The organism is Lysinibacillus sp. NPDC097214 (assembly GCF_050277945.1).
In the GTDB taxonomy this organism is placed as follows: Bacteria; Bacillota; Bacilli; order Bacillales_A; family Planococcaceae; genus Lysinibacillus; species Lysinibacillus xylanilyticus_B.
Window position 1 is genome coordinate 57,672 of record NZ_JBNNSS010000010.1, and the last position, 57,671, is coordinate 115,342.

Annotated in this window: 56 protein-coding genes and 1 riboswitch (1 of these 57 only partly in view); of the genes, 39 read left to right on the plus strand and 17 right to left on the minus strand. The window is 36.3% G+C overall.

Annotated features, from left to right (window positions below; all coding sequences use genetic code 11):
• From ACQKMI_RS19800 to ACQKMI_RS19820, 5 genes are all read right to left on the minus strand, one after another.
• Nucleotides 1-11, minus strand: partial view of a hypothetical protein gene (locus ACQKMI_RS19800; protein WP_427491691.1) — the beginning only. It extends 928 nt beyond the left edge of the window; the window shows 11 of its 939 coding nt (coding positions 1-11); its start codon is at nt 9-11; its stop codon lies beyond the left edge, outside the window.
• Nucleotides 12-401: 390 nt separating this feature from the next.
• Nucleotides 402-770, minus strand: coding sequence for a hypothetical protein (locus tag ACQKMI_RS19805; RefSeq protein WP_427491693.1), 369 nt, complete (start codon nt 768-770; stop codon nt 402-404).
• A gap of 525 nt (nt 771-1,295) precedes the next feature.
• A complete protein-coding gene (locus ACQKMI_RS19810; protein ID WP_427491695.1) occupies nt 1,296-1,736 on the minus strand; it encodes a cell wall hydrolase in 441 nt (146 codons plus the stop codon).
• A gap of 196 nt (nt 1,737-1,932) precedes the next feature.
• A complete protein-coding gene (locus tag ACQKMI_RS19815) occupies nt 1,933-2,253 on the minus strand; it encodes a hypothetical protein (RefSeq protein WP_427491697.1) in 321 nt (106 codons plus the stop codon).
• 172 nt (nt 2,254-2,425) lie between these two features.
• Nucleotides 2,426-2,977: an ECF transporter S component gene (locus ACQKMI_RS19820; RefSeq protein ID WP_427491699.1), complete on the minus strand. Its 552-nt coding sequence runs from the start codon at nt 2,975-2,977 to the stop codon at nt 2,426-2,428.
• A 187-nt stretch (nt 2,978-3,164) separates the two neighbouring features.
• Here ACQKMI_RS19820 and ACQKMI_RS19825 point away from each other — a divergent pair, with 187 nt between their 5' ends.
• The 3 genes from ACQKMI_RS19825 (at nt 3,165) to ACQKMI_RS19835 (ending at nt 5,188) form a co-directional block, all read left to right on the plus strand.
• Nucleotides 3,165-4,013 (plus strand): pyridoxamine kinase, encoded by an 849-nt coding sequence (locus tag ACQKMI_RS19825; protein ID WP_427491701.1) that lies wholly within the window; start codon nt 3,165-3,167, stop codon nt 4,011-4,013.
• Nucleotides 4,014-4,136: 123 nt separating this feature from the next.
• Nucleotides 4,137-4,430 carry a hypothetical protein gene (locus tag ACQKMI_RS19830; RefSeq protein ID WP_427491703.1) on the plus strand — a complete coding sequence of 98 codons (294 nt, stop codon included), beginning with the start codon at nt 4,137-4,139 and terminating at the stop codon, nt 4,428-4,430.
• A 155-nt stretch (nt 4,431-4,585) separates the two neighbouring features.
• Nucleotides 4,586-5,188, plus strand: a complete 603-nt coding sequence (locus ACQKMI_RS19835; protein ID WP_427491705.1) for a cupin domain-containing protein — start codon at nt 4,586-4,588, stop codon at nt 5,186-5,188.
• Nucleotides 5,189-5,328: 140 nt separating this feature from the next.
• On the opposite strand, the gene ACQKMI_RS19840 is transcribed toward ACQKMI_RS19835, so the two are convergent.
• The 4 genes from ACQKMI_RS19840 to ACQKMI_RS19855 all read right to left on the minus strand — a co-directional run bounded on the left by ACQKMI_RS19840 (nt 5,329) and on the right by ACQKMI_RS19855 (nt 6,996).
• The gene (locus ACQKMI_RS19840) at nt 5,329-5,664 is read right to left on the minus strand and encodes a CHY zinc finger protein (RefSeq protein ID WP_427491707.1); all 336 of its coding nucleotides are present in this window, start codon (nt 5,662-5,664) and stop codon (nt 5,329-5,331) included.
• Between the two features lie 52 nt (nt 5,665-5,716).
• Nucleotides 5,717-6,142 carry a PhoU family transcriptional regulator gene (locus ACQKMI_RS19845; RefSeq protein ID WP_427491709.1) on the minus strand — a complete coding sequence of 142 codons (426 nt, stop codon included), beginning with the start codon at nt 6,140-6,142 and terminating at the stop codon, nt 5,717-5,719.
• On the minus strand, nt 6,139-6,717 hold the full coding sequence (locus ACQKMI_RS19850; protein WP_427491711.1) for a DinB family protein: 579 nt from the start codon (nt 6,715-6,717) through the stop codon (nt 6,139-6,141). The genes ACQKMI_RS19845 and ACQKMI_RS19850 overlap by 4 nt, the downstream gene beginning before the upstream one ends.
• Nucleotides 6,718-6,813: 96 nt before the next feature.
• Nucleotides 6,814-6,996: a hypothetical protein gene (locus ACQKMI_RS19855; protein WP_427491713.1), complete on the minus strand. Its 183-nt coding sequence runs from the start codon at nt 6,994-6,996 to the stop codon at nt 6,814-6,816.
• A gap of 222 nt (nt 6,997-7,218) precedes the next feature.
• Here ACQKMI_RS19855 and ACQKMI_RS19860 point away from each other — a divergent pair, with 222 nt between their 5' ends.
• Entirely contained in the window at nt 7,219-7,716 is a 498-nt protein-coding gene (locus tag ACQKMI_RS19860; protein WP_427491715.1) for an N-acetyltransferase family protein, read from the plus strand.
• 132 nt (nt 7,717-7,848) lie between these two features.
• On the opposite strand, the gene ACQKMI_RS19865 is transcribed toward ACQKMI_RS19860, so the two are convergent.
• Both ACQKMI_RS19865 and ACQKMI_RS19870 read right to left on the minus strand, forming a co-directional pair.
• Nucleotides 7,849-8,055 (minus strand): hypothetical protein, encoded by a 207-nt coding sequence (locus ACQKMI_RS19865; protein WP_427491717.1) that lies wholly within the window; start codon nt 8,053-8,055, stop codon nt 7,849-7,851.
• 812 nt (nt 8,056-8,867) lie between these two features.
• Nucleotides 8,868-9,041 (minus strand): YvrJ family protein, encoded by a 174-nt coding sequence (locus ACQKMI_RS19870; RefSeq protein ID WP_427491719.1) that lies wholly within the window; start codon nt 9,039-9,041, stop codon nt 8,868-8,870.
• Between the two features lie 280 nt (nt 9,042-9,321).
• Between ACQKMI_RS19870 and ACQKMI_RS19875 the strand changes: the two genes are divergently transcribed.
• Nucleotides 9,322-9,906 (plus strand): sigma-70 family RNA polymerase sigma factor, encoded by a 585-nt coding sequence (locus ACQKMI_RS19875; protein ID WP_427491721.1) that lies wholly within the window; start codon nt 9,322-9,324, stop codon nt 9,904-9,906.
• A 3-nt stretch (nt 9,907-9,909) separates the two neighbouring features.
• The gene (locus ACQKMI_RS19880; RefSeq protein ID WP_323648244.1) at nt 9,910-10,110 is read left to right on the plus strand and encodes a hypothetical protein; all 201 of its coding nucleotides are present in this window, start codon (nt 9,910-9,912) and stop codon (nt 10,108-10,110) included.
• Nucleotides 10,111-10,338: 228 nt separating this feature from the next.
• Here ACQKMI_RS19880 and ACQKMI_RS19885 read toward each other — a convergent pair whose 3' ends face one another.
• Nucleotides 10,339-11,238, minus strand: a complete 900-nt coding sequence (locus tag ACQKMI_RS19885) for a 3-hydroxyacyl-CoA dehydrogenase (protein WP_427491723.1) — start codon at nt 11,236-11,238, stop codon at nt 10,339-10,341.
• A gap of 575 nt (nt 11,239-11,813) precedes the next feature.
• Here ACQKMI_RS19885 and ACQKMI_RS19890 point away from each other — a divergent pair.
• Entirely contained in the window at nt 11,814-12,836 is a 1,023-nt protein-coding gene (locus tag ACQKMI_RS19890) for an S-layer homology domain-containing protein (RefSeq protein WP_427491725.1), read from the plus strand.
• Nucleotides 12,837-12,876: 40 nt separating this feature from the next.
• On the opposite strand, the gene ACQKMI_RS19895 is transcribed toward ACQKMI_RS19890, so the two are convergent.
• On the minus strand, nt 12,877-13,563 hold the full coding sequence (locus ACQKMI_RS19895; RefSeq protein ID WP_427491874.1) for a ZIP family metal transporter: 687 nt from the start codon (nt 13,561-13,563) through the stop codon (nt 12,877-12,879).
• Between the two features lie 262 nt (nt 13,564-13,825).
• Here ACQKMI_RS19895 and ACQKMI_RS19900 point away from each other — a divergent pair, with 262 nt between their 5' ends.
• The gene (locus ACQKMI_RS19900) at nt 13,826-15,514 is read left to right on the plus strand and encodes an FAD-binding protein (RefSeq protein WP_427491727.1); all 1,689 of its coding nucleotides are present in this window, start codon (nt 13,826-13,828) and stop codon (nt 15,512-15,514) included.
• Nucleotides 15,515-15,634: 120 nt separating this feature from the next.
• On the opposite strand, the gene ACQKMI_RS19905 is transcribed toward ACQKMI_RS19900, so the two are convergent.
• Nucleotides 15,635-16,324 (minus strand): NUMOD4 domain-containing protein, encoded by a 690-nt coding sequence (locus tag ACQKMI_RS19905; protein WP_427491729.1) that lies wholly within the window; start codon nt 16,322-16,324, stop codon nt 15,635-15,637.
• Nucleotides 16,325-16,927: 603 nt separating this feature from the next.
• Between ACQKMI_RS19905 and ACQKMI_RS19910 the strand changes: the two genes are divergently transcribed.
• The 10 genes from ACQKMI_RS19910 (at nt 16,928) to spoIIP (ending at nt 26,785) form a co-directional block, all read left to right on the plus strand.
• The gene (locus tag ACQKMI_RS19910; RefSeq protein ID WP_427491731.1) at nt 16,928-17,371 is read left to right on the plus strand and encodes an SACOL1771 family peroxiredoxin; all 444 of its coding nucleotides are present in this window, start codon (nt 16,928-16,930) and stop codon (nt 17,369-17,371) included.
• A gap of 384 nt (nt 17,372-17,755) precedes the next feature.
• Nucleotides 17,756-18,391, plus strand: a complete 636-nt coding sequence (locus ACQKMI_RS19915) for a sugar transferase (protein ID WP_427491733.1) — start codon at nt 17,756-17,758, stop codon at nt 18,389-18,391.
• Between the two features lie 129 nt (nt 18,392-18,520).
• Nucleotides 18,521-18,784 carry a hypothetical protein gene (locus ACQKMI_RS19920; RefSeq protein WP_427491734.1) on the plus strand — a complete coding sequence of 88 codons (264 nt, stop codon included), beginning with the start codon at nt 18,521-18,523 and terminating at the stop codon, nt 18,782-18,784.
• 32 nt (nt 18,785-18,816) lie between these two features.
• Nucleotides 18,817-20,499: a GNAT family N-acetyltransferase gene (locus tag ACQKMI_RS19925; RefSeq protein ID WP_427491736.1), complete on the plus strand. Its 1,683-nt coding sequence runs from the start codon at nt 18,817-18,819 to the stop codon at nt 20,497-20,499.
• A 22-nt stretch (nt 20,500-20,521) separates the two neighbouring features.
• Entirely contained in the window at nt 20,522-21,226 is a 705-nt protein-coding gene (locus ACQKMI_RS19930) for a hypothetical protein (RefSeq protein ID WP_427491738.1), read from the plus strand.
• A complete protein-coding gene (locus ACQKMI_RS19935; protein WP_427491740.1) occupies nt 21,214-22,239 on the plus strand; it encodes a polysaccharide deacetylase family protein in 1,026 nt (341 codons plus the stop codon). Before ACQKMI_RS19930 ends, ACQKMI_RS19935 begins: the two co-directional genes overlap by 13 nt.
• A 435-nt stretch (nt 22,240-22,674) precedes the next feature.
• On the plus strand, nt 22,675-23,670 hold the full coding sequence (locus ACQKMI_RS19940) for an agmatinase family protein (RefSeq protein ID WP_427491742.1): 996 nt from the start codon (nt 22,675-22,677) through the stop codon (nt 23,668-23,670).
• 397 nt (nt 23,671-24,067) lie between these two features.
• Entirely contained in the window at nt 24,068-24,955 is an 888-nt protein-coding gene (locus tag ACQKMI_RS19945; protein ID WP_427491743.1) for a 5'-3' exonuclease, read from the plus strand.
• 395 nt (nt 24,956-25,350) lie between these two features.
• Nucleotides 25,351-25,890: an RNA polymerase sigma factor gene (locus ACQKMI_RS19950; protein WP_427491744.1), complete on the plus strand. Its 540-nt coding sequence runs from the start codon at nt 25,351-25,353 to the stop codon at nt 25,888-25,890.
• Nucleotides 25,880-26,785, plus strand: coding sequence for a stage II sporulation protein P (spoIIP, locus tag ACQKMI_RS19955; RefSeq protein WP_427491745.1), 906 nt, complete (start codon nt 25,880-25,882; stop codon nt 26,783-26,785). Before ACQKMI_RS19950 ends, spoIIP begins: the two co-directional genes overlap by 11 nt.
• A 50-nt stretch (nt 26,786-26,835) precedes the next feature.
• Here spoIIP and ACQKMI_RS19960 read toward each other — a convergent pair whose 3' ends face one another.
• Together ACQKMI_RS19960 and ACQKMI_RS19965 are read right to left on the minus strand one after the other, a co-directional pair.
• Entirely contained in the window at nt 26,836-27,339 is a 504-nt protein-coding gene (locus tag ACQKMI_RS19960) for a C39 family peptidase (RefSeq protein ID WP_427491747.1), read from the minus strand.
• Nucleotides 27,340-27,487: 148 nt separating this feature from the next.
• Nucleotides 27,488-27,832 (minus strand): thioredoxin family protein, encoded by a 345-nt coding sequence (locus ACQKMI_RS19965; RefSeq protein ID WP_427491876.1) that lies wholly within the window; start codon nt 27,830-27,832, stop codon nt 27,488-27,490.
• A gap of 387 nt (nt 27,833-28,219) precedes the next feature.
• On the opposite strand from ACQKMI_RS19965, the gene ACQKMI_RS19970 reads away from it, so the two are divergent.
• From ACQKMI_RS19970 to ACQKMI_RS20070, 21 genes are all read left to right on the plus strand, one after another.
• Nucleotides 28,220-30,604, plus strand: a complete 2,385-nt coding sequence (locus tag ACQKMI_RS19970) for a 3-hydroxyacyl-CoA dehydrogenase/enoyl-CoA hydratase family protein (RefSeq protein ID WP_427491748.1) — start codon at nt 28,220-28,222, stop codon at nt 30,602-30,604.
• Nucleotides 30,605-30,657: 53 nt separating this feature from the next.
• A complete protein-coding gene (locus ACQKMI_RS19975; RefSeq protein WP_427491750.1) occupies nt 30,658-31,830 on the plus strand; it encodes an acetyl-CoA C-acetyltransferase in 1,173 nt (390 codons plus the stop codon).
• Nucleotides 31,831-31,950: 120 nt separating this feature from the next.
• Nucleotides 31,951-33,735 carry an acyl-CoA dehydrogenase family protein gene (locus ACQKMI_RS19980; protein ID WP_427491752.1) on the plus strand — a complete coding sequence of 595 codons (1,785 nt, stop codon included), beginning with the start codon at nt 31,951-31,953 and terminating at the stop codon, nt 33,733-33,735.
• Between the two features lie 292 nt (nt 33,736-34,027).
• Nucleotides 34,028-34,384, plus strand: coding sequence for an arsenate reductase family protein (locus tag ACQKMI_RS19985; protein ID WP_427417247.1), 357 nt, complete (start codon nt 34,028-34,030; stop codon nt 34,382-34,384).
• Nucleotides 34,385-34,464: 80 nt separating this feature from the next.
• Complete coding sequence (gene gcvH, locus ACQKMI_RS19990) at nt 34,465-34,845, plus strand: glycine cleavage system protein GcvH (RefSeq protein WP_427491754.1); 381 nt, start codon at nt 34,465-34,467, stop codon at nt 34,843-34,845.
• A gap of 200 nt (nt 34,846-35,045) precedes the next feature.
• Nucleotides 35,046-35,387 carry a toprim domain-containing protein gene (locus ACQKMI_RS19995; RefSeq protein WP_079561464.1) on the plus strand — a complete coding sequence of 114 codons (342 nt, stop codon included), beginning with the start codon at nt 35,046-35,048 and terminating at the stop codon, nt 35,385-35,387.
• 16 nt (nt 35,388-35,403) lie between these two features.
• A complete protein-coding gene (locus tag ACQKMI_RS20000) occupies nt 35,404-35,715 on the plus strand; it encodes a thioredoxin family protein (RefSeq protein ID WP_427491756.1) in 312 nt (103 codons plus the stop codon).
• Nucleotides 35,716-35,768: 53 nt separating this feature from the next.
• A riboswitch (SAM riboswitch) is annotated at nt 35,769-35,873 on the plus strand.
• 85 nt (nt 35,874-35,958) lie between these two features.
• Nucleotides 35,959-36,987, plus strand: coding sequence for a methionine ABC transporter ATP-binding protein (locus ACQKMI_RS20005; RefSeq protein WP_427491758.1), 1,029 nt, complete (start codon nt 35,959-35,961; stop codon nt 36,985-36,987).
• Nucleotides 36,977-37,645: a methionine ABC transporter permease gene (locus tag ACQKMI_RS20010; RefSeq protein ID WP_427491760.1), complete on the plus strand. Its 669-nt coding sequence runs from the start codon at nt 36,977-36,979 to the stop codon at nt 37,643-37,645. Before ACQKMI_RS20005 ends, ACQKMI_RS20010 begins: the two co-directional genes overlap by 11 nt.
• An 83-nt stretch (nt 37,646-37,728) precedes the next feature.
• Nucleotides 37,729-38,586: a MetQ/NlpA family ABC transporter substrate-binding protein gene (locus tag ACQKMI_RS20015; protein WP_427491762.1), complete on the plus strand. Its 858-nt coding sequence runs from the start codon at nt 37,729-37,731 to the stop codon at nt 38,584-38,586.
• Nucleotides 38,587-38,880: 294 nt separating this feature from the next.
• Nucleotides 38,881-39,762, plus strand: a complete 882-nt coding sequence (locus ACQKMI_RS20020) for a response regulator (RefSeq protein ID WP_427491764.1) — start codon at nt 38,881-38,883, stop codon at nt 39,760-39,762.
• Nucleotides 39,759-40,805: a HEAT repeat domain-containing protein gene (locus ACQKMI_RS20025; RefSeq protein WP_427491766.1), complete on the plus strand. Its 1,047-nt coding sequence runs from the start codon at nt 39,759-39,761 to the stop codon at nt 40,803-40,805. Before ACQKMI_RS20020 ends, ACQKMI_RS20025 begins: the two co-directional genes overlap by 4 nt.
• Entirely contained in the window at nt 40,802-42,226 is a 1,425-nt protein-coding gene (locus ACQKMI_RS20030; RefSeq protein WP_427491768.1) for a glycosyltransferase family 2 protein, read from the plus strand. Before ACQKMI_RS20025 ends, ACQKMI_RS20030 begins: the two co-directional genes overlap by 4 nt.
• Nucleotides 42,223-45,402, plus strand: a complete 3,180-nt coding sequence (locus tag ACQKMI_RS20035) for a hypothetical protein (RefSeq protein ID WP_427491769.1) — start codon at nt 42,223-42,225, stop codon at nt 45,400-45,402. Before ACQKMI_RS20030 ends, ACQKMI_RS20035 begins: the two co-directional genes overlap by 4 nt.
• A gap of 184 nt (nt 45,403-45,586) precedes the next feature.
• A complete protein-coding gene (locus tag ACQKMI_RS20040; protein ID WP_427491771.1) occupies nt 45,587-46,753 on the plus strand; it encodes a dicarboxylate/amino acid:cation symporter in 1,167 nt (388 codons plus the stop codon).
• A 374-nt stretch (nt 46,754-47,127) separates the two neighbouring features.
• A complete protein-coding gene (locus ACQKMI_RS20045; RefSeq protein WP_427491773.1) occupies nt 47,128-47,961 on the plus strand; it encodes an amidase in 834 nt (277 codons plus the stop codon).
• Nucleotides 47,962-48,700: 739 nt separating this feature from the next.
• The gene (locus ACQKMI_RS20050; RefSeq protein ID WP_427491775.1) at nt 48,701-49,591 is read left to right on the plus strand and encodes a response regulator; all 891 of its coding nucleotides are present in this window, start codon (nt 48,701-48,703) and stop codon (nt 49,589-49,591) included.
• Nucleotides 49,592-49,593: 2 nt separating this feature from the next.
• On the plus strand, nt 49,594-50,637 hold the full coding sequence (locus tag ACQKMI_RS20055; protein ID WP_427491777.1) for a HEAT repeat domain-containing protein: 1,044 nt from the start codon (nt 49,594-49,596) through the stop codon (nt 50,635-50,637).
• Nucleotides 50,634-52,058: a glycosyltransferase family 2 protein gene (locus ACQKMI_RS20060; RefSeq protein ID WP_427491778.1), complete on the plus strand. Its 1,425-nt coding sequence runs from the start codon at nt 50,634-50,636 to the stop codon at nt 52,056-52,058. The genes ACQKMI_RS20055 and ACQKMI_RS20060 overlap by 4 nt, the downstream gene beginning before the upstream one ends.
• Nucleotides 52,055-55,246 (plus strand): hypothetical protein, encoded by a 3,192-nt coding sequence (locus tag ACQKMI_RS20065; RefSeq protein ID WP_427491780.1) that lies wholly within the window; start codon nt 52,055-52,057, stop codon nt 55,244-55,246. Before ACQKMI_RS20060 ends, ACQKMI_RS20065 begins: the two co-directional genes overlap by 4 nt.
• A gap of 22 nt (nt 55,247-55,268) precedes the next feature.
• Nucleotides 55,269-56,363 carry a polysaccharide deacetylase family protein gene (locus ACQKMI_RS20070; RefSeq protein WP_427491782.1) on the plus strand — a complete coding sequence of 365 codons (1,095 nt, stop codon included), beginning with the start codon at nt 55,269-55,271 and terminating at the stop codon, nt 56,361-56,363.
• A gap of 171 nt (nt 56,364-56,534) precedes the next feature.
• Here the strand turns inward: ACQKMI_RS20070 and ACQKMI_RS20075 are convergent, their stop codons facing one another.
• Nucleotides 56,535-57,437, minus strand: a complete 903-nt coding sequence (locus ACQKMI_RS20075) for a LysR family transcriptional regulator (RefSeq protein ID WP_427491784.1) — start codon at nt 57,435-57,437, stop codon at nt 56,535-56,537.
• Nucleotides 57,438-57,671 lie beyond the last annotated feature (234 nt).

Below are 57,671 nucleotides of genomic sequence, written 5' to 3' on the forward strand. Positions count from 1 at the left end.
TCAAACAGCATTTTTATCTCCTAACTACTTTTTTAATACTGTATAGTTACCATCCCCATGAACACCATAGTACTGGGGTGGTAATTATATATATTTTGCGAGGCCGAAAGCGAAAAAAGAAAGAACATTTGAGTAAGTTTCCCCGTTCTCTAGTTCTTTCTTTTTCTATCACCGAAAACGTGCTACAACTTAATGATTAGTGAACTTAGACTTCTTATTTTTAAAGAATTTCACAATCAAACTGATGAGAATTGTCCAGAAGGTAAAAAAACTTATTGTAAAAAAACATCAAGGTAATTCACACCCATCGCTATTACCTCCTTTAAATATGAACATTTCAAAAAAGTCAGATACTTTTACAATTTATTTCTAAAAAAGAGGTTGTTGCTCAATCAATTTCCTCAATCACTACGGTTTAGGTTTACTACTTGATTAGCAATATAAAATTTACTCTCTCGTTTATACACTACAGATTTTGGAAACTCATCTCCATTTTTTCTTTCATATATAGGAGTACCCTTATTTAAAGAATTAGACTCAAAATTATTATCCGGAATTTGATATCGATTTATTTTTTGCTTAATCTCCCCCAATTCCCTTACTACTTGGGATTTTTCAACTGGTTCCCAGGTTACGACATAGACTGTATCTTGAATTTTCAGCATCTCCACAAGATTGTGTTTGCTCTCGTAAACCTTATCAAAAGTTATAAGCAAGGCAATTATAAGTATTGTTGTACCAATAATCCAAAATATTTTTTTGTTTTTCATATTGCACACTACTCTCTATTTATTTCTACTCATAACATACTTACTTCATGCATTACATATTTTATCGTGGAACTAGTGTATATGCCTGCTCCATTATATTTCTTCGCATTGTATCCTGCTTTATTTTTCCCGGGTATATTATTAGCATATCAGTATCTATAACTATTACAAAATCAACTTTTGTTATAAATCGAACAAAGATTGATAAAAATCAAAAATGGCTGTTAGGATGGACTTTGTAGAAAGAAAACTCCCTAGTATTTGAGAAGTGAAAGAGTTTATGAAAACTATACAAATGGATTTATTTAAAAGAATAGCGTATATTACTCCACTCATTCTCGTGACTTTAGCAGTTACTATACATTCAATATAAAATCTTAAAGGTAATAAAAATTATCTAGTGATTTAAATCATTTCGTTAACCAAAAAAAAATCCCACGGAAAGTGTAGACTTTTCCATGGGATTTCTTTTTTTTAGATGAAAAAAGTGTTAAGGGTATTACCAAAAACACAAATGATTGCTACCTATCCTTGATACACACTTTCACATGTATCAGGTGCTGGTTCATAGAAGCAATGATTTTTAAATTGACCAGTAAAAGGTTGACCGTACCATGTTGGTGGACATGGTGCGTATGGATTGAAGTACCAAAGTGCGAATTTCGCTGGATGTTCTCTCCAATAATCCAGCGTCAGTTTGGCTAATCTTTTTTCAGAAGATCGCGCTCTTTGGTAAAACAAATTCCCTTTTTGAACCGCTTCAAAAGAATAATTTCCTCCTTGTACCTGATAAATGACATCATTAATTGTTCTTAAATCTTTAAAGTCTGGACATTCTGCTACAAGACGATTCACAATGACATTGCCAACATAAAGCATTCCTTGGTTGCCTTCACCTTCCGCTTCTGCTCTCATCATCCTTGCCACCAAGCCAATGTCAGAATCTATATATTTTACTCTTGGCATTTTTTCACCTCCACCATATAGTATGAAAAAAAGCTTACATAATTGAAAAATTATTTATTTGGAAAAAGTGATGATCTATAAGAAAAGGTTGAAACGTCATTTCGAATGACTTTTGTGAAAGCGGGGTACCAGTACACAATGATGTACAAGAGTTATGCGAAAGAAAAAAATCATGTGCTTTATACACATGATTTCTTTAAATCTTTCGTTTATTTTTAACGAACGTATAAATATTTAAAATAACGCCTATAACGAACATAATGATGGCATTGAATGCAAGGATCAACACCATAAATCCTCCTGCAAAAGCAACTCCTTCTCCTGTATCACCTGGTTCGAGTCCATAATTAATCCCTAAATACATAAAGCTACCGACTATTACCGGAATTAAAAGCGCCATGCCAATGGCAGAAGCCCATATAGGGATCTTCTTATGCTTATATAAATAGGATGCTAAATAATCACAAATTACAATAGACAGTAATAAAACGATCCAAACGATAGCATCTCCATCCATTTTCAACCACCCCTTTGATTATAGGTTATTATCAATTTAGGTTATTTGCGCCTTGGTGTTTTTCTTCTTATTATATAGTATGGAAAAAATCCTGCATTCTTGCCACTTGAAATGGTAAACGTAACTACAACCAAAAAACACGCCATCTATGCTGCCGGCGTGTTTAGGTGTATTAAAAATTCTTTTTAAAGTACGGTGTTTTTTTCATCATGATACATACTGGAATTGCGATGATTAACCCGACAACGTTTTGGATCAAGTCTCCTGGAATGGATGCCATCGGGGCAACCCAGCTTTTGAACATAATCGCTTGCCCGATATAGTAAACCCCCATCATTACGGGCATAGCAACAACTGCTGCTAAAATGTTTAATCGGATGTCGTCGCCTCTGTGTCCTTTAGACCAAGCGATTTTCCCGACGATGGCACCTTGTAATGCGCGAGAGATAATTGTAGTTGGCGCCCAAATTAACCAACCCCCTACAATATCGAATAAGCCCATTCCGATCGCTCCAGCAAGTGCTCCTTTTTTAGGCCCGAATAAAATCGACGTGATTAAAAGCATAGATGTCCCTAAGTGAATAAGTCCACCTTGCCCAAATGGTAGCCTAATATTAATAAACATTGTGGCGACGAAAACAAGTGCTGCTAAAATGGACGTAATCACTAAATCAAATGTTTTCGTGCGTGATTTTGTATAGGATTGACCTTGTATATTTTGCATCTGCATGTCCTCACTATGATGAATTTTTCGATAATTTTAACTTTAGCAAAGGACTGACTATCGTAAAAGTGCCAATTTGATAAAAATATTAAGGGTCAGTTTGTTTTTTTATAAATATGCACGTTTTCGCATCTTTCTAAATATGATACGATGAAGAGAATACAAGCAGTGTTAGGTGGAGAGTATGATGAAAAAAGTTGCTGTAATTCAAGATATGTCATCCTTTGGGAAGTGCTCGTTAACGGCTGCGATGCCTGTGCTGTCAGTGATGGGTGTTCAGGCGGTGCCACTACCAACTGCAATTTTAACGGCACAAACAGGGTATCCGAGTTTTTATTGTGAGGATTTAACGTCAAAGATGGATTACTTTGTGGATGAGTGGAGCAAGCTTGGTGCGACCTTTGATGGCATACACACAGGCTTTGTGACAGGGAAGGAGCAAATTGATAACATCTTTCGATTTTTAAACGTGTTTCACTCGAGTGAAACAAAGCTACTTGTCGATCCGGTAATGGGCGATTTGGGCGAGGTGTATAAAATGTATACAGGCGAGTTGCTTGATCGTATGAAAGCGCTAGTGAAGTGTGCAGATATTATTACACCTAATATTACAGAATGCTGCTTGCTTACGGGTTTGTCATACGAGAAGCTACAAAGCTATCAAGAGGATTCAGATTATCTTCAGGCGTTAGAGGAAGCGGGCCATCAGTTACAGCAGACAACAGGGGCGAACGTCATTATTACCGGTTTGAATCCGCCGCCAGCAGATGTGAACAAGCGCTATGTAGGTAATATGTATGTCGATGCAGAGCGTGCATTTTCTAGCATCCGAGAATATAACGGCGAGAGCTATTCAGGCACAGGTGATTTGTTCGCATCAGTCATTATGGGTGGCATGATGCGCGGGCAGGATTTAGTTGAATCGATGAAGCTTGCCGAGACGTTTTTAGCCGCTTCAATTGAAGCTACGTCAAAAGAGCAAATTCCGCGCGAAGCAGGCGTGAATTTTGAAAAGTTTTTACGAATGCTACTTTAGAAATCTTAGTGTTTTTAACATGTTAATGCATAGTAACGGCTATACAGCACGTCTTCTACTTAACGGGGGATGGAACTTTTGTAAAAAGGACATAATGAAAATCATGAATTGGGGAGGTGTATAATGGATTCAATTAGATATTACGTAGTGCAAGTAAATGATCGCTATTACCAAGGGGAAGTAGATCTTCAACCATTCACAGATGATCAAGAACAGGCCTTTGCGTTTACGAATATTGTGGCAGCAAACCAATTGGCTCATGAAATCAATGGAATCGTCCTGACTAGAGACGTCAGTTATCAGGAGCTAGAAGATCTTTCAGCACAATATCTGATTGAGTACGAGGCATTGCCAAAAGAAGAGCGTGACACTATAGAATCATTTTGTAGGGAGCTCAGTATAGGAATGTTTGAATAAAAGTCGAATCGAATCTTTTCGGTTCTTTTTTTTATGCATTTTCTTTAAACTGAACTTAAGTATTCTTTGCCTCTAATTCTAACTCATGTTCACAATTTGAATCTTTAAATTGCTAGTGTAAAGCATAAATATAATGTATAAATGGGGGATATATTATGAAAGTTTATAACCTTTACAGTGATAACAAGCATAAAGTAAATAAGTTAGTTGAAAGTATGAATAAAAATATAAGAATTATTGAATTTAATTTATTGAAGGAAAGTAATGAGATCCCACCACATTTTCATCCTTATGGTGAGGATTGTGCATATGTTTTAAATGGTGAACTAACATATTATATCGATACACATTCAACTGTTAATTTAGATAGAGGGAATTTGGCTGTTGGCTGGACTAATCTCATTCATGGATATAAAAATATAGCGGATTCTAGTGTATATTTTCTAGTTTTTGCAACACCTGAAGATAATTTAACCGTTTATCCTGAAGAAAACAGTCTTGATATAAAATATATTCCTTTAAACGAAAGAGTTTATAATTGTTTGGATGATGATATTAGTATAGCGTCCCCGTTCTCCAGTTTTAAGACTCTTGTAGTTGACGGTATATATCAAGAGTCTGAAGAAAAAGATGTTTTTAAGTCTTTTTTAGATTTAGAAGAGAGTATATTGTATACTTTTGAAACTGAAAAAGTTGAGTTGAAAACGGATAAGCCAAAAAAATTCCTGAAATTTTCTTGTAAGGATGCTTTACTTTAATTTTATTCTAGAGACATATACAAAATCCCACAGAAAAACTGACTTATCAGCTTTTCTATGGGATTTCTAAGCCTTGAAGAAACTAACTCTACAAAGGCTGTGTTAAACGCTTTATTTAGACATGTTGAATACATATATATTTAAAAAGTACATGTAGAATTATGATCCGTCTCAAAGTATATATGAAAATGCTTACTGCAATTTTGATTAAAAAGAGTATGACAATGCTTACAATTTGTGCTATTCATATATTCATGAATCGTTAAATCCTTCTTACAGACACCACAAAATATTGCCTTCTCATCAAAATCCGCTTGCTTCCATGGCTGAATTTTATGATTTGAATTTTCCTCGTGACATTTATAGCAAGGATAATACGCGCCACAACATTTGAATTTTATTGAAATCGTATCTTGCTTATTAGAGTAGTGTGTACATCTTCCTTGATCATCAATAACATTTCCTAGAATAATCATATTTCTAACCTCTTTTCATAATGGTCAAGTACCAAAAATTCTTTCACTTACATCAATTACTAACAGGTCCACTAAATGGCTCAGCATCAGGAGTTACAGCATATTGCCACACTTTACCGTCATCACCTTTGTAAAAATAGGAATACATAAAGGCTTTTTTATCGATAAAGTTTATGTATAGCTGATAATCAAGTTTGCCACTCTTAATTTCACCTGCTATAACTTCTAAGCTTGGGTTATACTCTAATTCATTGTGTTTAGCTGAATCGTACAGCCATATTTCTGTGTGATCAACGACATCTGAAAGAGTTTCTTTACCAAATATTTCTCTAACTTTATCGTACGATAAACCAACCTTCGCAGTTTCCTCTACAAATTCTTTTGTGATGAAGGGTTCTTTATTCGAATTAGTAGTTTCTTCATTTGAACAAGCGACAAGAAAAAGTAAGAGACTAAGACATATTAATAGTTTTTTCATTTCAAAACCTCCAATTTACTAGACGAAACTAGCCTTCTATACTGCCCCTCGATCATTCTAAAATGATGCTTTTCGTGGATGGCAAGTAGTTGGATCGATTGAATAAGATTAGGGTAGTGGGCGATGGGATCAGGAAAGACAATATGCCCAGCAATATCCTCCTCAGTATTTTTTACTAATTCTTGCATTGCGCTCGTTTCGTTTACTAGTAATTGTTCTATTTCATCACTGTTCAGCGTAAAACGTATTTTAGAGGGGGGCACTAATATTCCTGGAGCCCTCATGCCTCTTCCTTTTTTGTTTTTATATTCCTCGTAAATATCATGTATTTCAGTGGCGAATGGTTTGTTTCTTCGCATTTTTGCGTAAGGGGTGAGCAGTAGTGAAAATTTTGTTGCTGTTTTCAGCATTTTTAGGATTAGATAAAGGTGATAGAAATGTTCACCGATAGACCATTTTTCTTCTTTCTCACGATGCCAGAGTTGCTCCTGTGAGAGTGACTGAATACATGGTAGGTAGTGAGTTCGCTGCTCCTGCAATGTATGAAAATGTTGTGCCATATTGTTCGATTTCATCATTTAGAATCTCCTTTATATACTCCTATTTCAGTGTGTATAGATTAAATGCTTAATTTCTTTAGATTCCAGCCTATAAATAGACATCCTACATGGTTATTTGCTTTCCTTTGATTTTAAAATATAGTAGTAAATTAAAAGTATTCCTGCTATAAAAAGGCAAAAGAGGCTTGCTAATTTTTCATGTTGGATGTCAAAAGGGAAAGTTAATCCTGTCCACATCGTTCCAATACCTGTAACGCAAAACACTATAAATAATACAAATACAAAAGATTTCATTAAGGCCCCACCCCTTCTTTGTAAACTGTAACTATGAAGCACGATAAATCCCTAAATTACTTTTTGATTTCTTGAGTCTTTATTTCAATCAAAGTTTAGATTTCAGATTTTAGATTCACCCTTATGCTGTTATTCCCATTTTAGGGAACTTTGTGGTGAAAGTACATGAAACATTGTTTATAATTGTCAATAAAAATGAAAAGGATCGTAGGAGGGGAACGAATGAATAGTAGACGTTTAACAGCTACAGATGCTAAGGCCTATCGGGATTTACGATTAGAGGGATTGCAAAATAATCCCGAGGCATTTGGTTCTAGCTTTGAGGAGGAAAAGGATTCTCCGATTGAGCTGATTGCCGGCAGATTAGAATCACAGAGTTCTTATACGATAGGGGTATTTGATCAAGAAGAATTAGTGGGCGTTGCGACGTTAGTTCAGGAAAGTATGCTTAAGTTAAAGCATAAAGCAGGCATCTTTGCCGTTTATGTTTCTCCAGAAAAGCGTGGACTTGGCATTGGCAAGCATTTAATGGTTGAAGTAATTAACAAGGCTAAGGAGTTAGAGGGTGTTGAGCAGCTTAATCTAACGGTTGTGTCAACGAACGCTTCTGCGAAGAGACTGTATTCCTCTTTAGGGTTTGAGGTTTTTGGGACGGAGAAGAAGGCATTAAAAATAGGTCAGCAGTATTTTGATGAGGATTATATGGTTTTGTTTCTTTAATGAAAAAACTCCAATAGCTTTGTTACCAAGAGCTATTTGGAGTTTTATATTCTTTACGATGAGCCCCAATGAAATGGTGAAAATAAGGCAATGATTAAAATAATCACAGTAATCATAAAAGTGACGTAGCTGCTAGTGTTTGCCTGTTTTATTTTTCAGTAGCTTTAGACTCAGTACTATATTAATTATCGTTAAAAGGAATGCAAGCCATAACCCTAAATGACCTAAGCGTTCAATTTGAATGGGTGATTGATTGTAAAAATAATGATAGGTAATACCTAGAAGAAGTAAAATTGACAGCACGATATTGGTCGATGCAATTTTATTGTTGCTAATCATAATTGCCTCCAATCGATCCTCTTATTGATGTATAGTATGCATGAAATAAAAATCTGATAAAGAATTTATTTATAAATGTCTTTGTAAATGGCAGGACTACCTTTATCATCATCTGTTAAATGATAGCCATCGATAATAGTTTCATCTAGCAAAAAAATACCCCGAAAATGTTAGGAAAGGTTTAACATTTTCGGGGGAGTACAGGATACGTATTATTAGTTATAATATTCAGTAAACTCGATAGATAAATCTCTTCAGTTTTTAGGGCCTATTCTTTCACCTCTTGTTAACCAACTCCAACATATCTCGAAAAATTTCACCTTTTTTTGTAATAAATAAGGAAGGCCAATAAGCAACCAATACAATAAAGCAAGAACCAACACACCAGTTAATATACTGTTCATCTGTGTAGCAATAAAAATGCTAAGGAACATAATAAGAAAATATAGTACAGCAATTCTCTTGTAGGCTATCATAGATTTCCCTCCTGTTCATACAATCATACAATAAATGGATGAAAGATGGAAATGGGTAATGGAATATTCCTTATCCGTTAAAATCTTATGACCATCCATACATATAATGTTTCTACTAGCATTTTTAATGGGAACGTTTGGATTTAAGGATGCTTAAATTACTTACTAGTATTCATACATCCATCATATAAAATTAAGTCGTCTATAACCTAAAATATTGGATGGGTGTTCACTTGTGTTAATTATTTCGCTAGCTTGAATCATTTGCGCGAAAAGTGATTGAATTTCGCTCGCATTACAGAATTTAAACCATGAATTATTCTATTTCTAGATGGATCATCTTCCTTTTTTGTTAGGAAAAGATTTTACAACTTCAGATAACCCCATGATGACAGCTTCTAATTTATCTATTTTCTTTTCAAAGCGAATGAACAGATAGACTGTTATGGCAATTGGGAACCCGAAATTTCCTATTAAGCTTATCCACATTGAAACATTTTCTGGTGTCATAATGTAAATCCCCCTCCTTAGATGATGCCCTGTTTCGAACCGTGGTTCAATTCCGTTGGCCATCTCATCAAAATTTAAATTGTAAGATATAAAGAGAATTCTTCCTAAATAAAAAACAACCTTATGGTTAAAAAATATTATTTTGTGATGCACTTTTTTTGTATGAAAAGGTGTTCTTTTTTTATATAAACAAGAACATTTGTTCTTGTTTTGGTTTATAATATAGATACAACATTCACTTTATATAGAAAGAAGGCGGATATATTGGAGGGATAAATAAATGGAGAATCAAAAAATAGAGGAATTCTTCTATAGAAATAATGAGCAGGTTAACAATCCAATCATAAAAAGCTTTTTGTCGGATTTCAACAATCTTTATTTGGTGCAAAAGGCGATCTTATATCCAACTGAACGTAATAAGAAACTTGTCGATGAATCTTTCCAATCTCACTATATAAATGTTAGGAAGATCAAATACGTCAGTAATTTAATTTATTTCTTTAGTTTAGATTTTGATAAAAAAAGGAGAAGGCTGCAAGATCGTACTTTATTAATATTAGATAAGGGCTTATCAGAAGAAGGGAGCACGACCGCGAAAGAGCTAATAGAAGATGCAAGCATTGGAAAGGAACTTGATCATTTAGTTGGTGAAGGATTATTGGACAATATTGAAGATGAACAGCTATTAAAGTCTTTGCGAAAACTAACGGTTAAACAGCTTCAAATATTAGAGATGATTTATGTCAAAGAGCTTTCCATAAAAGAAATAGCTCAAACATTACAAACTACTCCACAAAATATATCAAATCTTCATAGGAAGGCTTTAAATAAACTCAAACATACACTCAGCAAAAAGGAGGAATAATTTATGGCGATTTTAGTAAATCGATACAACGAAGAGGCTCTAACGATTATAGAGGATTTCATACCGAAAATTAATCAATGCTTACACAATACAGACTATCAGGAAAGGGAAGATTTGGAACAAGAAATTAAATTAAAAATTATAGAAAAGCTTGCAACAGTAGAGTTTCAGGATGCACCTAGTTTTTGGGATTTTTTCTCGTGAGCTTTATACTCTGGTGTCTAGAGTATCCACCAGAGTACTTTTTCAGCTAAGCCGATCAGGTCGAAGGGCAAGCTGATCACATTCACGGCCAAGCCGATCAGATCGAGTAGCCCCCGATCACATTCACAGTCAACCCAATCACTTCGAATGGCAACTTAAATTCCAACACCTTGAAATAAAAAACGATGCACATAGCAAAGATACTATGTACATCGTTATATTAATGGATTAGCCTTTTAGGAAATCAGGCTTTGCGAAGTTTGGGTTTGGATATTTATAAAAGCCTTCGCCTGTTGCGCGGCCTAGTTTACCTTTTTCGATATACTCTGTTTTTAAGAGGTTGGCTAATTTATTCAAGTTTTCATCACTAGTAGCAGCGGCTTTCGCTTCTACAATGTTGAAAGCAGTATTAATACCGACAATGTCAAGAATGGCGAATGGACCTAGTGGTGCACCTGTTGCGATCATCCATGTTTTGTCGATTGTTTCTGGGTCTGCTACTTCTTTTACTAATAGTGATTCAGCAGCATCTAAAAATGGAACTAGTAATGAGTTCAAAATATAGCCTGGTTGTTCTTTATATAATGGTAGTGGAACCATGCCGATTGCACGTGCAAATTCTACGACTTCATCGAATACGTTCATATCAGTGCCTGGGTGTTTCATAATTTCGGCTGTGTTGTTTTTCCAAATCGTATTTGCAAAGTGAAGCGCTAAAAATTTCTCTGGGCGACCAGTTGCTTCTGCAAATTGGCTTGGTAATAAAGTCGATGAGTTTGTTGCAAAAATTGTTTTAGCAGGGGCAGCTTTACCAAGATTTGTGTAAAATTCTGTTTTAATTTTAACAACTTCAGGAATCGCCTCAATGACAAGATCAGCATTTGCAACTGCTTCCGATAAATCACTTTTAAACGATAAACGAGCATAGGCAGCATCCACTTCTTCTTGAGTCGCGCCTAAATCTTGTTGGTATAACGGTTTTAATTTTGTGATACGATCTTGTGCATTTTTTAATGCCTCGTCATTAATATCGTATACCGTTACATTAAATCCTTTAAAAGCTGATTGATAAGCAATTTGACTACCTAGAACACCGCTACCTGCAACCGTAATATTTTGATAATCCATCTTAAATTCCTCCTTTGAAATTGTTACACTAATATAATTATATGGATATGTGATACATCCCTTGTTACAACTACATACTACTTCTTTCGGTATTGGTAAATCAAATGATAGCCTCATTTATTATAGAGATATAAAAAATTGTTTATTTTCCCGAAAGCATAACAATAAAAAAAGCCACCTGAGTGTGACATTTTTATTCATATATACTTTTGATATTTCAACTAAATGAATGAATTTGTAGTAAGCATTTCGAACAGTGCCATCTGATGTCCGCTAATCGACTTTATACCTACTAAAAAAAGAATAGAGTTGCTATTTTTTTCACATAAAAAAATAAAGATATAAACCATATGGATAATAGAATACTTATTCAAAATGAGAGATAATGATACACTTCGTTGGATTTATTGAAAAAACTACCTAATTTATTTTTTGAATTCACATACAGTTTTAGTAAATTTTTATGGTCTGAAACATAGGGCTTTCTTATAATTTTGAATAACTTACATAATTTTATAGATTTACTAATGGTTGTTTTAGTACACTGAATTTATGAATTGAAAGGGGCAAGAATAATGAAAAAGACAGTTTTAGCTGGCGCACTTAGTATTGCATGTTTTACAGGAGGTTTTGGGTTACAAGCAAATGCACAAGAAATTGTACGAGATAATGTAGAGGTTGCTAGCATTATCCACCCAAAACAGGTAGTTGCTGTGGTTATTCCATGGCAATCATTGACTTACCAGGACCTTTATAAACAACTGTTAATTTCCGAATTAGCTATTGATCATCGTGGTATTGTAACAACAAAAAATAGTATTACAGCAAAGTGGGCAATAGATCCTGAAATGACTCCACAAGAACAAAAAGAATTTAAAGAGTTGTACGGTAACGCTATGCAAGTAAAATTTACTCCATCTGGGAATTCATTTAAAGGAGAAGTTTTGGTTAAAGGAAAATGGATACCTTTAGATAAGGAAGAATTAAATGAGTTTATTAAAGAAATATTCCGAGATGAAACTATTGATTTAAAACCAGGGGGTTACTTCACAGATTCTATAGGACACTGGGCTGAGAGCTATATCCAAGTACTTTATCAATTTGACATTATTAATGGTACATCTGCTACAACATTTAATCCAAACGGAAAAGTAACACGCGGACAATTAGCTGCTATGATTTTCCGTGCTTCTGGATTAGATGTGAAGGAAGATTATGAAGGTCCTGCTTCATATAAGGATTTGGCAAACTTCGCAGGTGCAAAAGAAGTAGCGATTTTAGAAGAGTATGGCTTACTTGATATTTTTGATGGTGCTAATTTTGAGCCAAATAAACCTGCTACACGTGAGGAAATGGCATTTGTAACAGCAAGATATCTAGTAGGAATGGATTATGATGTAAGTAAGGTTAGCAAAAATAATCCATTTACAGACAAAAATAAAATGCGTCAAGAAACTGTTGAAGCTATCGGATTATTAAAGCAATTAGGTGTGGTTGACGGAGTGAACGGTCAATTTAATCCAAAAGGTAATCTTACACGTGCCGAGTTCTCTAAAATTTTAACACTAACATTAGTGTTACTTGATGACGAAGAGTAATAAAAAAGAAGCAATCCACACTATCTGGTGGATTGCTTTTTTATTCGACTAGCATATGAAATACGTAACTTAATAAATATCCTAATAAAATATATGCTATAAAGGATTTTCGTGATACTGATCGAATATGATGCAAAATAAATTCTGAAATACTGGCAGTTGCAATTAAACCAATCGATATGCCCATTAGTACCCCTTGTGCCTTATCAGATAATTGCCAATATTGGCCGATCTGTATAAAAATACTGAAGAAAATCGAAAATACTACAAAATAAATAAAGAGCCTCCATAGCCTTTCTCCTTGTGATAGTAATGCTGTTGAAAGTGCAAAGCCCTCTGGTAGATGATGTAGAATAATGGAAGCTGTAATTGCAATACTTAATGCGGAGTTCCCTAGTAACTGTCCGATAGTAAGGCTCATCGGAATAGTGTGGATAATGATAGCGATTGCCAGTAGTGATACAGAGGGATTTTGTGTATGGGAAGTGTGAAATAAACTATTAAGTATTTCAAACATTAAATAGCCCATCAAAATTCCGAGTAAAAGACCGATTGATTTGTACATTTGAAAAGAAGAAGGAATGACGTCTACTACAAGTAAGCCAACTAAAAATCCACCACATAATAATGATAATCCATGAGTTGTATGTTGAAATAGCCTAGAGAATACCCAAGCTATAGCTCCTCCAATGCTAGCGCTAAAAAATAGAAATCCACCAAGTATCATGGCACTCAACTGCAAAATTCCTCCGCCCTATATATACTTAAAGCCGTTTTAAAAATATATGCTAAGTAGCAAAGAATATGATAGTCGTAATCTTTTAGCTAGAGGTTACTTTATCGATAAATCTATTTTTAGGGGGATTACTATCGAAATCTGCGGTATGGTTAGATTAAATTGACTGAATATTATTTAAATTCTATACTTTTTAATAGTTATACCAGATTCATTGATTTAGTAACTACTAATGAAGGTGAGGAATGGAAGTATGAAATGGGATGCGAGTTATGATGTGGTAGTAGTAGGTTCAGGCGCAGCGGGTTTAACAGCAGGTTTGACAGCAAAACTACAGGGCATGAAATCATTAGTCATTGAAAAGACAGAGCGTTATGGTGGGGCATCTGCCTTGTCTGGTGGGGCACTATGGATTCCAAATAATCATGTGATTAAGGGTGAGGGTGTTCCTGATACACATAAACTAGCGCGTTTATACTTAGATTCGACTATTGGTGATCGTGTACCAGAGGCTTTAAAGGAAGCTTATATTAAACGAGGACCAGAAATGTTAAGGTTTTTAAATAATCATACTCGGCATATACGTTTCCAATATGCGAAAGGTTATTCAGATTATTATCCTGAAAAACCAGGTGGCTTCCCTCAAGGACGGTCGATTGAGCCACTTATTTTTGATTTGAAGAAAATGGGGTCATTGGCAGATACGATGCGTCGTTCTACATTGTCCACTAAAGGCTTTACGATGAATAGCTCTGAATTTCATAAGGTAAATATGATTAGACGCACGACAAAAGGGAAAACAACTGCATTAAAATTAGGCATGCGATTAGTGAAATCGAAAGTTACAGGAAGTCTGCCTGTTGCATTAGGGGAAGCGCTAATTGCTCGTTTACGAATATCACTTGCAGAAGCGAATGGAGAACTGTGGATTTCGACTGCATTTAAAGATTTTATCGTTGAAAACAATCGAGTGACTGGTCTCGTAGTTGAACGAGATGGGCAGGAAATGCGTATCGAGGCGAAGCGTGGGGTAGTCCTTTCTTCAGGTGGTTTTTCTCATAATCAAGCATATCGTGAAAAATATTTGCCGGCACCAACAAACGTAAAATGGACTTCTACACCAGAGGGACAAACGGGGGATATTATCGAGCCAAGCGTGAAAGTAGGAGCGACACTAGATTTAATGGATAAAGTATGGGGAGCCCCTTCCGTTATTGATCCGCAAGGACAACCTTTCTTCCTTGTTGCGGACCGCGGTGTTCCTAATATGATGGTTGTGGATGGTGTTGGGAAACGATATTTGAATGAAGCGGCACCGTATCATGAATTTGTAGACAATATGCATAGTCACCATCAAAAAACAAACCATGCTATACCTTCTTGGATCGTCATCGATGCAACAGCAAAGAGCCGTTATATTTTCACAGGATTATTCCCAGGACAAGCTTTCCCAAAAAGTTGGTTTGATAACGGCATAGTGAAAAGTGCACAAACAATCGAAGAGCTTGCAGGGCAAATGAATGTTCCAGTGGAGAATTTAGTGGAAACTGTAGAGCGCTTCAATACCTTTGCTCGTCATGGTAGAGATGAAGATTTCCATCGAGGAGATAGTGCTTATGATAATTATTATGGAGATCCTACTTTGAAGAATCCGAACCTAGCAGAGCTTACTACTGCCCCATATTATGCACTCGCTTTATATCCAGGAGATATTGGGACTAAGGGTGGCTTAGTGGTGGATGAGCATGCACGCGTTGTAAAGGCAGACGGTACGGCAATTGAAGGGTTATATGCATCGGGGAATTGCTCAGCCTCTATAATGGGAGAGACATATCCAGGACCGGGTGCAACATTAGGACCAGGTATGACATTTAGCTATATTGCAACAACGCATATGGCAAATGCAGCTAATAAGGAAGAGTTAACCTTGCTAAAGGTATAAAGAGTCATAAAATCGATACTTTCAATCAAAAGGTGAAGATGATTGAACATCTAAGCAAGGATCACTCTTACCTAAAAAAATCCCCAGCGTCAATGCAACGACGCTAGGGGTTTATGATGATTAAAAGTGTATTCCTGGTTTATCAGATAGCTTGCAGCCTGTACCATATTTTGCTTTTAGAGCACCTTTAAAATTAGTTTGTTCAAGTTCAGGATAGGCCTGTTTCCAAAGTTCAAATACATTGTGACTTGAAGCAGTACCTTCTTTTGTTAATCGAACAATATGGAAACCATATTCATCGTTGCATCGAGCTAATGGACGATTTACGCGCACATTAATGATTCGACCGCTCGCTGTAACTTCATATAAGCCCTCGTAACCTGAAATGGCACGTCTTTCTTCATTAATCTCAGCAGTTTTTTCTACTTGTTCTTTCTTTTCTTTTTTTGCTTCTTTGACTTCATTTTTCTCTACAGGCTTAGTAGCTTCTTTAACTTCTTCTTTTTCTACAGGCGTAGCTACTTCTTTAACTTCCTCTTTCTCCACAGTCGTAGCCTCTTCTTTATTTTGAGGTGCAAGCTGTTCCATAATGACAAAATCCTTGTTAGAAGCTTTGTCGCTCATTGTAGCCATTATGTTCATAATAGAGCCTACATAACGCAATGGTTTATCTTTTCCTTCTTCAAATACGAAAATATTATAATCGGTTTTATTCATTTTTTTCATAATAATATTTCCTGTTTTAGTAGTAAAACCGATAAATTTGTTCTTTTTAAGTGCTTGTATTGCTTGTTGCTTTGTTAAAATCATTTTTTAAATCTCCTAAAAGAATCGTTTTTTCTATTCTACCATAAAATCAGCTTTCCTGTTTTTCTTAAATATTTGATGTTTCATTCATGCATTGATAATTTTTATAACTGAGGGAAGAAAAGCGTTTATACCATAATGTGGGGTTGATTTCCGTTTCGGATGGGCGCTTTGTCGCTGCCGCTTCGCTTTCGCACAGAGCAAAGCTTCCTGGGGGCGTCCGATGAGCCGCTTGGGCCAAAAGGATGTTGGTCACGAAGGCGTTATCAAAGTCGTTCCTCTATTGCTGTTCCCCGAGGAGTCGCCCAGCCTCCGCTCCAATCAACTTACTATAGATATCATAAATATTATCCGATCTTTGGTGATGAGACTGGAAAATATAAAAGCTTTCATAGAGAGTAATTGAGATGTACGTTGAATCGCTCAGGTAACCTTGCAAACTGATTCGGTAGGTAATAGAATTGGTCGGGTAATCAAGAAAACTAATTCGAGAGTGTGGAACTGCTCGGGTACCCCCGAAAAGTGATCGGTTGGAGCGAAGAACTGCTCAGGTCCCCAGAGTAACCGCTCTAATCCGTACTACATAACCAAAAGGAGGGTTTTATTATGGTTCAACATTTATTTAATATGAATTTAAAATGGTCGGAGGGGAGAAATGGGACAGGTACTATTATTGCGGACAATCTCAATACGGAAATTTCTATTCCTCGAGAAATGAATGGACCAGGGATTGGGACAAATCCTGATGAAATGCTACTTGGAGCGGCAGCGACGTGCTATTTAATTACACTGGCTACGTTACTTGAAAATTCGAAGATTGCTGTATTGGATTTGTCTATGCAAGCTGAAGGTTTTGTGGATGTTACGAATGGTGTTTTTACTTATGAGAGAATCGTTCATAAGCCAAAAATTGTTGTACAAAATGTAACTGAGCGGGAACAAAAGAGAATTAATCGATTAGCTGAAAAGGCAGAACAAACATGTATGATTAGTAAGGCATTAAAAGGAAATGTTCAAATTGCATGTGATGTGCAAATTATACAAGGGTAACATTTGAACACCTCCATTCATGGCTGAATATATAATTATGGTTAGGAGTTTTTTTAAAATAATTTTGAAAAAACTCCTTTTTTGACGCACTCCCAAAAGTTAGGGACGAAATTTGTTGAAATGTATGCACATATAGTAAGTTGATTGGAGTGGAGACTGGGTGACTCCTCGGGGATTAGCGTCACAGATGAGACCCTGCAGCGAAGCGAAGCGGCTCATCGGACGCCCCCAGGAAAGCGCCCAGTCGGAACGGAAATCAACCCACGTTATGACAATAAGCCTCTTTTTTATTTTATTGTGAAAATGCTTTTTCAAAAATAGTTCTATAAATGTCCCAAATGAATATATAAAGTTAAGTACTAAAAAAATGTAAAGGATGATATATTGCACGAGCAGTTAGCTCAGACTAAAACACTTTATAGTCAGTTCGGAAAAAGGATTTTTGATATTACGGGGGCACTCCTATTACTTTTCATAACCATTCCTCTTATGTTAGTAGTTTTCCTCATTCTACTCATTAGTACAGGTCGCCCTGTTTTTTTTAAACAAATCCGTACTGGACAGGAACATCAGCGTTTTGTTATTTGGAAGCTGCGGACAATGACCTTACAGGCAGTTCCTGTAAAAATGCCAAGATTGTGTGCAGACGGGATTCCAGATGATTTTTATTTTAAAACTGAACAGGATGCACGCATCACGAAGGTTGGGGCTGTTCTCCGGAAGTTAAGTATTGATGAAATTCCACAGCTCATTAATGTCTTAAAAGGAGATATGAGTATTGTTGGACCACGGCCAGAAGTTCCAACCATCACAAATGCTTATAACACTTTACAGGCCCGACGTTTAGAAGTAAAGCCTGGTTTAACAGGGCTTGCTCAAATTAACGGCCGTTCTAATATTTCTCACGGACAAAAAATTTCATATGACCTAGAATACGTTGGTAAATATTCATTTTGGATGGATATAAAAATTATCATCAAAACACTTTACGTAGTTTTAGCGAGAACAGGTGCTTATTAAAAGTGTTAGGAAAGCCCATTCATCAAAGGCAGGCGCGATTGGACGTGTAATTGGTAGGTTTTTACGCATTCCAACTGTTTTTACAGCCCATAGCTAGAATTTTACAGAAGGTGTACCACATAAAAAAAGATGATATATCGTCGAACGGAAACATCAGTTCAGCCGTTAACAGCGAAAATTTTTACGGCATCTGAATACGATCGCAAGTTAGCATTAACGAAAAAAATTGCTCCTGCTCATAAAATGTTAACGATTCATAATGGCATTGACCAAAAAGAGAAGCAAGTAGCACCTTTTAGAGAGAAGCAGGAGCATCCATTATTTGTGATGGTTGCTCGTTTTGAAGTGCCAAAAAGACTTTTTACCAATGTATCAGAAAACGCTATTTGTTAACGAACAAGCTGTATCAAAGTCCGCTAAGAAAGGTGATTAAGTTGCAATTAATTCGCATTCGAACAGATGATGAGCTTATGTGGTACAAGGATATTTGGGATGGAATTTTAGAAGCGGAGTGCAATGATAATCCATTTATAGAATTTGCTTGGTTTTATAACTGGTGGCAAATTGTTGGGCGTAGAGAGCGTGTTGAGCTCTATGCTGTTGAAGAAAATGGTGGAATCATTGCTTTTTTCCCCTTCACAGTTCGACTTCAATGGGGGGTACGAATTTATGCTCTTACGGGAGAAAATATTGCAAATTACTCCGGTGTTGTAGCGAAAAAAGAATGGCTGCTGCCTGCTACGACCTTTGTATTCGATCAGCTCATTGAAAAGTATAAACATCTACTATTTTCGTTTCATGGATTATTGGAAAGCAAAGACTCTACAAAGGTAATTGAGCAATATTTTGTTGAAAGGCAGTTACGCCCGAGTATTTTTCGTGTAGTGACACCATATCTTGCCCTTCACGATATAGATTTTCATAACTATTTCAATCAACGTAGAAAAAAGCATGGTATGGATAGAAGAGAACGGAAGCTACGGGAATTAGGCTCACTAACGAGGAAAATACCTTCACAGGACGAGCTTTGGCAAATGTTTAGATTATTTGATCGACGATCGGCAAAAAAAACAGACATACGTGATTTTACGAAAGGCAAGAAAAAGGATTTTTTCGAACAGTTGACGCTTCTTAAGGGGGAGGCATTGCAAGTCAAGGTAGACGCACTTGTTTTTGAAGACCAATTGATTGCTTTTACCTTTGGAATTTGCTGTCGGGGACGTTATGTAACATACGCACTTAAGCATGAGCCGACATTTAATATATTTGCGCCGGGCAAATTAGTGAATCAGGAAACCATCAAGCGAATCTATTCTGAAAACTATCGCTTGTTCGATATGAGCATTGGCTATGAGCCGTATAAGTTCGATTGGCGCTCTAATATTGATTTTACAAGGCGTATGCTCGTAAGCAGTGGAACGAAGCGAGCAAAGCTAATGGCGAGTCGTTTTACGTTGAAGGAACGACTAAAGGAATTATTAAAAGGCAATCATCGTGTTGTTGAATGGAAACGCAATACTCTAGGTCAATTACGTTACTTAGTAAAGTATGGAAAAGTGAAAGATTGGCTAGAATATGGACAACTATTCGTAGAAAAATTTATTCGTTTTAAGCAAGTGGATTTGTATGAATTATCCCCATCAGATAGTGTGACACCGCATCGACCTGTAGGAGATTTGTTTGAGGAGTTGTCGATTCAGGAGGCGATGCAACTCGATGAGGAAGAGATTATTTCTTTATTTTATAAGGGATACACTATTTATAAAGATTCTTTTGCAAAAACGAATAAGCCTGCGTTTGCGTTACATGCGATGAACTGGCGTGTAGATGAATTGCAAATTGTTGAAGCATTGCCAAAGCAGACATATTTTTTAACCTATGATGTTTATAAAAATATCGATATTATCACAGCCTTTTTCCAAAAAATGAAACCTGCACAAACACTTTGGGTTACTGCAAGCTTTTGGCACTGGCGAAAACGTAAACGATTATTGCAGCTAGGCTATAAACGTATTTCTCGAATGAAACATTTTAAATGTGCTCGTTATGAGCGAAATCATGCAGAAAAATACACAGAGAGTGGGGGCGATGTTCATTCTGTCCATTAAAAGTAAGCGATGGAATATCGCAATGCAGCATTTTTATTTTGTAGAAAAGCCAGCCAATGTTAGAAAATCAATGAAGGTCGTTGGCTATACAAATTCACTTGTACCGAGCCGTAAGCTTGTTAAAAGTGAAACGGTTCATATTCACCTGACAGATAGTGAGTTATCATTATATCTTGCTCTTTCCGAAAGTAATCGAAAAATACTTCGTCGTGCACAAAAAGAGTCCTATCAAGTTTTTATTTATAAAGAACCATCAGATGAAAATTTACGAGCCTTTCAACAGTTTTATAATAATTTTGCGAAAAGGAAAAAACTCGAGCTCATTAGTAAGTCTCAAATGGAAGCTATTACGCTCTTGAAAGATAAAGGCGCGCTATGGTTGTCTGAGATTCGAAGTATTTGTGGACAAACACTTTGCTATAGACTCGATATTGTATACGCTAAAAAAGCGATGTCCTATTATGTAGCGACATGTCATTTGCAATCGGTGCCAGATCATTTAAAAAGGCCAGTTCGTTATGCAAATCGTTTCTTACTATGGCACAATTTATTGCATTTAAAGGAGCAGGGCTTTGTTTTATATGATATGGGGAAGCTAACGGATGACCAAAATGTTCGTGCATTTAAGCAAGGCTTCGGTGGACAAGTCATCGATGTATACTCCGGCTACATTACCCAATCCAAAATACGTGCACTGTTATTGGGCGTGCAAAAATGGAGGAAGTAGTAATTGAAGTGAATCGTGGAGGACTTGTCATTTCATTGGATTTTGAGCTGATTTGGGGTGTCCACGATGCATTTAAGTACGGGCAATACAATAAAAATTTATATGGTGTACGCGAGGCATTGCCTAAAATACTAGAGTTGTTTGAACAGTATGGTATTCATGCGACTTGGGCCACAGTTGGTCTATTGTTTGCAGAAACAAAAGCAGAAATGGCTCACTACTTAAGAGGTATCCCTGTAAAATATAAAGACAGGCATTATGCAGCACATACACAATTTGCAAAAGTAGGAGAAAATGAGCAGGATGACCTCTTACATTTCGGTAAATCCTTAATTGAGAAGATTAAACGTACACCACATCAAGAAATAGGAAGTCATACATTTTCACATTTTTACTGTTTAGAAAATGGACAAACTGAAGCAGATTTTCGTGCAGATTTACACGCAACTGCAATGATTTGTGAAGAATATATCGCACCGATGAAATCGATTGTTTTTCCGCGTAATCAGGTGAACGAAGCCTATTTCCCAGCATGTCAGGAAGTAGGATTTATATGCTATCGAGGAAATGAAAAACATCCGTTATACGATCCTCAAAATTTTACGAAAAAAGGTCGACTATTAGGTGCGAAAAAATGGCTGGATAGCTATGTGAATGTAACAGGCAATCATCTAGTAACAATTGAAGAAATGCAAAAGGATTCCTTTATTAACATTCGTTCAAGTGCGTTTTTAAGACCTTATTGTAGCCCATTACGATTTTTTGAAGGCTTGAAGGTTAAACGGATTAAAGAGGGGATGCATACAGCTGCAATGTCTCAAGCTTTTTATCATTTATGGTGGCACCCTCATAATTTTGGCAAGAACATAGAAAAAAATTTAGCAATGCTTGAGGAGCTTTTACAGTACTATCAGGAATTGCGTCATCAATATAACTTTCAAAGCTATACGATGCACGAGGTCGCAGAGCTTTGCCAATCTTTAGCACGCAAAAGCCCGATTGGCGAAGACTAATAATCAGTGGGGTAAAAAACACTGAATCAAGTTTCACTCTATCCAAACAGAAAAAGTAGCAAACTAAGAAATTTTCTAGTTTGCTACTTTTTCTGTTATAGGGGTAGGATAGAGAATTTTTAAAAATTAAGAGGGAAAATCCCGAACTTTGACGAAATGGTATGTACTAATGGATTAACACAGGGAAATTGACTTTAATTTGGCTCATCATCAAAATTTGGGATGACATTTTGTTAAAACATATGTCATGTGGATAAGTTGATTGGAGTGGAGGCTGGGCGACTCCTCGGGGATCAGCGTCACAGATGAGACCCTGGAGCGAGCATAGCGAGTGAAGCGGCTCATCGGACGCCCCCAGGAAAGCGCCCAGCCGGAACGGAAACAACCCCACGTTATGATAGTTATTGAAAAAATGCATGAAGGTGGTCGGTTAACATGTTTATTCAACCAGAATGGCAGTATAAGCAAGAAAATGGTTCAGCTATGCATCAATGGATTAAACAAAAAGAAAATCCACTTCCAAGTGACGTAGATATTATATTGTATGGTGCTTTATTATCGTATGCTAGTAAACCCTCCGAAAAAGCACTATATCCAACAGCGTTTCGAAAGGCTTGGCCAAGCTTTCAATCTTACAATTTAGATGAGCAAGTAGATTTGCGCGCGTTGGCAGTCTTTGATGTTGGTGATGTGGCCATCCATGAGACGGATAGAATGCTTTCAGAGTCAGCTATAGAAGCTGCAGCAGAAAGCTTAAGTACCGCATATTCTAAAAGTTTCACCTGTCTTATAGGTGGAGATCATGCAATTACAGCTTGTTCTCTAAGAGGAATAAAGAATGCTTTTCCAAAGGATCGCATAGGGATTATTCAAATTGATACGCATTTGGATGCCCGAAATCAGGAGGAAATTGGTTTAGCTATGGATTCTCCAATGCAGAAGCTCATTGCAGCAGGGATTGTAGAGGGAAAACATGTTTATAATGTCGGGCTACACGGCTTTTTTAATTCCCCAGAAATGATTCATTATGCGAAAGAACAAGGAATTCATATGATTACGTTAAAGCAAATGCGTCGTGATGGCATTCAATTAACCATTCGCGAAATGCTCCGTCAGCTTATGTATGAGGTGGATCGTATTTATGTATCTGTCGATTTGGATGCACTCGATATTACATTCGCCCCAGATGTACCTGCAGCAACACCCGGTGGATTAACGGCCTATGAATTATTCGATATCCTAAAGCTCATAGGAGAAAATGAAGGAGTCCGCCATATTGACTTTGTCTATGCGGATCCAAAAGAGGGGGATCTACGCCCGGAAACCGTAAAGATGGGCGTAACAGCATTTTTACAATGGTTAACAGGTATTCGACTGGATTACCGCAATCGTATTTCAAAAAGAGGCAACGAAATAATTAGATCGTTATAAAATGGGACGTAGAATGATGGCTTGTATATATTTACAATGAAGTTTGATGATAGTTTGCTATAATAGAACAATGCTTAATATATTATATAATTAATGGTTCATCACTCAAAGTTGTGGATGACTTTTGTTAAAACGTCCACTATGTAAATAAGTTGATTGTAGTGGAGGCGGGGCGACTCCTTGGGATTAGCAATAGAGGAACGAAGGCTAAAACCATCACATCCTGTGATAACGCCTTCGTGACCAACATCGTGTTGGCCCGAGACCCTGCAGCGAAGCGAAGCGGCTCATCGGACGCCCCCAGGAAAGCGCCCAGCCGGAACGAAAATCAACCACACGTTTTGGTGATGATCCAAATTAATACATCATTGTATTGTTATAGAGAGGATTATTTATCATGACAACAAAACCAAAATTATTAATTATTGATGGCATGGCGCTATTATTCCGTTCATTTTTTGCGTCTGCAGCGATGGGGCATTATATTCGCCTTGCGGATGGGACACCTTCGAATGGCGCTCAAGGATTTGTGCGTCATGTATTAACGGCACAATCTATTATGAAGCCTACCCATCTAGCTGTTTGTTGGGATATGGGTTCACATACATTCCGCAACGAATTATTTGATGGCTATAAGGCTAATCGTCCATCACCACCAGAGGAAATGCTACCGCAATTTGATATGGCAAAAAATTTATCCGGGCAAATCGGCTGGCAAAACTTCGGTGTTAAAGGGATGGAGGCAGATGATTTAATTGGCTCAATGATTACAAAATTTCAGGATGAGGCTGACATTACGGTAATTAGTGGAGACAAGGATTTACTACAGCTTTTAAGACCATCAACGGAAATTGCTTTTACGAAAAAAGGCTACACAGAGTATGACGTTTATACACATACACGCTTTACAGAGGAATATGGCATCGAGCCTATTCAATTTGCACAGGTCAAAGCTTTTATGGGAGATTCGAGTGACGGTTATCCTGGCGTAAAGGGAATTGGACCAAAGCAGGCGCTTACGTTAATTCAAACGTATGGTTCTATCGAAAATGTTCTTACATCACTAGATGAATTAAAGCCTGGACAACGTACGAAAATTAAAGAGAATCTAGATATGCTTAATTTGTCACACGAGCTTGCAACCATTCAAACAAACGTATCAATCGAGGCAGATTTAGCGAGTTTAGTATTACCTAATTACGAGCCTCAAACGTTCAAAGAAATAGAACAACTTGGCTACACATTAATCGCCAAGCAGGCACGCTCGTTATATTCACTTATTTAATAACAAACATCATGGTCTTCAACGCAGAGTATAGAAATATGCTCTGTTTTTTTATTGCTCATCATGATAAGTTGGGGATGACATTTTGCTAATTCGTATGTCATGTATAAGTTGATTGGAGTGGAGACTAGGCGACTCCTTGGGGATTAGCGATAGGGGAACGAAGGCTAAGAGCATCACATCCTGTGATAATGCCTTCGTGACCAACGTCGTGTTGGCCCGAGACCCTGGAGCGAGCATCGCGAGTGAAGCGGCTCATCGGACGCCCCCAGGAAAGCGCCCAGTCGGAACGGAAATCAACCACACGTTATGGTGAAGAACCTTTATAAAATTTTTTGTAACCTTTTCCTAACCTCAAACGAATTATAAGCAAATAAGTAAAAGGAGGGGAAAGATTGATTGATTCAAATAACTTGGAATCAAGAATCGTTGAAATTTACAATTTGTATTACTTAGACGTTTATAGATTTCTTGTTTGTTTTACAGGAAATCAAAATGATGCTGAGGATTTGACCCAGGAAGTATTCATTCGGGTATTAAAAGGTTTATCGAATTTTAACGGTAACTATCAGTTAAAAACATGGATTTTTTCAATCGCAAAACATGTGGCAATCGATCATTACAGAAAGAAAAGAGTTTCCTCACTATTTAAGGACGGTTTTTTTAATCAGTTATTATCGAATGAAAAGAAGCCTGATGAGGAATTTGAGGTAACAGAATTAAAACGATTTATTCATGAAGCGATTGCTAAATTAAAACCAAAATACAGAGCAGTAGTCATACTGCGAGGTATTAATGAATTTTCCATTAACGAGACTTCAGAAATTCTTCAATGTAGTGCATCGAAAGTGAAAGTTGATTATCATAGAGCCCTAAAAGAGCTTAAAAGAAAACTGAATATTGAAATAGAGGGGGTATTGACGAATGCAAAATGAACGAGATTTATTTGATATGCTGAAAGAAATGTACCCTCAACATCCTAGAAAGGAGTTTGTTTCTGCAACTGAGAATACACTTAGACACCGAGCACGAAGCATGAGTAAAAAAAGAATCTTAACAAAATTCTCCGCGGTTACAAGTGGTGTTTTAGTTTGTGCATTTATTTTTTCATGGTTACTCTTTTTTAATGAAAATGGCAAAATTTCAGAGGTAATCCAAAGTGTTGGTGGGACTTCATCGTCTTATGCAATGGACGAAAAAGAACCTTTAGTCTATATTTATCATTCACATAATATGGAATCATTTATTCCGGAGCTTCCTGAACAAAAAACTGATTGGATGGTTAATAGTCAAACTAAAAATGTAACATTGGTTGGTAAAGAGTTAAGTAGAGCATTAAAGGAAATGCAGGTTCCATCAATTCATGATGAGACAGATATAGCTGGGATCTTAAAACAGAGAGGTTTATATTTTCCGGATTCATATAAAGTATCACGGGAAAATTTACAGAAAGTCTTAGCTGAAAATGACAGTGTTCGCATGGTTTTTGATATACATCGAGATTCTACAAAAAGACGGGAATCCACAATTGAAATTAAAGGGAAAGAGTACGCAAGAATTAAATTTGTCGTATCAAAAACGAGTGGAAACTATGAAACGAATAAAAGATTTGCAACTCAGCTTCATAAACAACTAGAAGAATTATATCCGGGATTATCAATAGGTGTAATAGAAAAAGGGATCAATCCTCAAAATACCTATAATCAAGAACTCCATGATAATTCAGTATTATTAGAAATGGGAGGTATAGAAAATACTCTGGAAGAAATGTATAGAACAACAGATATTTTTGCACAGGTTCTAAAGGATATTCTTGAGAAAAGCAAATAAGCGTTGAATTATAAGAAGAGCGTGTCTAAACATTGCAGGCACGCTTTCACTTAGTTCGGTGTAATTTTCACGAAGCTCAATACTTTTTCATTATTTTTAAAAGGAGCCGTTCGAATTTTACTTTCACGATGAAGACCACCATTATCATGGAACATTAACAACAGCTCATCATTTCGTATTTCATAGCCGATGAGAGGTACCCAATGATACGCGAAGGCAGCTTTTTTATCGCACCAATTCAGGCTAAAATAGCGGTCAAAGCGTATGGCGACAGGCCGGCCTGCATCGATCTCCTGCATAGCCTCCTTTAAAGTACAATCACGAATATCCCATGTCGGACGGAGCCGCCGAAGATTGCGAATAAGACGCCACTTAAATAACCCAATTCTCGTGCCACCGAGAAGTTTATAAAGCTCATTTACAGAAGGAGCTTGATCTTCAAAGTAGTTTAAGATTACGTGTACAGTTGTAGGTCCACATGCGGAATTACGATAGTTTGGTGAAATGGCTGCATCATATTGTGATTTCCCAAGTAGTGACAATTGTTGGCGCATCATAATCTCCTTTCTAAAAAGAGCCGCATTTCCAAAAGAAATGCAGCTCTTTTTTTGCAGAAGAATTCTGTAACTTGCGGCTGACGCTTCGCTTTCGCCACAACTCAGTAGACCTTCTACATTAACTTTGCTATTTTAGCCTAGTTAATTATTTTTGTTCAGATAAGAAATCTGTTACTTGCTGAGGTGATTTAGCATTAGCACTATGTAAATGTGCTAATTTTTCACCGTTTTGGAAAATTAGTAGGCTTGGAATACCCATTACATCATATTTGTCCGCAATTTCTGGAAGCTCATCACGGTTAAGTTCATACCAGTCAAATTGGTTGTACTCTTCGATAATTGGATCGATGAACATGTTCATGCGTGTGCAATCTGGGCACCATCCAGCGTAAAATTTTACTAGAACTTTTTGATCACCAGAGATCAGTTCGTTAAATTGGTCAGCAGTTGTAATTGTTTTCATTAGTATTTCACTCTCCTCGCTTTCCATTTTACACATTTTTAACGCAACCTGAAAGTTTTCTGTTTGGAATAATCGCTATCTGCTTATTGTCTTGTTTTCGCTCGTAAAAAACGAAAAAAGTTGTATATTGCAAAAATAATTGGTGGAAAAAGATTGCTAAATGAAACAAAATATTCTACACTAAAAACAGAAAAAGTAGTTTTATCTTCATTCAGCGGAAAATAGTACCTCAAAAACTAAAATGGTAGTTGAACGGAGATAAGCCTTAGTTGTATGTCACAGAAAACAACTAAATTTGAATCGAGCTAGACCCATTCAAATTCTGGACAAAAATACACTAAGGTAAACTTGATATTTTTTTGGTCAAAAAATGAATGACTATTCATTCAATGGGAGAATAAGGGGGAATTGCTTGTGACTTACAACATTAAAAAAGCAGCTGTTCTAGGTTCTGGGGTAATGGGTTCTGGAATTGCAGCACATTTAGCAAACATCGGTATTCCAACATTATTATTAGACATTGCACCGAAGGAACTAACAAAAGAGGAAGAAGCGAAGGGGCTTTCCTTAGAGCATCCTGCTGTAAGAAATCGTATCGCAGGCGGAGCTCTTCAAAAGTTATTAAAGCAAAAGCCAGCACCACTTACTTCTAAGAAAAATTTATCACTACTATCGGTTGGTAACTTTGAGGACGATTTAGAGAAATTAAAAGATGTAGATTGGATTATTGAAGTTGTTGTTGAAAATTTAGCGATTAAACAAAACTTATATGAAAAAGTTGATGCTGTACGTAAGCCAGGTACAATTATTAGTTCAAACACATCGGGCATAAGTATCGATGCAATGGCAGAAGGGCGTTCAGAAGATTTTAAAAAGCATTTCCTAGGAACTCACTTTTTCAATCCGCCACGCTATTTAAAATTACTTGAAGTCATCCCAGCAAACACAACAGCGCCAGAAGTTGTCAGCTTTATGAAAACATTTGGCGAAGATGTACTTGGGAAAGGTGTCGTACTTGCAAAGGATACACCGAACTTCATTGCCAACCGTATCGGAACGTACGGTTTACTAATTACTTTACAAGAAATGATGAAGGGTAGCTATTCAGTTGGTGAGGTGGATTCTGTAACCGGTCCACTAATTGGACGTCCCAAATCTGCAACCTTCCGAACGTTGGATGTTGTTGGTTTAGATACATTTATCCATGTAGCGAAAAACGTTTATGATCAAACAACTGGTGAAGAGCAGCAAGTATTTGCAGTACCCGAATTCTTACAGAAAATGGTCACAAACGGCTGGCTCGGAGCAAAATCAGGTCAAGGATTCTTCTTAAAGCAAGGTAAAGAGATCCTTGAAATTGATCCAAACACTTTAGAATATAGCCCTGCTAAAAAGTTAAAAACACCTTCTATCGAAATGGCAAAACAAACACGTGGATTAGCAAATAAAGTGAAAGCATTAACATATGCTAAGGATCGTACCGGAGAGTTATTATGGGGTATCTTTGCTCCAACGCTCATTTACTCTGCACAGCTACACGGTGAAATTGCTGATGATATTGTTGCCATTGACAATGCTATGAAATGGGGCTTCGGTTGGCAGCAAGGGCCATTTGAAATATGGGACGCAATTGGCGTCAAAGAGTCCGTAGCTAAAATGGAGGCAGAAGGTCGTGAGGTGCCGGCATTCGTCAAAGATATGTTAGCAAGTGGCTTTGAAACTTTCTATTCGGACATGAACGGCGACCTTGCCTATTATAATGGCTCTGAATACGTAAAAGTGCCAGTCAATGAAAAGGAAATTAACTTAAAACGCTATAAGAAAAAGCACGGTGTTATTAAATCAAATACAGGTGCTAGTTTAATAGATATAGGTGATGGAATTGCATTACTTGAATTCCATTCCCAATCAAATGCAATTGGCTTAGACATTATCCAAATGATTAACTTTGCAATCGATGAAGTAGAAGCGAATTATAAAGGCTTAGTCATCGGTAACCAAGGGAAAAACTTCTGTGTTGGTGCAAATCTAGGAATGATTTTAGTAGAAGCACAGGATGATAATATTTTTGAGTTAGATTTCGTTATTAAAGCATTCCAAGATGCGATGCAAAAGATTAAATACTCTCGCAAGCCTGTTGTGGCAGCGCCTTTTGCTATGACACTTGGTGGCGGAGCAGAAGTTTGCTTACCAGCCGCACATATTCAAGCAACAATGGAAACGTATATGGGCTTAGTCGAAGTCGGCGTAGGATTAGTTCCTGGCGGTGGCGGTAATAAAGCGCTTTACCAAAAATTCCTCAAAGGCTTACCAAATGGCGTCGAGGTAGACTATCAACATATTGCTAATAAAGTATTTGAATCGATTGCGATGGCGAAAGTTTCGACATCTGGTGAAGAAGCACGTGAAAATAACTTCTTAAACTTTGCTGACGGGATTTCTGTTAACCCAGATCACCAACTATATGATGCAAAACAAGCTGCACTAGCGCTTTTTGAATCAGGCTATTTACCGCCTGTACCTACCAAAGTTCCTGTAGTCGGTGCATCAGGATACGGTACGCTATTAATCGGTGCGCAAGGAATGTTTGAATCAGGCTATATTAGTGAACATGATTTAAAAATCGCTAAAAAATTAGCGTATGTCATTGCTGGTGGTAAAGTTCCATATGGCACATTAGTAGATGAACAATACCTATTAAACCTTGAACGTGAGGCGTTCCTTAGCTTAGTGGCAGATCCGTTATCTCAACAAAGAATGCAGCACATGCTTTTAAAGGGAAAACCACTGCGTAACTAACTTTAAGACTGAATTAACCATACTTGCACATGAAACAAAGGGGGATTAATACGATGCGTGAAGCCGTTATTGTAGCAGGAGCACGAACTCCGATTGGGAAAGCGAAGAAAGGTTCTTTAGCAACCGTTAGACCAGATGATTTTGGAGCGGTGGTTGTCAAAGAAACATTAAAAAGAGCGGGCTATGAAGGTCCGATTGACGATTTAATTTTAGGATGTGCAATGCCAGAAGCTGAGCAGGGCATGAACGTAGCACGTAATATTGGAGCGCTTGCTGGATTACCAGATACAACGCCAGCGCAGACAATTAATAGATTCTGTTCATCAGGTTTACAGGCAATTGCTTTTGCAGCAGAGCGTATTATGCTAGGACATTCTAAGGCAATTCTTGCTGGTGGCGTCGAGTCTATGAGTATGGTGCCAATGGTTGGCAATACGCCTCGCTTAAATCCAACGTTAGCAGAAACTGCTCCTCAATATTATATGGGGATGGGGCACACAGCTGAGGAAGTGGCGCGTCAATACAATGTAAGTAGAGAAGATCAGGATGCATTTGCTGTTCGTTCACATGAGCTTGCAGAAAAGGCGATTAAAGAAGGCAAATTCAATGATGAAATCGTACCAATCGAAGTGGAGCAACATTATGTAGATGACAACAACAAACCACAGGTGAAAAAATTCACGTTTAGCATGGATGAAGGTGTACGTCCAGGTACATCTGTAGAAGGTTTAGCAAAGCTTCGTCCAGCCTTCCATATTAAGGGGAGTGTTACAGCTGGTAATTCTTCTCAAACTTCGGACGGTGCAGCAGCGGTACTTGTGATGGATCGTGAGGAAGCTGAAAAGCAAGGGCTTAAACCGATGGCGAAGTTTTTAGGCTTTGCGGTGGGTGGAGTACCTCCTGAGGTGATGGGTATTGGCCCAATCGTGGCAGTACCGAAAGCACTTGAAATTGCGGGTTTATCAATAGATGACATTGATCTTTGGGAAATTAACGAAGCATTTGCATCACAATCCTTACAGGTCGTACGTCATTTAGGCATCGATCAAAATAAAGTAAATGTCAATGGTGGAGCCATTGCCGTAGGTCACCCACTTGGTGCAACGGGAGCTATTTTAACATTAAAGCTTATTCATGAATTGAAGCGTCAAGGTAAGAAATATGGTGTCGTGACAATGTGTATCGGCGGCGGTATGGGTGCTGCGGGAGTATTTGAACTTCTATAATTTTTGCTAGATCAGCTTGGAGTGCTACGTTTCTGGTTGCCTCCGAACACAGTGCTTCAAGCTTTTCTATATATTGGGGATAAAAACTATTACTAATAGATGCATAGGGAGGAATTTTGAATGACAGAAAAAACAACGGATTTCATTAAAGGCGGCGGATTTATTATTGAAGATGTGGAGTTAGATCGTGTATTTACACCAGAAGATTTCACAGATGAGCATAAGATGATTGCTAAAACTACTGAAGAGTATGTAGCAAATGAAGTGTTACCAGTCGTTGAAAATTTAGAAAATCATGAATTTGAGCATTCGGTTCGCCTACTAAAAAGTGCAGGTGAACTCGGCTTACTAAGCGCAGATGTACCTGAAGAATATGAAGGTCTAGGATTAGACAAAGTTTCTTCTGCATTAATTGCAGAAAAAATGTCAGTTGCTGGCGGCTTCTCTATTACACATGGTGCACATGTAGGTATTGGTTCTTTACCAATCGTCCTATTCGGAAATGAAGATCAAAAGAAGACGTATTTACCAAAGCTTTCGTCAGGTGAATTAATCGCTGCTTACGCCTTAACAGAGCCAGGTTCAGGTTCTGATGCATTAGGTGCAAAAACGACTGCCAAGTTAAACGATGCAGGGACACATTATATTTTAAACGGTGAAAAGCAATGGATTACAAATGCAGGCTTTGCAGATGTATTTGTTGTTTATGCAAAAATCGATGGCGATAAATTTACAGCATTTATCGTAGAACGTGCCTTCAATGGCGTTTCAGTTGGAGCAGAAGAGAAAAAAATGGGGATTAAATCTTCATCGACACGTACATTAATACTTGAAGATGCAGAAGTACCTGTAGAAAACCTTTTAGGTGAAGTAGGTCGCGGACACGTTATTGCCTTTAATATTTTAAATATCGGTCGCTATAAATTAGGGGTTGGAACAATCGGTGGCTCGAAGCGTGCATTAGAGCTAGCTATTCAATATACAAACCAACGTCAGCAGTTTAAAACGAAGCTGTCTGATTTCAATCTAACAAAAGAAAAACTATCGACTATGGCTTCACAATTATATGCGTCTGAGTCATTAAATTATCGTACAGTAGGTTTATTTGAGGACCGCTTAAGTCAACTAAGCCCAGATGAGCAAAAGCAAGGGAAAGTAATTGCTGGTGCAATTGCTGAGTATGCGATTGAATGTTCTATTGCTAAAGTATTTGGTTCTGAGACTTTAGATTATATTGCAGATGAAGCGCTTCAATTACATGGTGGTTACGGCTTTATGGCTGAATACGAAGTAGAACGTATTTACCGTGATTCTCGTATTAATCGTATTTTTGAAGGTACAAATGAAATTAACCGCATGATTGTACCAGGTACATTTATGAAAAAGGCATTAAAAGGCGAATTGCCATTACTAAAAGTCGCTCAAAATTTACAGCAAGAACTTCTTATGTTAATGCCTGAAGATGTAGGCACAGAGCCTTTAGCACAGGAAAAATATCTTGTGAAAAATGCGAAGAAAATTGCTGTATTGGCAGCAGGTTTAGCAGCACAACGCTTCGGCGCGAAGCTTGATCAAGAGCAAGAAGTATTAGTGAAGATTGCAAATATCGCAAACCAACTATTCGCTATGGAATCTGCTGTATTGCGTACAGAAAAAGCGATTGCTCGTGACGGTGCTGAAAAAGCTCATCAAAAGTTATTGTACACTCAAATCTTCTGCCAAGAAGCATTTGCAGAAATTGAAAAAGAAGCAAAAGATACGATTCTTGCTTCAGCAGATGGCGACGCTGCACGCATGACATTGTCTGCACTACGTAAATTAACTCGCAACAACCCATACAACTTAATCGAGAAGAAACGCGAAGCTTCTGTTAAATTAATTGAAGCAGAAAAATTTGTAGTTTAATATCGCAGGTTAAACCTAGCTATCCACTGAGGTGTGATAGCTAGGTTTTTTTGTTGGAAATAATAGTATGGCTCTTGCAAAATGAGGAGGTGATTTCCGTTCCAGGCTACTCGCTTTGTCGCTGACGCTTCGGAAAGCGCCCAGCCGGAACGGAAATCAATCCCACGCTTTGGAAGTATTGAGCTATTAATTGTTTCATTTTGGTTCGTACCGGTTATGATGGTATACTACAGAAAATGAGGGGGACGCTGAAAATATAGTGTCCTAAAAAGATAGTAGAGGAGCCTTATAAATGACGATTCAATTTATTCAATATCCTAAATGTACTACTTGTAAAAAAGCTCAAAAATGGCTAAATGACAATGGAATTTCATACGAAGAGGTACACATTGTCGAACAAACGCCTACAAAGGACGAATTATCAAACTTATGGCAGGCAAGTGGACAACCTTTAAAGAAATTTTTTAATACTTCTGGTATGAAATATCGCGAGCTCGGCTTGAAAGATAAGCTTGCTGAAATGACTGAAGAGGAGCAGCTTGAACTGCTTGCGTCCGATGGTATGTTAATTAAGCGTCCGATTGTAACTGATGGAAATAAAGTTACTTTAGGGTTTAAAGAATCAGATTTTGAGCAAGCTTGGAAATAACGCTTTTAATCTTGTTTTTATGGTAGAAGTATGGCACACTGAAAGTGAATATATTACATATTTATGGAGGGGTTTTTTGCATGAGCACACCTAAAGACTTACGATACTCTGAAGAGCACGAATGGGTAAAAGTAGAAGATGGTAAAGTACGTATCGGTATTTCTCACTTCGCACAATCTGAACTTGGAGATATCGTTTTCGTTGAACTTCCACAAGTTGGCGACGAAATCAAAACAGATGATCCATTCGGTAGCGTAGAATCTGTAAAAACAGTTTCTGAATTATATGCACCAATCTCAGGTACAGTAGTTGAAGTAAATGCAGATTTAGAAGATAGCCCAGAATTCGTTAATGAATCACCATATGAAAAAGCATGGATGGTCGTTGTAGAGCCTGCTGATGCATCAGAAGTTGAAAAACTTATGACAGCTGAGCAATACGATGAAATGATTGCAGAATAATACAAGCCTGTAAGACAAGCCTGTAATAGAAAAACGTCGGAAATTACCGACGTTTTTTATTATCTTCATTCATCCTACCAACATAGTGGAGGAGGGTGAATGCAAGTATATTCCCATATCAATAGGTGTCTAACAGTATCAAAGACAAGATTTATTGATATAATGAAAGATAAGGGATATGTCTAAACGGGGGTGGCGTTATGTTCGAGGGGAAATGCTTAATTGTAGAAGGCCGTTCGGATAAGCTTCAAATTGAACCTATTTTAAATGAACATGTTAAAATACTTTGCACGAATGGTACAATTGGTGTGCATCAATTAGAAGAGTTACTCGATCCATATGAAGGCTGTGAGCTTTATACATTTTTTGATGCAGATACATCGGGTGATAAGCTACGAGCATTAATGGACAGACATTATCCAGAGGCTGAGCATTTACGTACAATGCCAACATATAAGGAAGTTGAGACAACTCCGAGGAAGGTGCTAGCTGCGATTTTGCTTCGTGCACATTTCTCAATCCATAATGAATATATTTTGTAAGGTTGCGTGAAAAAAGATGGAAGAATGGTCAAAAGAGCAGTGGGACGCGGCTATCCAGTCTGGTGAAAAAGCTGCTTTTTATTTATATACGCCAATGTGTGGAACGTGTGTAGTTGCATCGAAAATGATGTCGGTTGTAGAGCAATTGCTGCCACAGCTACAGGTTGGTAAAGCGAATATTAATTTTATCGAGCAAATCGCTTATGAGAATAAAATTGAAAGTGTACCGTGTTTACTTGTATGTGAAGGCGGAAAAGTGACGGAAAAGGTTTATGCCTTTCAATCCGTACCATATTTATACGAATTGTTAAAAAAATCAATTGACTGAACTTTACTCACGTGGTAAAGTACGAATATACTAAAAAATATAAATATATCGAACTCTTATAAAGAGCGGCGGAGGGAAGTGCCCTATGAAGCCCGGCAACCAACACTAAGTGAAAAGGTGCCAAATCACCCAAAGATTTTATCTTTGACAGATGAGAGAACGGTTTAGCGTATAAGTTACGTGACCCCTTCTACTTGTCTATAAGTGAAGGGGTTTTTTTATATGAGAAAAGGAGAATTCGCTATGATCAATCTTCAAAATATTACGAAGAAATACAAAACCTCGAATGGCGAATTAACAGCAGTTAAAGACGTCAACCTTTCTATTAATAAAGGTGAAATTTTTGGCATTATCGGTTACAGTGGCGCTGGTAAAAGTACAATGATTCGCTTGTTAAACGGTTTAGAAAAGCCTACATCTGGTACGGTAACGGTTAACAATCAAGAATTTTCATCCATAAAGGGGCAAAAGCTCAGAGATGCTAGACAAAAGGTCAGTATGATTTTCCAACATTTCAATTTACTTTGGTCTAGAACTGTTGCGGAAAACATCGCTTTTCCACTAGAAATCGCTGGTGTTCCAAAGGCAAAACGTGAGGTCCGTGTGAAAGAATTAATCACACTAGTTGGCTTAGATGGACGCGCTAATGCGTATCCATCACAACTATCAGGGGGGCAAAAGCAACGTGTAGGCATCGCTCGTGCACTTGCTAATAATCCAGAAGTATTGTTATGTGATGAGGCAACATCCGCACTGGATCCGGAGACAACAGATGCTATCCTAGATTTACTTGTCGATATTAATGAACGATTAGGTTTAACGATTGTGCTAATCACACATGAAATGCACGTTATTCGCAAAATTTGCCATCGTGTAGCGGTTATGGAAGCTGGAGAAATTGTAGAACGTGGTGAAGTATTACAAGTATTCCAAGCTCCACAAGCGGCCATTACAAAAAAATTCGTTTCTCAAATTACGGATACGAAGGAAACACAGGAAACTGTGGTACAAATTAAAGCAAATTACCCTGATGGACAACTTGTTAAGTTAATATTTGTAGGAGAAAAAACAGAGCAGCCTGTTATTTCACATCTTGTAAAACAATTTGATGTAGAAGTAAGTATAGTACATGGTAATATTTCGCAAACGAAAAATGGCGCGTACGGTACACTTATTGTGCAAATTGAAGGCACAGAGGCGAATGTTGCAGCTGCACTTAGCTACTTGCATACAGTCGAAGTACAAACGGAGGTGATTGCCAATGCTAACTAGTCTCTTTCCGAATGTCGACTGGGAAAAAATGTGGGAAGCTACGTATGAAACATTGTACATGACCACAATTTCTACGGTGATTACATTTATACTTGGATTAGTAATTGGGATCTTACTATTCTTATCAAGTCCAAACCAACTATGGGCCAATAAACTGGTGAACTTTTTAACAGGCTCAATCGTTAACATTTTCCGTTCGATTCCATTTATCGTATTAATTATTTTATTAATTCCGTTTACGAAATTTTTACTCGGCACAATTCGTGGCGCAGATGCGGCTTTACCGGCACTAATTATCGGAGCTGCGCCATTTTATGCACGGATGGTATTAATTGCCTTACGTGAAATTGATAGAGGTGTTATTGAAGCAGCTCGTTCAATGGGTGCCAAAACGTCAACGATTATTTGGAAAGTATTAATTCCAGAATCGTTACCAGCGCTTATTTCTGGTATTACTGTAACGGCTGTAGCACTTGTTGGCTATACTGCGATGGCAGGTATTATCGGTGCAGGTGGTCTAGGAAACTTAGCATTCTTAGATGGTTTCCAACGTAATCGCCAAGATGTAACTTTAATGGCGACTATATTAATCTTAATAGTAGTATTTATTATTCAATGGATTGGCGACATGATAACAGCCAAAACAGATAAACGCTAAAAAGGCAAAGCTCGACATCAAAGAGGTTATTTCGGTTTTATACCGCTAACATACTTTAATAAGGGAAAAGGAAGTGCAATAAAATGAAAAAATTATTAGCAGGATTATTTTTATCGGTATTAGTGCTAGCTTTAGCTGCTTGTGGTGCTGGTAAAAAAGAAGATACAAACTCAAACGCATCATCTGGTGATAAATCAGACAATAAAGAAAATGTAACATTAACAATAGGTGCTTCTAATACGCCTCATGCGGTTATTTTGGAAAAAGCAAAACCAATTTTAGCTAAAGAAGGTATCGATCTTGAAATTGAAACGTATCAAGACTATGTATTACCAAACAAACATTTAGAATCAGGTGAACTTGATGCAAACTATTTCCAACACCTACCTTTCTTAGAGCTTAGCATGAAAGAAAACGGCTATGACTTTGTAAATGCGGGTGCCATTCACATTGAACCAATCGGAATATACTCTAAAAAATATAAATCTCTTGAGGATCTACCAAAAGGTGCAACAATTTTACTTTCTAGCTCCGTTTCAGACCACGGTCGTATGCTTTCATTGTTAGAAGCTAAGGGCTTAATTAAATTAAAAGATGGTGTTGATAAAACAGCAGCAGAAATAAAAGATATCGCAGAAAACCCTAAAAACTTCAAATTCGATGCAAATACAGCGCCTGAAATGCTTGTACAAATGTATGAAAATAATGAAGGAGATGCGGTTCTGATCAACTCGAACTTTGCAATCGATAACGGCATAAATCCATTGAAAGATGCAATTTCTCTTGAAGATAAAGAATCTCCTTATGTAAATATTGTCGCTGTACGTGCTGGTGATGAAACAAAACCAGAAATTAAAAAATTAATAGAAGTATTAAAATCTAAAGAAATCCAAGACTTCATTATTGAAGAATGGAAAGGCTCAGTTGTACCAGTTAAATAATTTAAAATTTATTGAAAAGGGTATGTAAGAATAAAACTTACATACTCTTTCTTCTTGTTATAAAAAGGATAGCTGTTGTCAGAAAAATACAACTTTTCATCAAAAGAGGTATTACTCTGTAGTTTATAGCAAAAATATAATAATATTTTAAAAGTGACCGATTTACCAAAAATTTTGTATAGAAATTGTTTAGTCATCTTTATTACTATAGTTGTTGTGTTTAAAATCAATAGAATGATAGAAAAATAATGAAGAAGAATAAAATGCTTCTTCCATCAACTGGAGTGAACATTAATGAATAAATTAATCATTGCAGAAGACCTTATGCAGGAACATGAGGTAAAGGGTTATTTTGAAATTTTGCGTGAGAGTGTTATTCGCTCACGTTTAACAATGACCGCAGTCTTTTTTAAAGTTGCGAATTCCTCCCAAGGAACTGATATAGATCATCAAGTAAATCATCAAATTTCAGCTTTTCTAAAATCAAAAATACGAAAAACAGATTTACTTTTCCAACTAGCAGATGGCATGCATTGGGGAATATTTTTTCTGCAAAGTAGTGAGGTAGAGGTAAAGGCGTTTTTAAAACGGATATTCGCAATTCTAACGCAAGAAAGGGAATTTCAACAAATAGCGTTAAAAGCTTCCGTTACTGAAATAAGAAATAATAATGTTGACTTTGAAACATTGTTAGATAAAAATAAGCACAAACTAGCAGATGACGAACAGCCGATTTGGTCAGTCGAACAGGTTACAGATTATCGTGTACAACCAATGGAGCAAGTAAAGGTTAGCATTATTGAACAAAATGAAATCTTTAGAAAAGTACTAGAAACGACACTCGAAAATTTAGACATTCCTCATTATACTTTAGACGTGTCAACCTATGAAGATGGTTATACTTTCTTACAGTCCGATAACTATAAAACCGGTCATATGCATTTAGTTGTGATGAACGATATTTTGCCACGTAAAAATGGCTTAGAAATTTTGCACATTTTGCGAGAAATGCCGAATGAGAAAAAGTTCATCATTTATATGATGTCAGAACGAAATTCAGAGGGTGCGACTCTTAATGCTTATGAAGGTGGCGTCGATGAATATATCGTAAAACCATTTAATTTGCGTTTGTTAGAAGCAAAAATTAAGCATACTTTCGCGAGGTTCTGGCTATGATCCAGCTGTCAATTCCTTTTCTTTTAACGGTCAGCGGTATTTTATTAGTAGTTCTATTTTTATTTACGATCTATATACTTGTTCAGCGCAAGCGGGAGATGCGTTTTGCAGAAGTGCGTGATGCTTTTTTACAGAAATCTTCACAGCATTGGTACAACTATTTAATCAATGATGAAATTTTCTCTTTAGCGCTTGTACCCCAAGGAAAAGCTCAAGTAGCGGCTATAGAAATAATCTTTTCATCTTATTTGAAAAATATAATCAATGAAAAAGTTGAACATAAAATAAAAGAGTTTTCTAATCTCTATTTAAAAGAGTTTTATGAAAAGGATTTGTCCAGTAAACGATGGAGCATTAGGATGAATGCTTTATATCATATTGCTGATTTACAGATAGAGGATTTATTAGAGACATGTCTACAATTTGAAAAGACCAAAATTTCGGAGGAAGAATATTTTCAACTGTTAAAAATATACTCTCTCTTCCAACCAGAATTATTTATCGAAAAAATTAAAGAATCAAGCGTTCATTATTCTGAAAGCGAATATAGAAGAGTATTTGTATTGTTAGAGGATGACGTATTTATTCGATTATTCGAAGACTTTGATAGCTGGACAACCAATATCCAATTTGCTGCAATTGATACGGCAGCTGTCAAAAGAAATATGCAATATATTGATCAGTTAAAACAGCTATTAACACATGAGGTTCCAGAAATACAAATAAGAGCATTAAAGGGTCTTTATGAAATTGGTATAATTGATGAAATTGATCCTTATGTTCCATTTGTGACATCAGATATGTGGGAAATAAGATTAATGGTTACGAAAATCTTTAAGCATGTACCACTAAACTATACCTATGCTTATTTAGAACAGCTTCTTCAAGATGAAAATTGGTGGGTTCGCTCACAGGCTGCTAAAACAATTGTAGAAAATAAAGAAGGAATTGATAAATTACAGCAATTTATGGAATCTTCAAATGACCCATATGCAATTGAAATGGCACAGGAAACAATAGTTAGAAAGCGAGGGAACACATGAAAGTATTTTTAGATTTTTGTATGTGGTTCTTTGGTGGATTTATTCTGTTTTATATGCTATTTGTTATTGTTTCATATTGCGCAATGTTTGTTATTGCTATGCTAGCTATGCGAAAACGCTATAAATTAGATCCCTCAGAGTATGATGATGCACATGCAGATGCCTTTTACTCAAAACCAGTATCCTTATTAGTCCCTGCTTACAATGAAGAGATTGGGGTTGTAGACACAGTCTATTCATTGTTGAATTTACGATATCCACAAACGGAAATTATCATTATTAACGACGGGTCGACTGACTCTACACTACAAACCGTAATCAAGCATTTCCGAATGAAGCCCGTTGATAAGATTGTTCGTGCAAATATCCCTACAAAACAAGTTAAACAAATTTATGAATCAGAAATCTATAAGAATTGTATTTTAGTAGACAAAGAAAATGGTGGTAAGGCAGATGCATTGAATGTTGGTATTAATGTATCTCAATATCCATACTTCTGCTCTATTGATGGTGATTCAATCTTAGATGAAAAATCATTGCTTCGTGTGATGAAGCCGATTATTTTATCAGACGGTGAAGTGATTGCGGCAGGAGGAAATATCCGAATAGCCAATGGAGCGAAAATGCAGCTTGGTTCCGTTACTGAAACACACTTACCAAATAATTACTTAGTCATCATGCAAATAATAGAATATGCGCGAGCCTTTTTAATGGGGCGAATCGCTTTAAGTAAATACAATCTTGTGCTTATTATTTCGGGAGCATTTAGTGTATTTTCGAAGGAATGGGCTGTAGAAGCGGGTGGTTATTCAACGAATATTATTGGAGAAGACATGGAGCTTGTCGTGAATATTCACCGTTTAATAAGAAAGAAAAAAGAAAAGAAACGTATAGAATTTGTTCCAGACCCTGTGTGCTGGACTGAAGCGCCTCAGACATTAGGCGTTTTACGAAACCAACGTAGACGTTGGCATCAAGGATTATTTGAAAGCCTTTGGAAGCATAAGACGATGACGTTGAATCCTAAGTATGGCTTAATAGGTTTGCTTTCATTTCCATATTTTTGGCTAGTAGAATGCCTAGGGCCACTTGTTGAGCTAGGTGGTTATATTTATATCGTAGTGGCATTTTTCTTAGGGAAAATCTATTATGAAGTAGCTATAATCCTGTTACTGCTTTTCGTCATTTATGGCGTAATTTTTTCAATAGCCGCGATATTATTCGAAGCATGGATCTTGAATACTTATCCGAAACCGAGAGAGCTACTACGTATGATACTTTTAGCATTTACTGAAATTTTCTGGTATCGACCACTCACTCTTTTTTGGCGCTGTGAGGGATTAATTCGATTCGTCTTAAGAAGAAGCGATTGGGGTAATATGAAACGTGTCGGCATAGGTGAAAAGGAGAAGAATGTATGAAACGTATATATATGGGGATTATAGTCTTTCTAATTCTCATCATCACACCTATAGCATGGTGGTATTTAAGCGATGAAAAACCGCTGAACGTTGCGATTCTAGATAAGACAGTTCCGAATGAATCCTATCGAGAGCATTTAGGTGTGAACTGGTTTTTAAACCATTATAAATACACAATCGATGATCATCCGTATGATGTACAAAAAAATTACTATGGTACGCTTCCGAATGATAAAACGAAGAAAGTGTCAGAAAAAAAGTTTCCGACTGACTATAGTAATTACGATGTTATTTATTTAGCAGATACGTATGGGGTTTATAAGGATGATTTAAATGAAAAAAAGCGCTTAGGTAAACGCTCAGAAAAAATTGTTGGCGGCTTGGAAATGGATGAATGGCAGTCTATAGTAAATCGTTTAGCAAGCAACAAGAAAAGTATGTTGATTGCTGAATACAATACATTTGCGTCACCAACGTCAGTGGAAGTTAGAAAAGAGCTACAAGATTATTTAGGAATTTCATGGTCTGGATGGATTGGACGATATTTTGACGAGCTTGATTATCATAAAAATACAGAAATTCCACAATGGGTCATAGATGAACATGGTGATAAGTGGCCATACAAGGGCGGAGGCTTTCTTCTATTTAATGAAATAACAGAAAAACTCATTGTGCTAGAATTGGACAAGCATGTAAACACAGAAGGCATTCAGGTGCAATTTACTGAAGAAGGGGAAAAATTCTTTAATACCTCCGCTCGTGCAGAGTATGGTTATTGGTTTGATATAATAACACCTAAATATGCAGAGGATGCTCTCGCTAATTATGAATGGGACCTAACAAAAGAAGGGGAAAAATTATTAGAGGCTAACGATATTCCACAGCAATTTGCGGCAATCGTTTCACAGGATAAACGCAACACAACGAGCTATTATTTTGCTGGAGACTTTAATGATATGTCACGGGTACCGAACCTTTACAAAATAAAAGGATTGCCGACCATTTATAAATATGCTGAGAAGTACGCAGATAGTTCATTTTATTGGTCGATCTATGTACCGGCCATGCATAAAATTTTTGAAACGTTTGAGCAAAAAGAAGTTCAAGAAAACGTTAATCATGACAAATTAAATTATAACGCACGTATTAAGGGCGAGTCATTTGAAGTCTTACGTGATGGGAAATGGGAGCCACTAGTCTTTAAAGGCGTTAATATCGGTATGGGTAAACCAGGAGCATTCCCTGGCGAGGCTGCTATTACGGAAGAAGAGTACTATCGATGGTTCCGTCAAATTGCTGAGATGAATTCCAATACGATTCGTGTCTATACATTACACCCGCCAGGTTTTTATAGGGCACTGGCAAAATACAATGAAGAAAATCCAGATAAACCACTGTATGTATTGCATGGTGTATGGATTAATGAGGAAGGCTTGGTTGATTCACTAGATGCCTATGATGAAGCTACCTTAAAGGATTTTCAACTTGAAATGAAGCGAATGGTGGACGTTATCCACGGTAATACTTATGTGAAGCCAGTAACAGGACATGCCTCAGGTTTATATGATGTGGACGTTTCAAAATATATAATAGGCTGGGTGCTTGGAATCGAATGGTATCCGCATATGGTTGTTGGTACGAACGAAAAACATGCAAATATAGGCGAATATAATGGGAAGTATTTTGAAACGAAAAATGCTGCACCATTTGAGCATTGGTTAGCGGAGCAAATGGATCTTATTACTGTTTATGAGAAGGACAAATATAATTGGATCCGTCCTATGAGTTTCACAAACTGGGTAACAACTGACTTATTAGACCATCCATCTGAGCCTTCTGAGGATGAGGATTTAGTAGGCGTAAATCCAAATGTCATCTATACGAAGGGTGAGATGCAGACACCGGGTCAGTTTGCTTCCTATCATGTTTATCCATATTACCCTGACTTCTTTAACTTCGACCAAAAATATTTGAATTATAAAGATTTCCGGGGCAATAAAAATAGTTATGCAGGATATTTAAAAGAATTACATGAAGCTCATAATATGCCTGTTCTTATTGCGGAATTTGGAATACCTGCAGCTCGTGGTATGACACATGAAAATGTTTATGGCTGGAATCAGGGCCATATGTCCGAACAGCAGCAAGGTGAAACGCTTCAACATTTATATGAAGATATTATGCATGAAGGCTTGCTCGGAGGTCTTGTCTTTACATGGCAAGATGAGTGGTTTAAGCGGACTTGGAATACGATGGATTATGATGATCCAAATCGTCGACCATTTTGGTCTAATGCACAAACGAATGAACAGCAATTTGGCGTACTTAGCTTTGATAAATTAAAAGTAAAAGTAGACGGCGATACAAAGGAGTGGAAAGGTACACAGCTGTACAATACCTCACCTTCTGACTCAACAGATTTTGCTGTCGATTATGATGAAAGATATTTGTATCTCAAATTAAAAAGTGATGTTTTAGAAAAAGCCTCACCTCGTATTTTACTAGATGTAGTACCAAATCAAGGGAATACTTCAGCAACATCAATAAAAGATATGACGTTTTCAAATGGCGTAGATTTTATTGTGGAATTAAATAAAAGTGGAGACTCGCGAGTAGTCATTGATGAATACTATGATTTTTATGATTATTTTTACGGTCATAGTTTAAATATGATTCCACCTCGTATGGCAGTTCCTACAAAAAATAGTGGTAAGTTTTCACCGATTTATTATGTGTTAAATAAACAGCTGTACTTACCAGAGCAAAATAGGACTACCGATTTTAGTTCTTATGAAACAGGGAAGCTACTTCAAGGGAATGCCAATCCAAAAGCAAAAGATTATAATTCGTTAGTAGACTACACGTGGACGGATGATAATGTCATTGAGCTACGAATTCCTTGGCTACTGATTCAAGCAAAAGATCCAAGCCAGCGTGAGTTTATGGGCGATTTATATAAAGATGGAGGGACAGCTTCGACGAAAGTCGATAATATTTATATTGGTGCTGTCTTTGTAGATAAAGAGGGCAAGGTTGTGAAATCTTTACCAGAGACAAAAGACCAAGTCTTACCGGCACTCTCAGCTTATTCTTGGGAACCATGGCAAACGCCTAAGTCTGAAGAGCGTTTAAAACAATCATATTATATTTTGCAAAAATTATTTAAAGCGTATTAAAAGGAAGAAGCTTAGGATAGGTGTGGTATAACCTATTCTAAGCTTTTTTATTATCCGACAGAAAATAAAGAAAAGTTTTGCAATTCCGCCTATTCTCCGAACTGTATATTCTCTCGATTGTTTATGTTAAATTACTAATAATACATTCGAGAAAGACAGTTGTTTTTTTAAGGAGGACAATGAAGTGAAGTTTAAATTTGGTCTATTGGCAAAAATTATTGTCGCTATTTTGTTAGCGGTAATACTTGGAGGTTTTATGCCGGAGCCATTTGTACGTATATTTGCAACATTTAATGGTTTATTCGGTAATTTTTTAAATTTCGTAGTACCACTTATTATTATTGCATTTATTGCTCCGGGCATTGCTCAGCTTGGGAAAGGCTCAGGAAAATTATTAGGGTTGGCAACATTCTTTGCTTATTTCTCAACAATCATTGCAGGCATATTCGCCTTTTTTGTAGCGGGAAATGTGTTGCCCAACTTCATATCAAATGGTGCTATGGAAAGCATGAAAAACCCAGAGGAATTTTTAGCACAGGCATTCTTTAAAGTTGAAATGCCTCCATTAATGGGTGTTATGTCAGCATTAATTTTTGCATTTATAGTAGGGATTGGTATGACTGCCATCAAAGGCGATGTGATGAAACGTGGTTTTGAAGAGTTTAATGTCATCATTGAAAAAGTGATTTCATTTGTGATTATCCCACTTTTACCATTTCATATTTTCGGGATCTTCTTGAACATGACATATGGAGGTCAAGTAGCAAAAATATTATCTGTCTTCGCAATTGTCTTCGCACTTATCATTGTGATGCATTGGGTAATATTGCTAGTGCAATACATTGCTGCGGGAACTTTAAATAAGAAAAATCCACTTATGTTACTTCGAACAATGCTACCTGCGTATTTCACAGCATTAGGCACACAATCTTCAGCTGCAGCTATTCCGGTTACATTGCGACAATCACAAAAAACAGGGGCTTCAGAAAAAGTAACGAATTTTACAATCCCACTGTTTGCAACTATTCATTTATCAGGTAGTACGATTACAATCGTAACTTGTTCTTTAGGTGTTATGTTGATGAACGGTATGGATATAAGTTTTGCACAATATATCGGCTTTATATTTATGCTAGGTATTACAATGGTTGCTGCACCAGGTGTCCCAGGCGGAGGAGTCATGGCAGCGCTAGGTTTACTACAAACAATGCTCGGCTTCGATGAAACAATGGTTGCACTAATGATCGCACTGTACTTAGCACAAGATAGCTTTGGTACAGCTACAAATGTAACGGGAGATGGTGCATTAGCCATGATTGTCGACCGTTTCAACAAAGAGACTAATTCATAAAAGCTTAGTGACGGATAGAACCGCTGCAGCGACGGATAGAATAGTCGAAGTCCTGGATAGAATCATCAAAGCGGCGGAACGAACCGCCAGTGACGGATAAAATTATTTAATAATAAGCAATATGATTCATTTGGGGTCATATTGCTTTTTTGATGCGCCCGGCATGCGTCTATAGAAAAATACTGATAGATTGATCAGTCTTTAAGAACAAATTCCTATTCTATGAGGAGTAAAAATAAGAAGACATATATCCTTCTTTTTGTTTATTTCTATTTGTAGAGATTTTCGATATGGTATAACTAATTGAACGAATGGGGCTGTGTGAAATTATTAATAGTCGAAAGTTTAAGTTTTTAATCATATGTATATTAGTTATGTCACTAAATAGTGCAACTATAAAGGCAGATAGTATTACAGAAGATGAACGTTCTACATGGATTTGGAATACGTGGATGCTTGTAGATAACGAAACCAACGTATTACAATTTTTGCAAAGTAAACGAATAAACAAAGTGTATTTACAAATTGATTATGATATATCAAGAAGTGTTTATCAAAGCTTTATAGAAAAAGCCTCAGCAAAAAACATCCAAATATACGCACTTGCTGGGGAATCCAAATGGATTACAGAGAATGGCATTGAGTATCAAAATCAACTTATGAATTGGCTAGAGCTTTTTCAACGTGAAGCAACAGAGACACAACGTTTTTTAGGAATACATTTAGATATTGAGCCATATGATACAAATATTTGGTCTACAAAACGAACAGCCGCGATTCAAACCTATCAACAGTTAGTTATTCATGCGAAAAAGAAATCACAGTCATTAAAATTACCACTAGAATTAGATATACCTTTTTGGTATGACGAAATCTCATATGAGACTAAATATGGTAAAGGTATTTTATCTGAGTGGGTAATTAACTATTCAGATGGTGTGACTATAATGGCTTATCGAGATAATTCAAAGGACATTATACAAATCGTAAAAAATGAAATTGAATATGCTAAACGAATGGATAAAAAAGTCGTTGTAGGTGTTGAAACTTTGAAGTCAGAAGAGGGCAACTTTGTTAGCTTCTCAGAAGAAGGGGAAGCATATATGGATCAACAATTGAACAAAGTTCAAAAACATTTTTCAAAAAAACAGAGCTTTAATGGTATTGCAATCCACCATCTTGAAAGTTGGATGGAAATGCGACCATAATATCTTATTTACTATTAAATTAATAGAGATCAGTAATAAAAAGGCATGTTCGCTTCATTTGTTCGTTGTCATACAAGAAAAAAATCTACAACTTTCCTCAGCTTATTTGAGGAAAGTTGTAGATTTTTTTTATCAAATGTTATTTGGCGAAATTTTTAGATTGTTTAGAATTTGTTAAGTTTGTACTGTTATATTCTTTTAAAACGATTCTAATATGATATACTGTAAAATGTTAAAGAGCTCCTAACTATTTTCTAAAAAGAAAAATCCTACCATTATATTATCTCCAAAAGCACATGCACTAAAGAAAAAAATATTATGTTTTCATCTAATAGTTAACTATTTTTTAATCTTCTTACGGTAGATGTTTTGTTGCAAAAGCAATGCAGTTACAAAATACTTGTACCTCAATACAAAAAGTTCTAGAAGTAGTTATACTCATTTGATTTACTAAGTATAGTCATTGTTTTTAATGGGAAAAAATGCTTTATTTACACATATTTGGTAAGGTGTGAAATGTATTAAAAATACCTATTGACCATGATAGTTGGCTGATCACCAAAAGTAGTGGATGACAATGTGAAACGAATGCCATATGTAAATTGATAGGAGTGAGGGCTGAGCGACTCATCGGACGCTACCGGTCGAAACATAAATCAACCACACATTATGGTGATGAGCCTGATAGTTCTACAGTACAAACAAATATCATATTGAAAAATTGTAAGAGGAGCATATGATGAACACTTTAACTAAAACGATACAAAATGTAAATATTTTGAAGATGATTGATATTATACCACTTTTTGATGTGTTAAAGGCAAATATTATTCGGTCGCATATGGAATTGACAGTAATATTTTTAAAGGCAACTGTATCTGATCCCCATCAAAATAACTTGATTGAAGCTGTAGAAGAACAAATTGCTCATTTTCTTGTATCAAAGGTTCGGAATACAGATATGCTTTTTAGGTTAGAGGGAAGTTTACGATGGGGACTTTTGTTGCCACAAAATGGTGAAGAAGAAGGGAAAGCATTTTTAAATCGAATTTTTCAACTTGTAAAAAATGAGAACTTCCCTTCTGATTCAGCTTTTACATTGCAGGGAATTATTGTAGAGGTTAAAAATGATCAAGTAATGTTTGACGATTTAATAGCTAAACAGTTTGAAGTTTTTAGTCAACTATCAGAACCTTGGAAAATCGAAGTAGTGACGGACTATAATTCGCAGCCAATTAAAAGAGTGAAAGTTAGCATTTTAGAGGAAAATGTTGTTTTTGGTGAATTATTAGAATTAACACTTCAGAAAATGATAGTTGATCACTTTCAATTAGAAACAAAAGTTTTTTCAGATGGACATGAATTTTTACAGTCTGATTGGTATTTATCTGGAGATACACATATCGTCATTATGAATGATATATTGCCACGTGAAAATGGTCTCAATGTCTTGCATACATTAAGGCAAATGGCTAATCAAAAGAAATTTATTATTTATATGATGACAAATAGAAAGTCTCTGGGAGATATGATCTACGCATATGAAAGTGGCGTTGATGAGTATTTAATTAAGCCATTTGATTTAAATTTATTTCAAGCACAATTAAAGCGAACATTTGCGAGGTTATGATTATGATTGAATTATCTAATCAATTATTACTATATATTATTGTTATTCTCTTACTATTTTGTGGTATAGCTATGATTTATTTAATCTATCAGAGAAAGTATGAAGAGAGAAAAAAGCATGAGATGGAAAAGTATATTCAAAAAACAAAAATACTTTGGCAGGAGTACATTCTAGAGGACGGCCAATTTACTGATACGCTAATTCCGAAAAGTAAAATTCAAATATTAGCGGTAGAACATATATTTTTATCGTATTTAAGAAATATATCCAATCCGATTATCCAACAAAAAATCTATACTTTTGCACAGATGAATTTAAAGGAATATTACCAAAATGAGCTGAAATCCAGAAATTGGAGTAAGAAAATGAATGCAATGTACCGCATTGCTGATTTCCATATAAAAGAGCTTATCAGTACTTGCGAAGTATCAATTAATTACAACCGTTCTATAGAAGTATTTCAGCTATTAAAAATATATTCTATTCTTGAAAAAGAAAAATTTATACAAGAAATATTGCTATGTAATTATTCTTTTTCAGAAAGTGAATATAAAAAGTTATTTTCATATTTAGAAGTAGAAATGCTCCAACGATTTATGGGAAAGATAGAAGTTTTACAACAAGCAGCACAATATGCATTGATTGATACAATTTCAGCAAAAGGCAGTATGGATGTTATAGAAGGGCTTGAAGAATTATTAGCAAATGAGGATACTGAAATTCGAATTCGTACTCTTAGAGGACTTGAAAGAATTGGGGTTATCCGAGATTTAGAGACGTATATTCCATTTGTCAATTCGAAAATATGGGAAGAAAGATTAATGGTCGCAAAATTATTTAAGTATGCGCCTTTTACATATACTGTCGAGCATTTAGAAAAATTGTTACAGGATAGTAATTGGTGGGTACGATCACAAGCAGCAAGCACGATCATTGAAGATCCACGAGGTTATCAGAGATTAAAAGAATTCATTACAACAACAAATGATCAATATGCAATTGATATGGCTAATGAAGTATTAGAAAAAAGGATGCGTGCAGTATGATTATACTTGACTATTTAATGTGGTTTTTTGGTGGGGTAATCATAATTTATATGCTACTAGTTATAGTAACGTATGGGCTTATGTTTGTGTTTGCCCTTTTAAAGCTACGAAAAGAATATAGGCTTGATCAAACTGAAATGGATGATACGTATATTGATGCGTTCTATTCTAAGCCAGTGTCTGTGATCATACCCGCCTATAATGAAGAAGTAGGTATTGTGGATAGTATTCATTCTCTACTTAGTCTACACTATCCTGAATTTGAAATAATCATTGTCAATGATGGTTCTACTGATTGTACTCAAGAAATAGTTATTAAGCATTTTCAAATGAAAAAAATTGAAAAAATAATAAAGATGGAAATCCCAACAGATCCCATTATTCAAATCTATCAATCACAAATTCACCCAAATTGTTTTTTAGTAGAGAAAGAGAATGGTGGAAAGGCAGATGCTTTGAATGTAGGGATTAATGTTGCAAGATATCCATATTTTTGCTCTGTTGATGGAGATTCAATTCTGGAGAGTACATCTTTATTACGTTTAATGAAACCCATTGCCTTATCTGATGGTGCGGTAATTGCGGCAGGTGGGAATGTTCAAATTGCTAATGGAATGAATATGCACCTTGGTTCTATATTAGAAACAAACTTGTCTAAAAATTATTTAGTTACTATGCAAATTATTGAATACTTTAGAGCTTTTTTAATAGGACGAATTGCGCTAAGTAAATTTAACTTAGTTTTAATTATTTCGGGTGCATTTAGTGTATTTTCGAAAAAATGGGTAGTAGAAGCAGGTGGCTATACTAAAAGTATGATTGGTGAAGATATGGAGCTCGTTGTAAAACTACATCGATATATCCGTAAAAAGAAAGAAAATAAACGTATTGAATTTGTAGAGAACCCTGTTTGTTGGACAGAGGCACCAGAAACCATGGCCGTTTTAAGGCGACAAAGAAGAAGATGGCACCAAGGATTATTAGAAAGTTTATGGAATCATAAAACAATGACTTTAAATCCGAGATATGGTGGTATTGGGTTATTATCCTTCCCTTATTTTTGGCTCATTGAAGGCTTTGGGCCAATTATCGAACTTGGTGGATATATTTATATTATTTTTGCTTTTTTCTTAGGTGATATCTATTATGAGATAGCTATTTTACTACTTTTATCATTTGTACTTTATGGTGTTGTATTTTCAATTATGGCTGTGTTATTTGAAGCATGGAGCAAAAATAAAACGTTTAAGGTTGCTGACTTAGTACGTATGATGTTATTAAGTTTTACAGAAATTTTTTGGTATCGTCCCATTACACTCATTTGGCGCTGTGAAGGTCTTTTGAACTTTTTAGTAAGAAGACGAGAGTGGGGCAAAATGGACCGTAAAGGTATTTCAAGCAAGGAGCAAGAGTCGATATGAAGCGTATTTATTTGGGAATTATAGTAGTGATATTACTTATAGTGATACCAATAACTCTTTGGTTTGTGTCACCTAATAAACAACTGAATGTTGCAATCATTGATAAAACAGTGAAGGATGAATCATATCGAGAGCATTTAGGGGTAACTTGGCTTTTAAATTATTTGAAGTACGAACATAAAGAAGGTCGATATGATGAGTCTGGGGATTATTTTGGCACAATTCCAGATGAACAAAATAACAGTGTTTCTACTTCTAAAATGCCAAAGGATTACAAAGATTATGATGCAATCTATTTAGCAGATACGTACGGCGTCTATGAAGATGATCTTAACCCAAAGCAAGAAAGGCTTGGGGCACGTACAAAGAAAATTGTTGGTGGATTAGAATCGCAAGAATGGGATGCTATGATGAAACGTCTCACTAGTGCAGACAATAGTTTATTTATAGCAGAATTTAACTCTATTGCATCACCGACGTCTCCTGAAGTGCGAAATCAAGTGCTAGATTATTTGGAAATAGATTGGTCTGGTTGGATTGGTCGCTATTTCGAAGAATTAGACTATAAAAAAAATAATGAAATTCCACAATGGGTTGTTGATAAATTTAAGGATGACTGGAAATATGAAGGTGGCGGCTTCATATTAGTGAATGACTTTACAGATGAGGTTTTTGTTTTAGAATTAAATAAACATATTGATAAAGAAGGCATTTATCTTAACTTCACTGAAGCAGGACAAAAGTTCTTGAATGTTTCATCAAACCCACGATATGATTACTGGTTTGATATTGTTTCCGCGAAAAATGAGCAAGATGTTTTAGCGAATTATGAGTGGAGTTTAACTGATGAAGGTGAAAAATTATTAAAAGAGCATGATGTTCCTCTTTCATTCGCAGCAGTTGTTTCAGGTGAACAGAAAAATACTACAAAATATTATTTTGCAGGCGATTTTAATGATATTAATAAAGTACCATCTTTCTATAAAATGAAGGGGCTGGCATCAGTCTATAAAGTTTTACAAAAATTTTCTGATGATGATTTTTATTGGTCAGCATATGTACCGATGATGAAGTCTATTTTGGAAGAGTTCGAGAAAAAAGAAGTTAAGAAGAAATCTGTCAGTTCAGCAACAAATAATTTAAGTTATAATGCACGTATTAATGATCAAAAATTTGAGATTTTAAAAGATGGAAAATGGGAAGCTATCACCCTCAAAGGTGTTAATATGGGGATGGGAAAACCAGGTTATTTCCCTGGAGAGGCGGCCATTACGGAGGATGAATATTATCGTTGGTTCCAGCAGATTGGTAAAATGAATGCCAATACAATCCGAGTCTATACGTTACATCCACCTGGCTTTTACAGAGCTTTAAAAAGATATAATGAAGAAGCAGAAAACCCTTTATATGTACTACATGGAGTGTGGATTGAAGAAGAAGGTTTAGAGAAAACTTTAGATGCTTATGATCCTGCAACGCTTGAGAATTTCCGAGCAGAAATGAAAACCCTTGTAGATGTTATTCACGGTAATAAATATGTAGAGCACGTAGTAGGTCATGCATCTGGTTATTATGATACGGATGTTTCACAGTATATAATCGGTTGGGTTATTGGAATCGAATGGTACCCTCATATGGTGAACGGAACAAATAAAAAGCATGCTACTATTGGACAGTATAATGGTGTTTATTTCGAAACAAAAGATGCTTCCCCATTTGAATATTGGGTTGCAGAACAAATGGATTATATTACACAATATGAACAAAATAATTATGGCTGGATGCACCCTATGAGCTTTTCAAACTGGGTTACAACAGATCTATTAGATCATCCATCTGAGCCGAATACAGATGAAGATATTGCAAGTGTTAATCCGAATGTCATTTATACAAAAGGGTTAGCGAAACAAACAGGCCAATTTGCATCGTACCATGTGTATCCATACTATCCAGATTTCTTTAACTATGATCAAAAATACTTGTCGTATGTGGATCATCGTGGAGAAAAAAATAGTTATGCAGCTTATTTAGCAGACTTACACGCTGCACATCGTATGCCGATATTAATCGCTGAGTTTGGAATCCCTGGTTCACGTGGTTTAACCCATGATAATCCGTATGGCTGGACTCAGGGGTTTGTATCAGAGCAAGAACAAGGTGAAATATTAACCCATCTGTTTGAGGATATTATGGCAGAGGATTTACTTGGTGGATTAGTATTTACCTGGCAAGATGAGTGGTTTAAACGTACATGGAATACGATGGATTATGATAATCCAAACCAACGCCCTTATTGGTCTAATGCGCAAACAAATGAACAACAATTTGGTTTGCTAAGCTTTGATCGGCATAAGGTACAGGTTGACGGAGATATATCAGAATGGAAAGCTCCACTCTTATATGAACAACAAAAAAACAAGCCTTCAATGAGCGTTGATTATGATGAAAGATACTTGTACCTCCAATTAAATGGAGATTTACTCAAGAAAACATCTTCTACTCAAATTCTTTTAGATGTTATTCCGAATCAAGGAAAAACAGTAAAATCAGATTTGAAAGAAGTAACGTTCAAAAATGGCATTGAGTTTGTTGTCGAGCTTAATAAGAATAAGGAGTCACGTATGGTCATCGATCCTTATTATGATTTCTATTCTTATTTATATGGACATGAATTAAAGCTTATCGACATTCCACCTTCAAATGTTATGAAAAAGAACACTACGTTCAGTCCGATTTACTATGCTTTAAATAAAGAGCTATACTTGCCGGAACAGGATATAGCTGTACCTTTTTCAGAATATGAAACTGGAAAATTAATAGAGGGAAATGGTAATCCGAAGGCAAAGGATTATAATTCTCTTGTTGATTATAATTGGAGCGATAAAGGAACTATAGAATTACGTATTCCTTGGTTACTTCTTCAATCAAAGGATCCTAGTCATAAAGAATTTATAGGGGATTTTTATAAAGAAAACGGAGAAACATCAGTTTTTGTAGATAAAATAAATATAGGTGCATTATTTCTTAATGATATGCATGAGGTTGTGTCTTCATTGCCAGAGATTGAAAAAGGTGTACTTAATCAATTGCATAGTTTTACATGGGATAATTGGACAATACCTAAAACTGAAGAACGGTTAAAAAAATCCTATGGAATTATGAAAGAAACATTTAAGAAATATGAATAATGTTTTAAAGGAGAGAGAAAGATTGATTCAATGGAGAAAGCTTATTGTTATAATAGCGATACCATTTGTGCTTTTATGCATAAATGGTATTACAATAACACAAGCGAAATCTTTGATAGAACACAAAGAAATAACAGATTTAAATAAGGAATGGACGATCACATTTAACCATCCAATTAATAAAGAATCAATTACTAGCTCTTCAATTACAATAAAAGATGAGGCAGGAAATGATTTTCCATGTACATTTGAAATTGATAAAAATAAAGTCAAAGTGAAGCCTGAAAAATCATACGAAAACTATACGACATATACTTTAAGTGTCCGAACTGATATTGAAAATGATAAATCAAAACTTTTGAAAAATAGTTTCAAGTTGATTTTTACTACCAATTTCGCAATCGAAAATCTTAAAAAAATCAAGCCGTTAAATAATTCTAATTATCATGGACAGGCACTTGTAACCCTATCCTATGACGATGGTTATCGAAATTGGTATGATAAAGCACTACCACTTCATTCGAAATATAATATGCCGGGAACCTTTAATATTATCGGTGATAAATTGTACTCAGATGATAAGAATTATATGTCACCATCTCAAGTATGGGTTGCACATGATTTAGGTTTAGAAATTGCATCTCATACACAAAGTCACTCATTTCTAACCAAAAAATCGGTGGATGAAATTCATTATGAATTTGATGAAAGCATAAATACAATCGAGTCTTTACTAGGTAAAGGTATCGTTTCAACAGTTGCGATTCCTTATTCAGATTATAATGAAGAAGTAAGAAAAATTGCTATGCAATATTTCGACGGTATACGTGTATTAGGTAGAGAAACAAATGTACCTAATAATTATGATCCGTACTGGTTAAAATCATATGCTATTACAAATGCAACAGAATTTTCAGATGTGAAAAAATGGATTGATAAAGCGGTTGCCGAGAAGTCTTGGGTTATTATTATGTTGCACGGTATTACAGAAGATCGATTGGAAGAGTATGAAACAACGCCAGAAATTTTAGAACAGATTATGAAATATATTAATGGACTAGGTAAAGATTCTATATTACCAGTGAATACAAAGGAAGGATTACAGCTTACTAAATAAGAATGTGGAATCCAAAAAAGAACCGCCGGAGTGAAGGATAGAAATATCAAAGCGACGGAAGGGATCGTCAAAGCGACGGATAGAACCGTCGAAATGATGGATAGAACCGCCAATCTGACGGATAGAATCACCTAAGCCAATAAAAAAAATCGCCAGCTACGGCGATTTTTTTTATTGGAATTGAGAAAGACGTGAAAAGAAATTGGTAACGAAGTCTAAAAATATTTTTTCTGATGGAGCAATTTCGCGGTTTACAGGTGAAATAATACCGACTGTTCTTGGAATTGTAGGTGATTCAATCGGTACCTTTACTGTAAAGCGGGCAGCTGAATCATATAGGGAACTTTCTGGTAATAAGCTAACTCCAATGCCTGCAGCGACAAGACCTTTTAGTGCATCTAAGTCTTCACCCTCAGAGATGACGTTTGGCAAGAAGCCGGCAGCCCGGCAGGCATCCATAGCTACTTTATGTAAAATATAGCCATCTGGGAATAATACAAATAAATCATTACGTAAATCAGCGAGTTGAATACTTTCCCTTTTAGCTAATGGATGTTTTGCTGGCAGTAATGCAGCGATATTTTCAGTAAATAATATTGTTGAACGAATTGTTTCGTCCTTCGGTGGAAGAGGGCCTAAAAAAGCTAAATTTAACTCGCGATTTTTGACTGCATCAATTAAAAAACGATAGGAGCCTTGACGGAGCTGGAATTGCAAATCTGGATATTCACGCTTAAAGGCAGAAATAACAGTTGGCAATACATAGCTAGCTAAGCTTGTTGGAAAACCGATTTTTATCGTACCTTTAGCAGGATCTAAATATTCTTCAACTTGCTTTGCGGCAAAATCTATGGCTTTTAAAGCAGTAATGGTATGCTCAAGAAATGTTTTTCCAATCGGTGTTAATTTAACATTGCGTCCTACACGTTCAAAAAGTGGTGTGCCTAATTCATCTTCTAAATTAGCAATTTGTCGGCTTATTGCAGATTGAGCAACATGAAGATGTTCGGCAGCTTCTGAAATGTGTTCCCGCTCAGCAACTTCAACAAAATAGCGTAATTGACGTAACTCCACTAGATAATCACCTCTATTAATCGAAAAATACGATTGATTATAGCTTAATTATATACTATTGAAGATGAAAATGATTGTAAATAAAACAGGTGTCTAAATCAATTAAGGCTAATCATCATAACGTGGGGTTGATTTCCGTTCCGGCTGGGCGCTTTCCTGGGGGCGTCCGATGAGCCGCTTCACTCGCGTTGCTCGCTGCAGGGTCTCATCTGTGACGCTGATCCCCGAGGAGTC

Bases quoted from the DNA above. Each gene is read 5' to 3' on its own strand.
- ACQKMI_RS19805 (WP_427491693.1), bottom strand. From the start codon at position 770: ATGAAAAACAAAAAAATATTTTGGATTATTGGTACAACAATACTTATA.
- ACQKMI_RS19810 (WP_427491695.1), bottom strand. From the start codon at position 1,736: ATGCCAAGAGTAAAATATATAGATTCTGACATTGGCTTGGTGGCAAGG.
- ACQKMI_RS19815 (WP_427491697.1), bottom strand. From the start codon at position 2,253: ATGGATGGAGATGCTATCGTTTGGATCGTTTTATTACTGTCTATTGTA.
- ACQKMI_RS19820 (WP_427491699.1), bottom strand. From the start codon at position 2,977: ATGCAAAATATACAAGGTCAATCCTATACAAAATCACGCACGAAAACA.
- ACQKMI_RS19825 (WP_427491701.1), top strand. From the start codon at position 3,165: ATGAAAAAAGTTGCTGTAATTCAAGATATGTCATCCTTTGGGAAGTGC.
- ACQKMI_RS19830 (WP_427491703.1), top strand. From the start codon at position 4,137: ATGGATTCAATTAGATATTACGTAGTGCAAGTAAATGATCGCTATTAC.
- ACQKMI_RS19835 (WP_427491705.1), top strand. From the start codon at position 4,586: ATGAAAGTTTATAACCTTTACAGTGATAACAAGCATAAAGTAAATAAG.
- ACQKMI_RS19840 (WP_427491707.1), bottom strand. From the start codon at position 5,664: ATGATTATTCTAGGAAATGTTATTGATGATCAAGGAAGATGTACACAC.
- ACQKMI_RS19845 (WP_427491709.1), bottom strand. From the start codon at position 6,142: ATGAAAAAACTATTAATATGTCTTAGTCTCTTACTTTTTCTTGTCGCT.
- ACQKMI_RS19850 (WP_427491711.1), bottom strand. From the start codon at position 6,717: ATGAAATCGAACAATATGGCACAACATTTTCATACATTGCAGGAGCAG.
- ACQKMI_RS19855 (WP_427491713.1), bottom strand. From the start codon at position 6,996: ATGAAATCTTTTGTATTTGTATTATTTATAGTGTTTTGCGTTACAGGT.
- ACQKMI_RS19860 (WP_427491715.1), top strand. From the start codon at position 7,219: ATGAATAGTAGACGTTTAACAGCTACAGATGCTAAGGCCTATCGGGAT.
- ACQKMI_RS19865 (WP_427491717.1), bottom strand. From the start codon at position 8,055: ATGATTAGCAACAATAAAATTGCATCGACCAATATCGTGCTGTCAATT.
- ACQKMI_RS19870 (WP_427491719.1), bottom strand. From the start codon at position 9,041: ATGACACCAGAAAATGTTTCAATGTGGATAAGCTTAATAGGAAATTTC.
- ACQKMI_RS19875 (WP_427491721.1), top strand. From the start codon at position 9,322: ATGGAGAATCAAAAAATAGAGGAATTCTTCTATAGAAATAATGAGCAG.
- ACQKMI_RS19880 (WP_323648244.1), top strand. From the start codon at position 9,910: ATGGCGATTTTAGTAAATCGATACAACGAAGAGGCTCTAACGATTATA.
- ACQKMI_RS19885 (WP_427491723.1), bottom strand. From the start codon at position 11,238: ATGGATTATCAAAATATTACGGTTGCAGGTAGCGGTGTTCTAGGTAGT.
- ACQKMI_RS19890 (WP_427491725.1), top strand. From the start codon at position 11,814: ATGAAAAAGACAGTTTTAGCTGGCGCACTTAGTATTGCATGTTTTACA.
- ACQKMI_RS19895 (WP_427491874.1), bottom strand. From the start codon at position 13,563: ATGATACTTGGTGGATTTCTATTTTTTAGCGCTAGCATTGGAGGAGCT.
- ACQKMI_RS19900 (WP_427491727.1), top strand. From the start codon at position 13,826: ATGAAATGGGATGCGAGTTATGATGTGGTAGTAGTAGGTTCAGGCGCA.
- ACQKMI_RS19905 (WP_427491729.1), bottom strand. From the start codon at position 16,324: ATGATTTTAACAAAGCAACAAGCAATACAAGCACTTAAAAAGAACAAA.
- ACQKMI_RS19910 (WP_427491731.1), top strand. From the start codon at position 16,928: ATGGTTCAACATTTATTTAATATGAATTTAAAATGGTCGGAGGGGAGA.
- ACQKMI_RS19920 (WP_427491734.1), top strand. From the start codon at position 18,521: ATGATATATCGTCGAACGGAAACATCAGTTCAGCCGTTAACAGCGAAA.
- ACQKMI_RS19930 (WP_427491738.1), top strand. From the start codon at position 20,522: ATGCAGCATTTTTATTTTGTAGAAAAGCCAGCCAATGTTAGAAAATCA.
- ACQKMI_RS19935 (WP_427491740.1), top strand. From the start codon at position 21,214: ATGGAGGAAGTAGTAATTGAAGTGAATCGTGGAGGACTTGTCATTTCA.
- ACQKMI_RS19940 (WP_427491742.1), top strand. From the start codon at position 22,675: ATGTTTATTCAACCAGAATGGCAGTATAAGCAAGAAAATGGTTCAGCT.
- ACQKMI_RS19945 (WP_427491743.1), top strand. From the start codon at position 24,068: ATGACAACAAAACCAAAATTATTAATTATTGATGGCATGGCGCTATTA.
- spoIIP (WP_427491745.1), top strand. From the start codon at position 25,880: ATGCAAAATGAACGAGATTTATTTGATATGCTGAAAGAAATGTACCCT.
- ACQKMI_RS19960 (WP_427491747.1), bottom strand. From the start codon at position 27,339: ATGCGCCAACAATTGTCACTACTTGGGAAATCACAATATGATGCAGCC.
- ACQKMI_RS19965 (WP_427491876.1), bottom strand. From the start codon at position 27,832: ATGGAAAGCGAGGAGAGTGAAATACTAATGAAAACAATTACAACTGCT.
- ACQKMI_RS19975 (WP_427491750.1), top strand. From the start codon at position 30,658: ATGCGTGAAGCCGTTATTGTAGCAGGAGCACGAACTCCGATTGGGAAA.
- ACQKMI_RS19980 (WP_427491752.1), top strand. From the start codon at position 31,951: ATGACAGAAAAAACAACGGATTTCATTAAAGGCGGCGGATTTATTATT.
- ACQKMI_RS19985 (WP_427417247.1), top strand. From the start codon at position 34,028: ATGACGATTCAATTTATTCAATATCCTAAATGTACTACTTGTAAAAAA.
- gcvH (WP_427491754.1), top strand. From the start codon at position 34,465: ATGAGCACACCTAAAGACTTACGATACTCTGAAGAGCACGAATGGGTA.
- ACQKMI_RS19995 (WP_079561464.1), top strand. From the start codon at position 35,046: ATGTTCGAGGGGAAATGCTTAATTGTAGAAGGCCGTTCGGATAAGCTT.
- ACQKMI_RS20000 (WP_427491756.1), top strand. From the start codon at position 35,404: ATGGAAGAATGGTCAAAAGAGCAGTGGGACGCGGCTATCCAGTCTGGT.
- ACQKMI_RS20005 (WP_427491758.1), top strand. From the start codon at position 35,959: ATGATCAATCTTCAAAATATTACGAAGAAATACAAAACCTCGAATGGC.
- ACQKMI_RS20010 (WP_427491760.1), top strand. From the start codon at position 36,977: ATGCTAACTAGTCTCTTTCCGAATGTCGACTGGGAAAAAATGTGGGAA.
- ACQKMI_RS20015 (WP_427491762.1), top strand. From the start codon at position 37,729: ATGAAAAAATTATTAGCAGGATTATTTTTATCGGTATTAGTGCTAGCT.
- ACQKMI_RS20020 (WP_427491764.1), top strand. From the start codon at position 38,881: ATGAATAAATTAATCATTGCAGAAGACCTTATGCAGGAACATGAGGTA.
- ACQKMI_RS20025 (WP_427491766.1), top strand. From the start codon at position 39,759: ATGATCCAGCTGTCAATTCCTTTTCTTTTAACGGTCAGCGGTATTTTA.
- ACQKMI_RS20030 (WP_427491768.1), top strand. From the start codon at position 40,802: ATGAAAGTATTTTTAGATTTTTGTATGTGGTTCTTTGGTGGATTTATT.
- ACQKMI_RS20035 (WP_427491769.1), top strand. From the start codon at position 42,223: ATGAAACGTATATATATGGGGATTATAGTCTTTCTAATTCTCATCATC.
- ACQKMI_RS20045 (WP_427491773.1), top strand. From the start codon at position 47,128: ATGTCACTAAATAGTGCAACTATAAAGGCAGATAGTATTACAGAAGAT.
- ACQKMI_RS20050 (WP_427491775.1), top strand. From the start codon at position 48,701: ATGAACACTTTAACTAAAACGATACAAAATGTAAATATTTTGAAGATG.
- ACQKMI_RS20055 (WP_427491777.1), top strand. From the start codon at position 49,594: ATGATTGAATTATCTAATCAATTATTACTATATATTATTGTTATTCTC.
- ACQKMI_RS20060 (WP_427491778.1), top strand. From the start codon at position 50,634: ATGATTATACTTGACTATTTAATGTGGTTTTTTGGTGGGGTAATCATA.
- ACQKMI_RS20065 (WP_427491780.1), top strand. From the start codon at position 52,055: ATGAAGCGTATTTATTTGGGAATTATAGTAGTGATATTACTTATAGTG.